At 37.2% G+C, this 57,671-nt stretch carries 50 protein-coding genes, 1 tRNA gene and 1 other RNA gene (1 of these 52 running past the window's edge); 27 read left to right on the top strand and 25 right to left on the bottom strand.

The window, feature by feature from the left end:
• A protein-coding gene (locus tag A9G07_RS01665) for a hypothetical protein (RefSeq protein WP_065733766.1) crosses the window boundary here: on the top strand, positions 1-156 show its 3' end. The gene continues 705 nt to the left of window position 1, outside the view; only the last 156 of its 861 coding nucleotides appear in the window; its start codon lies off the left edge, out of view; it ends in the stop codon at positions 154-156.
• A 247-nt stretch (positions 157-403) separates the two neighbouring features.
• Here the strand turns inward: A9G07_RS01665 and A9G07_RS01660 are convergent, their stop codons facing one another.
• Positions 404-1,324 (bottom strand): L-lactate dehydrogenase, encoded by a 921-nt coding sequence (locus A9G07_RS01660; protein ID WP_065733765.1) that lies wholly within the window; start codon positions 1,322-1,324, stop codon positions 404-406.
• A gap of 330 nt (positions 1,325-1,654) precedes the next feature.
• Here A9G07_RS01660 and A9G07_RS01655 point away from each other — a divergent pair, with 330 nt between their 5' ends.
• The 4 genes from A9G07_RS01655 to A9G07_RS01640 are packed head-to-tail and all read left to right on the top strand — an operon-like array spanning position 1,655 to position 5,153.
• Positions 1,655-2,575, top strand: a complete 921-nt coding sequence (locus A9G07_RS01655) for a metal ABC transporter substrate-binding protein (RefSeq protein WP_065563387.1) — start codon at positions 1,655-1,657, stop codon at positions 2,573-2,575.
• On the top strand, positions 2,575-3,471 hold the full coding sequence (locus A9G07_RS01650) for a manganese/iron ABC transporter ATP-binding protein (protein WP_081303320.1): 897 nt from the start codon (positions 2,575-2,577) through the stop codon (positions 3,469-3,471). The genes A9G07_RS01655 and A9G07_RS01650 overlap by 1 nt, the downstream gene beginning before the upstream one ends.
• Positions 3,472-4,326, top strand: a complete 855-nt coding sequence (locus tag A9G07_RS01645; RefSeq protein WP_065733764.1) for a metal ABC transporter permease — start codon at positions 3,472-3,474, stop codon at positions 4,324-4,326.
• Positions 4,323-5,153: a metal ABC transporter permease gene (locus tag A9G07_RS01640; RefSeq protein WP_065733763.1), complete on the top strand. Its 831-nt coding sequence runs from the start codon at positions 4,323-4,325 to the stop codon at positions 5,151-5,153. Before A9G07_RS01645 ends, A9G07_RS01640 begins: the two co-directional genes overlap by 4 nt.
• 35 nt (positions 5,154-5,188) lie before the next feature.
• Here the strand turns inward: A9G07_RS01640 and dnaB are convergent, their stop codons facing one another.
• The 3 genes from dnaB to A9G07_RS01625 are packed head-to-tail and all read right to left on the bottom strand — an operon-like array spanning position 5,189 to position 8,435.
• Positions 5,189-6,616, bottom strand: a complete 1,428-nt coding sequence (dnaB, locus tag A9G07_RS01635) for a replicative DNA helicase (protein ID WP_442903350.1) — start codon at positions 6,614-6,616, stop codon at positions 5,189-5,191.
• A 33-nt stretch (positions 6,617-6,649) separates the two neighbouring features.
• Complete coding sequence (gene truA / locus A9G07_RS01630; protein ID WP_065733761.1) at positions 6,650-7,441, bottom strand: tRNA pseudouridine(38-40) synthase TruA; 792 nt, start codon at positions 7,439-7,441, stop codon at positions 6,650-6,652.
• Positions 7,428-8,435: an aspartate-semialdehyde dehydrogenase gene (locus A9G07_RS01625; protein ID WP_065733760.1), complete on the bottom strand. Its 1,008-nt coding sequence runs from the start codon at positions 8,433-8,435 to the stop codon at positions 7,428-7,430. Before A9G07_RS01625 ends, truA begins: the two co-directional genes overlap by 14 nt.
• Positions 8,436-8,610: 175 nt before the next feature.
• Between A9G07_RS01625 and A9G07_RS01620 the strand changes: the two genes are divergently transcribed.
• Positions 8,611-9,654 carry a LacI family DNA-binding transcriptional regulator gene (locus A9G07_RS01620; protein ID WP_081303319.1) on the top strand — a complete coding sequence of 348 codons (1,044 nt, stop codon included), beginning with the start codon at positions 8,611-8,613 and terminating at the stop codon, positions 9,652-9,654.
• Between the two features lie 23 nt (positions 9,655-9,677).
• Here A9G07_RS01620 and truB read toward each other — a convergent pair whose 3' ends face one another.
• The 11 genes from truB to A9G07_RS01565 all read right to left on the bottom strand — a co-directional run bounded on the left by truB (position 9,678) and on the right by A9G07_RS01565 (position 22,786).
• The gene (truB, locus tag A9G07_RS01615) at positions 9,678-10,568 is read right to left on the bottom strand and encodes a tRNA pseudouridine(55) synthase TruB (RefSeq protein WP_065733758.1); all 891 of its coding nucleotides are present in this window, start codon (positions 10,566-10,568) and stop codon (positions 9,678-9,680) included.
• A 64-nt stretch (positions 10,569-10,632) separates the two neighbouring features.
• Entirely contained in the window at positions 10,633-11,010 is a 378-nt protein-coding gene (gene rbfA / locus A9G07_RS01610; RefSeq protein WP_065733757.1) for a 30S ribosome-binding factor RbfA, read from the bottom strand.
• Positions 11,011-11,074: 64 nt separating this feature from the next.
• Positions 11,075-13,723: a translation initiation factor IF-2 gene (gene infB / locus A9G07_RS01605; protein WP_065563379.1), complete on the bottom strand. Its 2,649-nt coding sequence runs from the start codon at positions 13,721-13,723 to the stop codon at positions 11,075-11,077.
• Between the two features lie 17 nt (positions 13,724-13,740).
• Positions 13,741-15,216: a transcription termination factor NusA gene (nusA, locus tag A9G07_RS01600; RefSeq protein WP_065563378.1), complete on the bottom strand. Its 1,476-nt coding sequence runs from the start codon at positions 15,214-15,216 to the stop codon at positions 13,741-13,743.
• Positions 15,217-15,232: 16 nt separating this feature from the next.
• Positions 15,233-15,694 carry a ribosome maturation factor RimP gene (gene rimP, locus A9G07_RS01595; protein WP_065563377.1) on the bottom strand — a complete coding sequence of 154 codons (462 nt, stop codon included), beginning with the start codon at positions 15,692-15,694 and terminating at the stop codon, positions 15,233-15,235.
• A 185-nt stretch (positions 15,695-15,879) separates the two neighbouring features.
• Positions 15,880-15,956 (bottom strand) — tRNA-Met (locus A9G07_RS01590).
• A 218-nt stretch (positions 15,957-16,174) separates the two neighbouring features.
• A complete protein-coding gene (gene trpA, locus A9G07_RS01585; protein ID WP_065733756.1) occupies positions 16,175-16,981 on the bottom strand; it encodes a tryptophan synthase subunit alpha in 807 nt (268 codons plus the stop codon).
• Positions 16,978-18,171 carry a tryptophan synthase subunit beta gene (trpB, locus tag A9G07_RS01580; protein WP_065563375.1) on the bottom strand — a complete coding sequence of 398 codons (1,194 nt, stop codon included), beginning with the start codon at positions 18,169-18,171 and terminating at the stop codon, positions 16,978-16,980. Before trpB ends, trpA begins: the two co-directional genes overlap by 4 nt.
• 23 nt (positions 18,172-18,194) lie before the next feature.
• A complete protein-coding gene (gene trpCF / locus A9G07_RS01575; RefSeq protein ID WP_065563374.1) occupies positions 18,195-19,577 on the bottom strand; it encodes a bifunctional indole-3-glycerol-phosphate synthase TrpC/phosphoribosylanthranilate isomerase TrpF in 1,383 nt (460 codons plus the stop codon).
• Positions 19,578-19,592: 15 nt separating this feature from the next.
• Positions 19,593-21,224 (bottom strand): bifunctional anthranilate synthase glutamate amidotransferase component TrpG/anthranilate phosphoribosyltransferase TrpD, encoded by a 1,632-nt coding sequence (trpD, locus tag A9G07_RS01570; protein WP_065563373.1) that lies wholly within the window; start codon positions 21,222-21,224, stop codon positions 19,593-19,595.
• Entirely contained in the window at positions 21,224-22,786 is a 1,563-nt protein-coding gene (locus A9G07_RS01565) for an anthranilate synthase component 1 (protein ID WP_065733755.1), read from the bottom strand. Before A9G07_RS01565 ends, trpD begins: the two co-directional genes overlap by 1 nt.
• A gap of 566 nt (positions 22,787-23,352) precedes the next feature.
• Here A9G07_RS01565 and A9G07_RS01560 point away from each other — a divergent pair.
• The gene (locus A9G07_RS01560) at positions 23,353-24,261 is read left to right on the top strand and encodes an SPFH domain-containing protein (protein WP_065563371.1); all 909 of its coding nucleotides are present in this window, start codon (positions 23,353-23,355) and stop codon (positions 24,259-24,261) included.
• 73 nt (positions 24,262-24,334) lie between these two features.
• Positions 24,335-24,799 carry an NfeD family protein gene (locus A9G07_RS01555; RefSeq protein ID WP_065733754.1) on the top strand — a complete coding sequence of 155 codons (465 nt, stop codon included), beginning with the start codon at positions 24,335-24,337 and terminating at the stop codon, positions 24,797-24,799.
• Between the two features lie 165 nt (positions 24,800-24,964).
• Here A9G07_RS01555 and bglX read toward each other — a convergent pair whose 3' ends face one another.
• The 3 genes from bglX to dapD form a co-directional block, all read right to left on the bottom strand.
• Positions 24,965-27,226 carry a beta-glucosidase BglX gene (gene bglX / locus A9G07_RS01550; protein WP_218059975.1) on the bottom strand — a complete coding sequence of 754 codons (2,262 nt, stop codon included), beginning with the start codon at positions 27,224-27,226 and terminating at the stop codon, positions 24,965-24,967.
• Between the two features lie 266 nt (positions 27,227-27,492).
• On the bottom strand, positions 27,493-27,984 hold the full coding sequence (locus A9G07_RS01545) for a YajQ family cyclic di-GMP-binding protein (RefSeq protein WP_065563368.1): 492 nt from the start codon (positions 27,982-27,984) through the stop codon (positions 27,493-27,495).
• Positions 27,985-28,077: 93 nt separating this feature from the next.
• On the bottom strand, positions 28,078-28,902 hold the full coding sequence (dapD, locus tag A9G07_RS01540) for a 2,3,4,5-tetrahydropyridine-2,6-dicarboxylate N-succinyltransferase (protein WP_065563367.1): 825 nt from the start codon (positions 28,900-28,902) through the stop codon (positions 28,078-28,080).
• A 218-nt stretch (positions 28,903-29,120) separates the two neighbouring features.
• On the opposite strand from dapD, the gene A9G07_RS01535 reads away from it, so the two are divergent.
• The 4 genes from A9G07_RS01535 to A9G07_RS01520 are packed head-to-tail and all read left to right on the top strand — an operon-like array spanning position 29,121 to position 30,909.
• A complete protein-coding gene (locus A9G07_RS01535) occupies positions 29,121-29,597 on the top strand; it encodes a prepilin-type N-terminal cleavage/methylation domain-containing protein (RefSeq protein ID WP_065733752.1) in 477 nt (158 codons plus the stop codon).
• Positions 29,591-30,154: a prepilin peptidase-dependent protein gene (locus A9G07_RS01530; RefSeq protein WP_065733751.1), complete on the top strand. Its 564-nt coding sequence runs from the start codon at positions 29,591-29,593 to the stop codon at positions 30,152-30,154. The genes A9G07_RS01535 and A9G07_RS01530 overlap by 7 nt, the downstream gene beginning before the upstream one ends.
• Positions 30,138-30,578: a DUF2509 family protein gene (locus A9G07_RS01525; RefSeq protein WP_065733750.1), complete on the top strand. Its 441-nt coding sequence runs from the start codon at positions 30,138-30,140 to the stop codon at positions 30,576-30,578. The genes A9G07_RS01530 and A9G07_RS01525 overlap by 17 nt, the downstream gene beginning before the upstream one ends.
• Positions 30,571-30,909, top strand: coding sequence for a type IV pilus modification PilV family protein (locus A9G07_RS01520; protein ID WP_176713942.1), 339 nt, complete (start codon positions 30,571-30,573; stop codon positions 30,907-30,909). Before A9G07_RS01525 ends, A9G07_RS01520 begins: the two co-directional genes overlap by 8 nt.
• Here A9G07_RS01520 and A9G07_RS01515 read toward each other — a convergent pair.
• Positions 30,881-31,768, bottom strand: a complete 888-nt coding sequence (locus A9G07_RS01515) for a LysR family transcriptional regulator (RefSeq protein ID WP_176713941.1) — start codon at positions 31,766-31,768, stop codon at positions 30,881-30,883. The two genes, A9G07_RS01520 and A9G07_RS01515, sit on opposite strands and share 29 nt — an antisense overlap.
• A gap of 203 nt (positions 31,769-31,971) precedes the next feature.
• On the opposite strand from A9G07_RS01515, the gene A9G07_RS01510 reads away from it, so the two are divergent.
• Complete coding sequence (locus A9G07_RS01510) at positions 31,972-32,673, top strand: HAD family hydrolase (RefSeq protein ID WP_065733748.1); 702 nt, start codon at positions 31,972-31,974, stop codon at positions 32,671-32,673.
• Here A9G07_RS01510 and A9G07_RS01505 read toward each other — a convergent pair.
• Positions 32,670-33,407 carry an alpha/beta fold hydrolase gene (locus A9G07_RS01505; RefSeq protein ID WP_065733747.1) on the bottom strand — a complete coding sequence of 246 codons (738 nt, stop codon included), beginning with the start codon at positions 33,405-33,407 and terminating at the stop codon, positions 32,670-32,672. The genes A9G07_RS01510 and A9G07_RS01505 overlap by 4 nt on opposite strands.
• A 123-nt stretch (positions 33,408-33,530) precedes the next feature.
• Here A9G07_RS01505 and A9G07_RS01500 point away from each other — a divergent pair, with 123 nt between their 5' ends.
• From A9G07_RS01500 to A9G07_RS01435, 14 genes are all read left to right on the top strand, one after another.
• Positions 33,531-35,474, top strand: coding sequence for an exoribonuclease II (locus tag A9G07_RS01500; protein WP_065733746.1), 1,944 nt, complete (start codon positions 33,531-33,533; stop codon positions 35,472-35,474).
• Between the two features lie 192 nt (positions 35,475-35,666).
• Positions 35,667-35,906 carry a YecH family metal-binding protein gene (locus A9G07_RS01495; protein WP_065563359.1) on the top strand — a complete coding sequence of 80 codons (240 nt, stop codon included), beginning with the start codon at positions 35,667-35,669 and terminating at the stop codon, positions 35,904-35,906.
• Positions 35,907-36,072: 166 nt separating this feature from the next.
• The gene (locus tag A9G07_RS01490; protein ID WP_065733745.1) at positions 36,073-36,729 is read left to right on the top strand and encodes a hypothetical protein; all 657 of its coding nucleotides are present in this window, start codon (positions 36,073-36,075) and stop codon (positions 36,727-36,729) included.
• A gap of 19 nt (positions 36,730-36,748) precedes the next feature.
• Positions 36,749-38,308 carry a glucan biosynthesis protein G gene (locus tag A9G07_RS01485; RefSeq protein WP_081303317.1) on the top strand — a complete coding sequence of 520 codons (1,560 nt, stop codon included), beginning with the start codon at positions 36,749-36,751 and terminating at the stop codon, positions 38,306-38,308.
• Between the two features lie 21 nt (positions 38,309-38,329).
• Positions 38,330-40,684, top strand: a complete 2,355-nt coding sequence (gene mdoH / locus A9G07_RS01480) for a glucans biosynthesis glucosyltransferase MdoH (RefSeq protein ID WP_065733744.1) — start codon at positions 38,330-38,332, stop codon at positions 40,682-40,684.
• Between the two features lie 63 nt (positions 40,685-40,747).
• Positions 40,748-41,722: an elongation factor P--(R)-beta-lysine ligase gene (gene epmA, locus A9G07_RS01475; protein ID WP_065563355.1), complete on the top strand. Its 975-nt coding sequence runs from the start codon at positions 40,748-40,750 to the stop codon at positions 41,720-41,722.
• Between the two features lie 2 nt (positions 41,723-41,724).
• Complete coding sequence (gene rmuC / locus A9G07_RS01470; RefSeq protein WP_065733743.1) at positions 41,725-43,083, top strand: DNA recombination protein RmuC; 1,359 nt, start codon at positions 41,725-41,727, stop codon at positions 43,081-43,083.
• A 76-nt stretch (positions 43,084-43,159) separates the two neighbouring features.
• Complete coding sequence (gene xseB, locus A9G07_RS01465) at positions 43,160-43,399, top strand: exodeoxyribonuclease VII small subunit (protein WP_065563353.1); 240 nt, start codon at positions 43,160-43,162, stop codon at positions 43,397-43,399.
• Complete coding sequence (gene ispA, locus A9G07_RS01460) at positions 43,389-44,261, top strand: (2E,6E)-farnesyl diphosphate synthase (RefSeq protein ID WP_416380097.1); 873 nt, start codon at positions 43,389-43,391, stop codon at positions 44,259-44,261. Before xseB ends, ispA begins: the two co-directional genes overlap by 11 nt.
• Before the next feature lie 15 nt (positions 44,262-44,276).
• Positions 44,277-46,139: a 1-deoxy-D-xylulose-5-phosphate synthase gene (dxs, locus tag A9G07_RS01455; RefSeq protein WP_065734155.1), complete on the top strand. Its 1,863-nt coding sequence runs from the start codon at positions 44,277-44,279 to the stop codon at positions 46,137-46,139.
• A gap of 7 nt (positions 46,140-46,146) precedes the next feature.
• A complete protein-coding gene (gene zapA / locus A9G07_RS01450) occupies positions 46,147-46,431 on the top strand; it encodes a cell division protein ZapA (RefSeq protein WP_065563351.1) in 285 nt (94 codons plus the stop codon).
• Positions 46,432-46,496: 65 nt separating this feature from the next.
• Positions 46,497-46,679: non-coding RNA, 6S RNA (gene ssrS / locus A9G07_RS01445), on the top strand.
• Positions 46,680-46,707: 28 nt separating this feature from the next.
• A complete protein-coding gene (locus A9G07_RS01440; protein WP_065733741.1) occupies positions 46,708-47,247 on the top strand; it encodes a 5-formyltetrahydrofolate cyclo-ligase in 540 nt (179 codons plus the stop codon).
• A gap of 227 nt (positions 47,248-47,474) precedes the next feature.
• Entirely contained in the window at positions 47,475-48,935 is a 1,461-nt protein-coding gene (locus A9G07_RS01435; protein WP_065733740.1) for a catalase, read from the top strand.
• Between the two features lie 328 nt (positions 48,936-49,263).
• On the opposite strand, the gene A9G07_RS01430 is transcribed toward A9G07_RS01435, so the two are convergent.
• The 5 genes from A9G07_RS01430 to A9G07_RS01410 form a co-directional block, all read right to left on the bottom strand.
• The gene (locus A9G07_RS01430) at positions 49,264-49,881 is read right to left on the bottom strand and encodes a hypothetical protein (RefSeq protein ID WP_065733739.1); all 618 of its coding nucleotides are present in this window, start codon (positions 49,879-49,881) and stop codon (positions 49,264-49,266) included.
• A 13-nt stretch (positions 49,882-49,894) separates the two neighbouring features.
• On the bottom strand, positions 49,895-50,641 hold the full coding sequence (gene rlmB / locus A9G07_RS01425; RefSeq protein ID WP_065733738.1) for a 23S rRNA (guanosine(2251)-2'-O)-methyltransferase RlmB: 747 nt from the start codon (positions 50,639-50,641) through the stop codon (positions 49,895-49,897).
• Complete coding sequence (gene rnr, locus A9G07_RS01420; RefSeq protein ID WP_065733737.1) at positions 50,642-53,044, bottom strand: ribonuclease R; 2,403 nt, start codon at positions 53,042-53,044, stop codon at positions 50,642-50,644. It abuts the gene before it with no gap.
• A 356-nt stretch (positions 53,045-53,400) separates the two neighbouring features.
• The gene (locus A9G07_RS01415; RefSeq protein WP_065733736.1) at positions 53,401-54,714 is read right to left on the bottom strand and encodes a hypothetical protein; all 1,314 of its coding nucleotides are present in this window, start codon (positions 54,712-54,714) and stop codon (positions 53,401-53,403) included.
• A gap of 830 nt (positions 54,715-55,544) precedes the next feature.
• Positions 55,545-56,885: a hypothetical protein gene (locus tag A9G07_RS01410; protein WP_141677443.1), complete on the bottom strand. Its 1,341-nt coding sequence runs from the start codon at positions 56,883-56,885 to the stop codon at positions 55,545-55,547.
• Positions 56,886-57,671: the final 786 nt, after the last annotated feature.

The raw sequence follows: 57,671 nt of genomic DNA, 5'->3' as shown, positions 1-57,671 counted from the left end.
GTGTCATTTAGTCATTATATTGACTGTTATCCTATATCCGATAATTTACAAACATATAAACAAATAGCTGATTATATTAAAAATTCTATTAATTATTTTCTAAGTACTGCTGAATTGAAAAAATTGCAGGAAACAATTCATCTTATTGAGGAGTAAGAACGTCATTATCCAAAGATGGCGCACTGACTGGTTATCTCTTTGAGTGTGTTCAATGTGGTAAGAAAAGATTGCATATTAATTGCAACAATGACTATACACCATTTTTATGACGTTAATTTACCCAATCATCAAAAATCAAATTGTACAAGAAGCCGATTTATTAATCGGCTTTAAATAGAATCAGATAAAATGCTTATCGCTATTGGCTGATAAAAGTATGACATAAATTTTAGCTTTAATAAGATTAATTAATATGTTGAATATAACCTTTCACAATATTAATACTTGTATCAAATAGCTGTTTTTCCTGATCGTTAAAATCAAGTTGTATCACTTTTTTAATACCATGCTGATCTAAAATTGCCGGTACCCCTATAGCGACATCTTTATACCCATATTCACCCTCTAAAATACAACTTAATGCTAATGCTCGATGGCTGTTGGTGAAGATGTGTTGGCAAATTTCAGCAATCGTGCTGGCAATGCCGTATTCGGTGCAGTGTTTGTATTTGACGATTTCAAAGCCTTTATTTTTAGCTTTAGTACCAATGTCCGCAAAATTAATTTTATTTTTTTCAAGTTGATTAAGATTTATGCCATAAATTGAAGAGTGTGACCATACTGGAAATTGTGAGTCGCCATGCTCTCCCACAATAAAAGCATCAATACTTTGTGGTCCGATATCCATTTGTTCGCCGAGTAATCGTCGCAGGCGAACTGTATCGAGCCAAACACCCGTACCAATGACGCGATGACGAGGTAAACCAGATAGTTTCCAGACTTGATAAGTAATTGCATCACACGGGTTTGTGGCAATTAGGAATATGCCTTTGAATCCGCTTTTCATCATGTTGGGAATAAGATTAGCCATAATTTTAGATGTGCCTGACAGCTCTTCTGCCCTGCTTTTTTGTGCCAGCCCTGAGGTGACAGTAATAATGGCTATATCGATATCAGCACAGTCCGTCGATTCACGTAAACTGACTTTTATCATGTTTTGGCGATAAGCGGCGGCATCGAGTAGATCTTGTGCATGACCGTAGGCTAAGTCTTTATTAAGGTCGACTAGTGCGATCTCTTCACAAAATCCACGATTGACTAATGTATAAGCGGTGGTTGAACCGACATTTCCTACACCAATAATCATTACTTTACGTAGTTTCATATTTAGCCTCGTTATTTATAAGTTGTCATTCTACTTTTTTGATGGAGTGCGATATCATCTCCAGTTTAACACTACATTATCTATCGTTCTAATAGATGTAGCTGGCTACGCTTTTTTTGTATTTTTGTTTAATATTGAGTAATAAAAAATTTGACTTTTATTTTATTAATGATAATAATTCTCATTAACATTTAAAATATCATTTTTGCATTTTTAAAGTAATAGGGAGTGATCTAGAAAAGGATTTCGTACATTTCTGATCGTTTATCTACAGCTTATTTTCTGTACTTGATTGAGTTCGAACAGATAGTATACAATAAGGATTAATCAATGAAATTCAATTTTTTTAAAAGCCGTAAGACATTATTAAATGCGATTTTAGCATCGCTACTGGTTTTGACAGGGCTGACCAATTCATCATCAGCTGATGAGAAAAAATTTAAAGTTGTTACCACATTTACCGTTATACAAGATATTGCCCAAAACGTGGCTGGTGATGCCGCGGTTGTGGAGTCAATCACTAAAGTTGGCGCCGAAATTCATGAATACGATCCTACACCACAAGATATTAATAAAGCACTGTCTGCCGATTTGGTGTTGTGGAATGGTTTAAACTTAGAACTTTGGTTTGAGCGCTTTTTTGAAGATATTAAAGATGTGCCTTCAGTTGTCGTAACAGAAGGCATTGAGCCAATGCCGATTCAAGAAGGTAGCTATAAAGGTAATCCAAATCCTCATGCTTGGATGTCACCAACACTTGCTTTAACTTATGTTGAAAATATTCGTGCGGCTTTGGTTAAATATGATCCGAAAAACGCCGAAATATATAATAAGAATGCCGCAGAATATGTGGCAAAAATTAAGGCGCTTGATGCCCCACTTCGTGAGCGTTTAGCTAAGATCCCTGAATCACAGCGTTGGTTAGTGACCAGTGAAGGCGCTTTTAGTTATTTAGCACGTGATTATAATCTTAAAGAGGCGTATCTCTGGCCGATTAATGCCGAGCAACAAGGTACACCTAAACAAGTTAAGCATCTTATTGATTTAGTGCGTGCTAATAATATACCTGTTTTATTTAGTGAGAGTACGATTTCTGATAAACCTGCTAAGCAGGTAAGTAAAGAAACTGGCGCTACTTATGGTGGTGTGTTGTATGTTGATTCACTTTCTACTAAAGATGGCCCTGTTCCTACTTATATCGATTTATTAAAAGTGACGGTTGAAACAATCGCTAAAGGATTCGAAAAATAATGACTCAAATTTGCTTAAATGTTGATGATATTACCGTGACCTATAATAATGGTCATACGGCAATTCATGATGCGAGTTTTCGTTTGAATGGTGGCACTATCTGTGCACTTGTCGGCGTTAATGGTAGTGGGAAATCGACACTATTTAAAAGCATTATGGGGATGATAAAACCCACTAAAGGACAAGTGACGTTTAATGATATTTCGGTAAAACAAGCATTAAAGCAAAATATTATTGCCTATGTTCCTCAAACTGAAGAAGTCGATTGGGATTTTCCGGTTTTGGTATCGGATGTGGTGATGATGGGGCGTTATGGTCATATGTCTTTTTTACGAATACCAAGTAAGGAAGATAAAAGACAAGTCGATCTGGCACTAGAACGAGTCAATATGTTGGATTTTAAGCATCGCCAGATTGGTCAACTTTCTGGCGGTCAAAAAAAACGTGTCTTTTTAGCTAGAGCTTTGGCTCAACAAGGTAAGGTGTTATTGTTAGACGAGCCATTTACGGGCGTTGATGTGAAAACCGAAAATGCCATTATCGATCTGCTTAAAGATCTTCGTGATGAAGGCCATTTGATTTTAGTTTCTACCCATAATTTAGGTAGTGTGCCAGAGTTTTGTGATCAGGTAGTGTTGATTAATCAAACCGTGTTGGCTTTTGGTGAAACTAAAACAACATTTACCCCACAAAATTTGATGATGACATTTGGGGGTGCACTACGTTATTTAAGTTTGTCAGGTGAGCAATTACACCAAGATGAAGATCCTCGCAAAATGTCTATTTTAACTGATGATGAGCGGGCAGCTATATTTTATGGTGAAGGCAATGATGACTCGGCTCACAAAGATTTTCTAGTCGAACCAACCGTTATTGAAACTAAAGGGCAACACTAAATGGAACTGCTTCTTGAACCTTTTACTTATGGCTTTATGTTAAAAGCCATTTGGGTAAGTAGTATTGTTGGTGCAGCTTGCGCATTTTTGTCGGCGTTTTTGATGTTAAAGGGCTGGTCTTTAATGGGCGATGCCCTTTCGCACTCAGTAGTGCCCGGTGTGGCGGGTGCTTATGCGCTTGGCTTACCTTATTCAGTGGGCGCTTTTTTTACCGGTTTGTTAGCGGCTTTATCAATAACAATTGTACGTGCTTTCACTCGTTTAAAAGAAGATGCCATTATTGGTTTTATCTTTTCGACCTTTTTTGCTATTGGTCTTTTAATCATTTCACTAAATCCAACTTCTGTTAATGTGCAAACTATTATTTTTGGTAATATTTTGGGAATTGATGATAGTGATATGTGGCAAGTGCAAATTATTATTTTAGTTTCACTGATTTTGCTACTGTTTTTTTGGAAGGATCTTTTAGTGGTCTTTTTTGATGAAACTCATGCTCGTTCAATTGGCTTAAAACCATTACAGTTAAAGATTCTTTTTTTTACTATTTTGAGTGCCTGTACAGTTGCTGCACTGCAAACGGTCGGTGCAATCTTGGTCATAGCGATGGTAGTCACCCCTGGAGCAACGGCTTACTTACTTACCGATAGATTTTCGCGGTTATTAATTATTTCAGTTATCATCGGTGCGCTGACGAGTGCAATTGGCGCTTGGATCAGTTATTTCCTTAATGGTGAAACAGGTGGTGTGATTGTGACATTACAGACTTTAGTCTTTTTGACAGCATTTTTATTTGCACCAAGACAAGGGTTGATTTCACGCCGAATCAGCCTAGCAAGACAAGGAGGTTCAGTATGATATGGGATCTTATCTATCATCCTCTTACAATTCCTTTTGTTCAACGTGCGATCCTAGCTGCGCTCGCTACTGGTATTGTTTGTGCCCTACTGTCATGCTTTTTAGTGTTAAAAGGCTGGTCGTTGATGGGCGATGCGATTTCTCACGCGGTATTACCCGGTATTGTACTTGCTTATTTAGCTGGAATCCCTTTAATAATTGGTGCATTTGCGTCGGGGTTATTTTGTTCGGTTGCTACTGGTTACATTAAAGATAACAGTCGAATAAAGGAAGATACTGTAATGGGTATCGTTTTTTCGGGAATGTTTGCTTTTGGTTTAGTGCTGTTTTCTAAAGTGGAAACGTCGCAACATTTGAATCATATTTTATTTGGTAGTGTGTTGGGAACAAGCTATCAAGAACTCATCCAAATTATTACGATTGCAAGCATTGTTTCGATTTTAGTTATCATTAAACGCCGTGATTTAATGCTGTATTGTTTTGATGCCGTGCAAGCAAGAGTAGTTGGTTTGCCAGTTAAATTATTACATTACGGTTTATTAAGTATTTTAGCATTGACTATTGTTGGATCACTTAAAGCTGCAGGTGTTATTTTGGTGATTGCGATGTTAATTGCGCCGGGCATAACCGCATTTTTATTGACTAAACGTTTTGAAAAGATGTTAGTGATTGCAGTAATTGTATCGGTATTTTCGACAGTAACTGGTACTTTAATCAGTTTTCATATAGATGCGTCAACCAGTGCTTGTATTGTGATTTTACAAGCAGTGATTTTTACTCTTGCCCAGTTTTATCGGATCTACGCTAATAAAAAATTAAGGCGTTAATTGAAGTATTGTTTTTCATATTGATGATACTTCAATTATTCGTCATCCAAATATTTACCCGCATCAGCGTAATTATCAAACCTTGAGAATTGACCTTGGAAAGTTAAGCGTACTTTACCAATTGGACCATTTCGCTGTTTACCTAAGATGATTTCTGCAATACCTTTATGTTCTGATGCTTCGTTATATACTTCGTCACGATAGATGAACATAATTACATCGGCATCTTGTTCGATAGATCCTGATTCACGTAAGTCGGAGTTAACTGGTCGTTTATCGGCGCGTTGTTCTAAGCTTCGGTTTAGCTGTGAAAGCGCAACGACCGGAATTTGTAACTCTTTGGCTAATGCTTTTAATGAGCGTGAGATCTCGGCGATTTCAAGCGTTCGGTTTTCTGATATGTTTGGTACTCGCATCAGCTGTAAGTAATCGACCATGATCATACTTAATCCTTTATGTTCACGGTAAATTCGTCTTGCCCGTGAGCGTAGCTCCATGGGGGTTAATCCTGATGAGTCATCAATGTAGATGTTTTTCTTTTCCAACAGTAATCCCATGGTGCTCGATATTCTTGCCCAATCATCATCTTGTAGTTGGCCTGTACGAATACGAGTCTGATCAACACGTGATAACGAGGCCAGCATACGCATCATAATCTGTTCTGATGGCATTTCTAAACTAAAGATTAGTACTGGCTTATCTTGCATCATAGCGGCGTTTTCACAAAGGTTCATCGCAAAAGTGGTTTTACCCATTGATGGACGAGCTGCAATTATAATTAAGTCTGAACGCTGTAATCCTGCGGTTTTTTTATCTAAATCAAGGAAGCCGGTTGAGACCCCTGTTACGCCATCATGTGGACGCTGGAATAACTCTTCAATTTTTGCGACGGTAGCTTCTAGCACATCGGTAATATTTTTCGGTCCTTCACCCTGCTTAGTGCGACTTTCGGCAATTTGAAAGATTTTGCTTTCAGCTAGATCTAAAACTTCGGTGCTGTCACGCCCTTCGGTTGAATAACAGTTATCAGCAATTTCATTTGAAGCACTAATCAGTTCCCGCAATATCGCTTGCTGGCGGATAATATCGGTATAGGCCACTACGTTAATGGCGCTTGGTGTGTTTTTCGATAACTCAGCTAAATAAGCAAATCCCCCTACATCAGCAAGTAAGTCTTTACTTTCTAAGCTTTCAGATAAGGTGATTAAATCAATCGGGGTACCACGACTGACTAAGGTGTGCATTTCTGAAAATATAAGTTGGTGATGACGAGAATAAAAATCACGGTCGGTAATCATTTCAGCAACAACATCCCAACGCTGGTTATCCAGCATTAGGCTACCAAGCACAGCTTGTTCTGCCTCGATTGAGTGAGGTGGTAATTTTATATTTTTTACTTTTGATTTTTTTGCGTCTTGATTTTTGAGTTCTTTATTTGAATCATCAGTATTCATTGCATTCATCTTTTTATTTAATTTAATCTATAGCTAATTTGCTTACTTTATAAATAATGGCCCTAAAGCGCAATCAGGAATTTGATATTCTAATGGATAATCTACCTGAACCAAATATAAACCTTCAGGTTTCGCGGTTGCTGCAGCTTGAGTACGATCTTTCGCTTTTAATAGCTCATCAATCCACTGTGGTGGTTGATTACCTGCACCAACTTCTAACAAACTTCCGACAATATTGCGTACCATATGATGTACAAAGGCATTTGCTTTGATATCGACAATAACATATTCACCCTGTCTTGTAACTTGAATATGATGAATATTACGCCAGGGCGTTCGCGATTGACACTGCGCAGCTCTAAATGATGAGAAATCATTTTCACCTAATAAATATTGCCCCGCTTGGTGCATCAGTTCTTCATTTAATGGCAGATAATAATGCGTTACGCCTTTAGCCAAAATTGCTGGACGATAACGATGATTATAAATCACATATCGGTAACGCCGAGCAGTTGCGCTAAATCTAGCATGAAAACTGTCATCCACACTTTTTGACCACCGTACAGCAATATTGTCAGGAAGATGAGAGTTTACGCCCATTGTCCATGCTCCTTCACCGCGCTGAGCGTTGGTTTCAAAATGAATTACTTGCCCTGTGGCATGTACGCCAGCGTCGGTTCGTCCTGCACAAAATACGGCTATTGGCTCGTTAGCTATGACAGACAAAGCCGATTCTAACCTTTCTTGGATAGAGTCAACGTGCTGTTGTCGTTGCCAACCAAAATAGCCACTACCATCATATTCGATACCTAATGCAATTTTAGAGGTAGTCATTAATCAGGATCTCAAGTGTCTCGATTAACATTAGTCCACCTAAGTAACGGATATTATCTGCTACTGACCAAAATTGAATTTGTTCATAATTTCCATAGCTGTGTCGTAAATTAGCGAGTTTAATGGTTAAGTTCTTTTCACTTTCGGTATTGACTTCAGTTACTGGAGTTGGTAAATCTTCACTTTTTACTTCAACGCCAAATTCACTAAAACGAGCCATGTCTAGTTCAATGGGTAAGCTACTGGAAACATTAACCGCTTGCGCTAGTCCATAAAAGACCGGCACAATAACGGATTCAATTGAAATAGGTAAATCATAATTACTTATCACTTTACGAATTTGGTTAATTTGAGTGTGTTCACCTAAACTTTGGTGATCAGACTCATGCGAAAGCGGTAATAAGTTAAAAGCAAGCTGATTGTCAAATAGCTCGTTATCAACTGGCATTCCATTGAGTAATCTAGCGCTTTGTCCTGCCAGTTCATCCACACCTGGCTTGCCATATAATGATGAAGGAATAAAGCTGGTTAAATGAAGATTAGTCAGTAATTGAATATCGGTTAGTGATGCAACGCAACGTAATAATTGAGATACGGTTGGGCTTGCAACAGCAATGATATTTTCATTGCGATATTCGGTTAATACGCTGTTATTTACTTTAGGTACAATTAATGGGATATGGTCTTGATCAGCAAAAAATCCGCTCGCATCAATAACGATACAGCCTGCTTGAGCAGCTGTTTGAGCATATTTTTCGCTAGTTTTAGTACCTGCAACAAAAAAGGCAAAATGGCATTGGCTCCAATCCATTTGCTCGCTATCAATGACGGTTAAATTTTTACCGGCAAAACGAACTACTTCGCCAGCGCTGTTATCGCTACCGACTAAATAAAGATTTTCAATTTCAATAGTTTTTGAGTCATTTAATAACTCAATTAGCGCAGAACCTACTTGTCCTGTCGCACCAACAATGGCGATATTCCATGCAGACATATGATAAACCCGAATTAAAGTATTTAATGGCAATTATACCACTTTATTGTTAAAGATTTTGGAAAAAAGATATTTTCAAAATTTTGGAATCTTGCTCGAAAAATTGAATTTTAGTTGATTACAATTTAAATAAACCTCGTTAAAGTAATTTTATATTTTAACTAAATTTATAATTATGGCGAAGATCTCATTATCGATGATAGCGAAAGAGGCGAAGGTTTCAATCGCATCTGTATCAAGAGTATTAAGAACACCCAACCTAACATCTCCACAAACTCAATTTCTGGTTTATCAGGCGATGAAGGCTTTAAATGTTGATCTATCAAAAAATTTAAAAGATTATCAACCCGTTCATGAAAGCAATAAAATTTTAGTTGTTGATAATCAGCTTATCTCTAAAAGCTTAATCAATTTTGGTATTGAGCAAGTTTTACATGAAGCTGGGTTTCAACTGTTTTATTTACAATTTCCTTATAATGCTAAAAATGATCTCTATTATTTAATTCAATATATTAAGCAAAATTGTTTTATTGGCATTATCATTATAAATCAAGCTCCTTACCTCACCCAGCTATATAGTTATAAAAATTCATTACCACCAATTGTATTTGTTAATCATTTTAAGAAGAATTTTACCTGTGTTCATTTCGATCATCTGACAATTGGATATCAAACTACTCAGCATTTAATTGAGCAGGGGCATAATAAGATCGCAATTTTTATTAATAGCGATAAAAATACCAACTCCTCATTTTTCTTGCAAGGCTATCAACAGGCTTTTCAACGAATCAATATGCCTATCGATAGTGATTATGTCATTCAAGGTTGCCTTACGTATGAACATGGACGAGATGCTATTAAGACTCTACTTCAAAGCAATAAGCCACCAACAGCCGTTATTTTTGAGGATTTGAGTAGTCTCTCTTGTTATGATTGCTATCATACGCAAAATTATTTATCGAATTATCGTTCACTTTTTGGCGCATTACACCAAGTCAAAAAGAGCCAATCACAATTACTACATCCGCTTGCGATTACTTATATTAGTCATACCAATGATCTTCAATATAATGAATTAGATCAATTGAGTAGAGTCAATAAGCCTTTATACAAAATGGGATGTAAATCAGCACAATTGTTATGTGATCTTCTTAAACAAAATATGACATCATTATCACAATGTCATACTATCGATACCGAAATGTTTTTTACTAATTGATAATATTTTAAATGACGTTTTAATTAAGTTGTTGAAATTAATCTTTTAGGTGACAATTTATTAAGGATTTGAGTTCCTGCACCAATAAATTGTTGGCCTTGATAAATTCTGACTAATGTTTCAACGCTTACACTATTTTCAACAATTACGGTTCTACCTAATAAAATGTCTTTACCTTGGCTTTCACTTAATACCACTTTAGGGCGGTCTTGTAGTGGGCTATCGACTGGCATAAGCAATGGTTCATTTTGCAATTCATCTAGGGTGATCATATTATCGATAGGATAATTTGATACTTGTAGACGTCTTAAATAAATTACATGTGCACCACAGCCAAGTAATTCACCTAAATCATCAATAATGGTACGAATATAAGTCCCTTTTGAACAATGGATTTCTAAGGTTAATTCGTGCTTAGTTGAATCGTATTGGATAAACTGGTTGTCATAAATTGTAATGGGTCTAGCTTCTCGCTCTATAACAATACCTTGGCGAGCATATTCATAAAGTGGTTTGCCTTGATATTTTAAAGCCGAAAACATGGTTGGAACTTGTAAAATATCACCGCGAAAATGAGTTAATGCTTCGTCGATTTGTGATTGAGTGATATTAACTGATCTAGTTGAAATTATTTGACCATCCGCATCAGACGTATCGGTACGTTCACCCAATTTGGCGATCACGCGATAGCGTTTGTCAGAATCTAATAAGTATTGTGAAAATTTCGTCGCTTCACCAAAACAGATAGGTAACATTCCAGTGGCTAATGGATCTAGCGCGCCAGTATGCCCAGCTTTTTTTGCGTTGAATAATCTTTTCACTTTTAGTAAGGCATCATTAGATGTCATGCCTTGTGGTTTGTCTAATAACAAAACGCCGTGAACATCACGGCGATTTTTTTTTATATTCATCATCGATATTTTATTTGAAACGGATCACACTCCTCAATATTTTTTACAATATTGAGCAATTTTTTTATTAATCTTTATGACGTTCGTTATCTTGTTTAATAACATCAGATACTAGAGTAGACATCTGCATACCTTTAACAAGTGATTCATCATAAAAGAATTTAATTTCAGGAATAATTCGTAAACGCATTGCTTTACCAATGAGTGTTCGAATATACCCTTTAGCATCATTTAAGACAGTCAATCCTTGCTCGATAACTTGTGGATCATCATCGTTTAAAAACGTTACAAACACTTTTGCATAAGAAAGATCACGTGAAATATCTACACCCGAAACCGTTACCATGCCTAAACGTGGATCTTTGATTTCACGCTGTAAAATAATCGCAATCTCTTTTTGTAATTCGTGTCCGACCCGAGATGATCGATTAAATGCTTTTGCCATATCTATTTTCCTTAAAATGTGAATAAGCAAGGTTTATAAAAACCTTGCTTATTTAGCGTATTAACTAAATAGTACGCTGGATTTCGACAGTTTCAAAGACTTCGATAGTATCGCCAACGCGAACATCATTGTAGTTACGAACACCAATACCACACTCCATGCCGTTACGAACTTCGTTAACGTCATCTTTGAAGCGACGTAATGATTCAAGTTCGCCTTCATAGATAACCACGTTATCACGTAATACACGGATTGGGTTATGACGTTTAACTACGCCTTCAGTTACCATACAACCAGCGATTGCACCAAATTTAGGTGATTTAAATACATCACGCACTTCAGCAAGACCAATAATTTCTTGCTTGTATTCTGGAGCAAGCATACCGCTCATGGCTTGTTTAACTTCATCAATTAAGTCATAAATAACTGAATAGTAACGTAAATCTAAGTTTTCAGCTTCAACAACTTTACGCGCTGATGCATCGGCACGAACATTAAAACCAAGGATGATAGCATTAGATGCTGCTGCAAGTGATGCATCAGTTTCGGTAATACCACCTACGCCTGAACCAATGATTTTAACTTTAACTTCATCTGTTGATAGTTTAAGTAATGAATCAGAAATTGCTTCAACCGAACCTTGTACGTCAGCTTTAAGGACAATATTAAGTTCAGATACGTCACCTTCAGTCATGTTAGTAAACATGTTTTCAAGTTTCGCTTTTTGTTGACGTGCAAGTTTAACATCACGGAATTTACCTTGACGATATAAGGCAACTTCACGAGCTTTCTTTTCATCACGTACAACTGTTGCTTCATCACCTGCTGACGGTACACCTGAAAGCCCTAAAATCTCAACCGGAATTGATGGGCCCGCTTCGGTAACTTCTTTACCTAATTCGTTGCGCATTGCACGAATACGACCATATTCAAATCCACATAATACGATATCACCTTTACGTAAGGTACCTGATTGAACAAGTACTGTAGCAACAGAACCACGACCTTTATCAAGGAATGATTCGATAACGACACCGCTAGCCATACCTGATTCATAAGCAGTAAGTTCAAGTACTTCTGCTTGTAATAAAATCGCTTCAAGTAGTTGGTCAATTCCCGTACCAGCTTTTGCTGAAACATGAACGAACTGAGTATCACCACCCCAATCTTCTGACATCACGCCATATTGAGCAAGTTCACCTTTGACACGTTCCGGATCGGCTTCTGGCTTATCAATTTTGTTTACTGCAACAACAATTGGTACATTTGCCGCTTTCGCATGTTGAATCGCCTCAATTGTTTGTGGCATCACACCATCATCAGCTGCAACAACTAATACCACGATGTCGGTTGCTTTAGCACCACGAGCACGCATTGATGTAAATGCAGCATGGCCTGGAGTATCTAAGAATGTGATTTCTCCGCTGGAGGTTTTAACATGGTAAGCACCGATGTGCTGAGTAATACCACCAGCTTCGCCTGAAGCAACTTTTGCTTTACGAATATAGTCAAGTAGTGAGGTTTTACCATGGTCAACATGGCCCATGATAGTCACAACAGGTGCACGAGAAACTTTTTCTGCACCAGTATCACGGTCGCTCATTAGTGATTCTTCAAGTTCGTTTTCACGACGAAGTACCACTTTGTGTCCCATTTCTTCAGCAACAAGTTGAGCGGTTTCTTGGTCGATAACCTGATTGATGGTTGCCATTGCACCCATTTTCATCATGGTTTTGATCACTTCTGAACCTTTTACTGCCATTTTGTTAGCAAGTTCGGCAACAGTGATGGTTTCACCAATAACCACATCGCGGTTAATCGCTTGAACCGGTTTAGTAAAGCTTTGTTGTAACGTACTTTTGCCTTTCTTCTTGTGGCTACTACGCGTTACAGCACGCGCTTCTTCACGTTCTGCTTTACCTTCTGATAATTTGCTCGATTTTTTCTGTTTAGTCTGTTTGCTACCGCGTCCACGACCACGACCACCTTCAACTTCACGGTCGGTATCATCTTCAGCTGCACGAGCATATTTAGATGTAGTGACATGATAGTCATCATCATCACTGTTATCTGTTTCATCACTATCGCTATATTGTTCAGCAAGTTTGCGCGCTTCTTCCGCCATACGTTTGGCTTCTTCTTCAAGTTTACGACGGTTTTCTTCTTCCGCTTTACGCTTGATTTCGTTTGCTTCGGCTTCTAAGCGAGCTTTTTCTTCTTGCGCTTTTTTCACTTTTGGATCAGCTGCTTGTTCTTGAGCAACTTTCGCTTTTTCTTCTTGATTGCGTTTTTTAGCTTCGGCTTCTTCGCGTTTCTTCTGCTCTTGAGCCTCTTGTTTAGCTTTTTCTTCAGCCTCTTTACGTGCTTTCAATTCAGCTTCTTGTTTCGCTTTTTGTTCCGCTTCAAGACGCGCTTTCTCTAATTCAGCAGGATCTTGTTTCACGATAGTGCGTTTTTTACGAACTTCAACTTTGATTTCTTTACTTTTGCCACCACCGCTTGACACATTTAGTGTTGAATGTGTTTTACGTTGTAAAGTTAATTTTGTTGGGCCTTGCTGAGGTTTTAAATGCGCAAGCAAAGCTTCTTTTTCCTTTTGAGTAACAGTATCTGATGCAGTCTTTTTCATTCCGGCATCAGCAAACTGTTGCAAAAGTGTTTGCACTGGTGTATTTATTTCTTGAGCCAGTGTTTCGATTGATACTTTGGTCATGTATAACTTTCCCTCAATTATTCATTTGCAAACCAACAAATATTACGGGCAGCCATAATAAAATCGCCAGCTTGTTTGCTTGTTAAACCTTCAATGTCTGTAAGATCATCTGTACCTTGTTCAGCTAAATCTTCTAGAGTCACAATATCTTGTTGTGCTAATTGATAGGCTAATTCTTGTGTCATACCTGGTAGATCTAATAGATCTTGTGCAGGTCGTTTATCACCACTGTGAGCAAGTGCGATAGTCGTTAAGGCATCTTTTGCTCGATTTCTTAATGCATCAACCAGTTCTTCATCAAGTTCTTCAATTTCAAGTAACTCATCTACTGGTACATAAGCAAGCTCTTCAAGTGAAGTAAATCCTTCTTCAACTAAAAGTTGCGCAAGATCTTCTTCAATATCTAAATGTTTCATTAGGTTATTGATTGCTGCGAAAGATTCTGCTTGGTGTTTTTCTTGAAGATCTTCAGTACTCATGACGTTTAACGTCCAACCAGTAAGTTGTGATGCTAAACGGATATTTTGTCCATTACGGCCGATAGCTTGCGGTAAGGTATCTGCATTAACGGCAACATCCATAGTGTGTTTGTCTTCATCAACTACGATAGATACTACATCGGCTGGTGCCATAGCATTAATAACATATTGAGCTGGGTTATCATCCCATAAAACAATATCAATACGTTCACCACCAAATTCATTCGAAACAGCTTGAACGCGAGCACCTCGCATACCAACACATGCACCAACAGGGTCAATACGGCGGTCATTACTGCTAACAGCAATTTTAGCGCGAGAACCTGGATCACGAGCAACACCTTTGATGTCGATCATCTCTTCACCGATTTCAGGTACTTCTATACGGAATAGTTCTTCCATCATTTCAGGATTTGAACGACTAACACAGAGTTGTGCTGGTTTATTATCTTGTTCTACAAGATATAAAATACCTCGAACACGGTCACCAATTCGGAAGTTTTCACGTGGTAACATATCATGGCGAGACATCATTGCATCAGCGTTATTACCTAAATCAAGGATAACACTATCACGGTTGGTCTTTTTAACAATACCCGTTACGATATCACCAATTCGGTTTCTAAACATGTCAATAACCATAGCACGCTCAGCTTCGCGTACTTTTTGAACGATGACTTGTTTAGCTGTTTGTGTTGTAATGCGGTCGAATGCGACTGATTCAATTTGTTCTTCAACATAGTCACCTACTTTTACATTAGGATCTTCAAATTGAGCTGCTTCCAATGTGATTTCTTTAGTAGGTTGAGTCACTTCATTAACCACTAACCAACGGCGGAACGTATCATAATCACCCGTTTTGTGGTCAATTTTTACGACAACATCTATATCAACAGTATGTTTCTTTTTAGTGGCCGTTGCTAACGCGGTTTCTAGCGCTTCGAAAATTTTGTCACGTGTAAGTGCCTTTTCATTAGATACCGCTTCAACAACAGCTAAAATTTCTTTATTCATCCTTTACACCCGTACTCTATTTAAGGTTAAAATTAGGTACAATATTCGCCTTTTGTATATTACTAAAAGCAAACACTTCATCATTTTCATCCACGATTAATGTAATCATTTCATTATCAATGGATTTAATCTTTCCTTTCCACTTGCGGCGATTGGCAACAGGAATACGCAAACTTATTGTGACTTCTTCACCAATAAAACGTTGGTAATGTTCAAGCGTAAACAAAGGTCGATCCATACCTGGTGAGGAGACCTCGAGATTGTAAGCATCTTTAATAGGGTCTTCTACATCAAGTACCGCACTAATTTGTCGACTAACATCAGCACAATCATCAACGGTAATACCATTTTCACTATCAATATATACGCGCAAAACTGGGTAACGACCACGAATGTATTCAACCCCAACTAGCTCAAAGCCAAGTGCATTAACAGGCTCTTGGATGATTTCGGTCAATTGCTGTTCTAAATTAGCCAAACAAACCTCCACTGCAGAAAATAAAAAAGGGCATAAAGCCCAACATTCCTTTTAAACTAACGTTTAAATCATATAAAAAAACCCCGACAAGCGAGGCTACATATAAAACATAATATAATGAAGCCACTTGATTCGAACTTTCAGACAATAAAAATAGGATAGATTAATATGAATGAAAATTTAAGTGGTTGCGGGGGCTGGATTTGAACCAACGACCTTCGGGTTATGAGCCCGACGAGCTACCAAGCTGCTCCACCCCGCGATAGATGGCTGAAGATTATACTGTATTTTGTAAAAATTGCAACCCAAAATCGTATCAGAATTCACAAAAAGCTTAAAGTTATTGAAACTAAGGAGCTATGATTTTTAACAGGTGAACAATTATGATTAATCTATAGTTGGGTTTTATATATGTATAATTATTCGTTTTTCAAGTGAATTAATCCGCCTAATATTCAGCGGATTAATTATTGGTTAATGTTACTTTTGCGTTGCTGCTTTCATGGTTTTAACGAAAGTTGTTAATTCACTCAGCATTTTGTCTGGATTATTAAGATTGTTTTCAATGATTTTAACCGTTGCCGATCCAGCAATAGCTCCCGCTGCACCCGATTTAATTGCTTCACTAACTTGAGCGGGTTCAGAAATACCAAAACCTTGAATTGCTGGTGGTGCTTTAAATTCAGTTAGTTTTTCGAGTAAATGAGTGAGTGGTTTATTAGCACGGTTTTCTGTACCGGTTACTCCTGCTCGTGATACTAAGTAAGTATAACCTTTGCCTCGTTTAGCAATATTTTTAATCACTTCATCGTCCGCATTAGGTGGACAGATAAATATTGGTGCGATGCCATGTTTTTCAGCAGCACCCGTAAACTCTTCGGCATACTCTACAGGTAAATCAGCAATTAATACTGAATCCCCCCCTGCTTTAGCGCACTTCGCATAGAAGTTATCAATACCATTTTTAAATACTAAATTGGCATAGATTAATAATCCAACTGGAATATCAGGATTGTTTTCCCTGATTTTGGTTAAGATTTCGAAGCATTTTGCAACGGTTATGCCACCGTTAAAAGCACGAATATTAGCATTTTGTATAGTTGGACCATCTGCCATTGGGTCAGAAAAAGGAATGCCTAGTTCTAACGCATCAGCCCCTGCATCAATCATTGTTTGAATAATTTGATAGGAAAGCTGTGGATTAGGATCACCAACTGGAACAAAAGGAACAAATGCACCTCGTTTTTCGACTGTTAAGCGGTCAAACAGTTTTTGATAACGGCTCATTCTATTTCTCCTTTTGCTTTTAATACATCGTAAACCGTAAAAATATCTTTATCGCCACGACCTGATAAATTGACAATTAATAGTTGCTCTTTGTTTGGATTTTCTTTAATCATCTTAAGTGCATAGGCTAAGGCATGAGATGACTCTAAAGCCGGAATAATTCCTTCATTCCGTGATAAGGCCTGAAACGCTTCAAGCGCTTCATCATCAGTGATAGAGACATAATCTGCCCGACCAATACTATCTAAATAAGCGTGTTGCGGTCCAACAGCTGGAAAATCAAGGCCGGCAGAAATCGAATAAGACTCTTCAATTTGGCCTTCTTCGGTTTGCATCATTGGGGCTTTCATACCGAAGTAAATACCGAGTTTACCATGTTTAAGTGATGCACCATGTTCGCCACTTTCGATGCCATGGCCTCCTGGTTCAACCCCAATTAATTTTACTGACTTATCATCAATAAAATTAGCAAACATCCCAATTGCGTTTGAACCGCCACCAACACAAGCGATGACAGCATCGGGTAATCGCCCCTCTTTTTCCAAAATTTGTTGTTTTGCTTCACGGCTAATTATTTGTTGGAATTCACGCACTATGGTTGGGAATGGGTGCGGTCCAGCAGCGGTACCTAACATATAGTGAGCGGTTTCATAACTACCAGACCAATCTCGCAATGCTTCATTACAAGCGTCTTTCAAGGTTGCAGAGCCGGTTTCAACCGGAATAACTGTTGCCCCCATGAGTCGCATTCTAAATACGTTCGGAGCTTGGCGTTTAACATCTTTAGCCCCCATATATATTCGGCATTTTAAACCCAATAATGCACATGCCAATGCTGAAGCAACGCCATGCTGACCTGCGCCAGTTTCGGCAATAATTTCAGTTTTACCCATTCTTTTAGCGAGTAATGCTTGGCCTAATACTTGATTAGTTTTATGTGCACCACCGTGAACTAAATCTTCACGTTTTAGATATAGTTTTGTTTTAGTCCCTGCGGTAAGATTTTTACACAGTGTTAATGCTGTCGGGCGACCAGCGTAGTTAACCAAAAGATCGTTAAATTCTTTTTGAAAACTTGGATCGTGTATCGCCGATATAAAAGCATCCTCAAGTTGTTCAAGCACAGGCATCAATATTTGTGGCACATATTGACCACCAAATTTGCCAAAATAAGGATTTAATTTAGACATAACCATTCCTTTAATGTAATCAGTTAAATTTGTTCAAATACTAATTTGATTTTTTGTTTATCTTTAATTCCTGGTGAAACTTCAACGCCCGAATTAAGGTCAACACCAATAACATCGGTAGTGAGCGCCTCACTCACATTTTGCGGATTAATACCACCAGCCAAAATGACATTACTTAAATCTTTGTCACGTAAAAGTGACCAATCAAAACTTTTACCTGTTCCACCGGCACCATTATCAAATATGTAACGTGATACTAGTGGGTTATCATGATTTGGGATGTTATCGCTAATACTTAACGCTTTCCAGATCTGACAGGTTGAGGGTAATTTTTGGCGAAGTGTTTTGATATAGTTATCATCCTCATGACCATGCAATTGCACTGCATAAAGTGATAGTTGTTTAGCTATTTCGCATACTTCATCTATATCACTATCTTTAAAAACACCAACCCAATTCAAGGGTGCCGATGCGATAACACTACGCGCTTTAGTCGGTGTTATATATCTTGGTGATTTAGGCACAAAAATTAATCCACCATAAACCGCACCAGCTTGGTAGACGGTTATTGCATCCTGTGGTTGGGTTAAGCCACAAACTTTATTTTCACCTAGCATTACTTTACGGATAGCTAAGGTTAAGTTTGGCTCAGACATAAGTGCACTACCAATTAAAAAACCGTTAGCATAATGGCTAAGATCTTTAACTTGATTGTGCGTATAAATACCTGATTCACTAATAATGATTCGATCATCAGGGATTGTTTTTGATAAAGTTTTTACCCGATTGAGATCAACCGACAGATCGCGTAAATTACGGTTATTAATACCAATCACTTTAGCGCCAAGTTTGATAGCTCGTTCAACTTCTTGTTCGGTACTAGCTTCCGTCAGTACCCCCATATTAAGTTGGTGAGCAACTTGGCTTAAGTGGCGATATTCATCATCATTGACTACCGATAACATTAACAAGATGGCATCAGCTTGATAATAACGTGCTAAGTAAATCTGATATTCATCGATAATAAAGTCTTTGCAAAGTACGGGTTGGGTGACTTCATTACGTACTATTGGTAAAAACTCAAAACGACCTTGAAAGTATTTTTCGTCAGTTAAAACTGAGATTGCCGAAGCATAATCTTTGTAAACTTTGGCTATACTTGCTGGGTCAAAATCATCTCGAATTAATCCCTTGGATGGCGATGCTTTTTTACATTCTAAAATAAATACCGTTTTCGGTTGATTTAACGCTTGGTAAAAATCACGATCACTAGGTACGACTTTATTTTTAAAATTAGCCAGTGGATTTTTAATTTGTTGTTCGGCAAGCCATAGCTGTTTATCTTCAATGATCTTTTTTAAAACCGTTGCCATTTCAACATTTTCAGTTAATGCTGCAATTGCCATCTTATTCTCCACTCATTATCTTGCTGCTAACTTTTGTAATAGCTCATAAGCTTTACCACTACGCATTAATTCTATTGCACGCTTAGCATTTTGTTTTAAGTCTGGTTCACCAAATAGGCTAATTAACATCGCCACATTTGCAGCAATAGCTGCTTCATGCGCTGGTTTACCATGTCCTTGTAAAATCGCTAACAATAAATCACGATTCATTTCTGGTGTTCCACCTTCAATATCTTTCAAAGTATATTGCTGTAGACCAAAATCTTCTGGTGTCAAAGTAAAATAGCGAATTTCACCATTTTTTACTTCGGCAACTTGAGTTTCGCCATGAATAGCGACTTCATCCATCCCTGAGCCATGTACCACATAAGCATGGGTATAGTTTAACATTTTTAATGTTTCTGCAATCGGTTTTATCAAGTCAGGATGATAAACACCAAGTAAAATACGTTTTGGTCGTGATGGATTAATCAACGGCCCAAGAACATTAAAAATTGTTCGTGTTTTAAGTTGCTGACGTACTGGTGCAGCATGGCGGAATCCTGAGTGATATTGCTGAGCAAACAAGAAACACACACCTAATTCATCAAGCGCTTTTCGAGATGCTTCCGCTGACATGTTTAGTTTAATACCTAAAGCGGATAAAACATCTGATGATCCTGATTTGCTCGACACACCACGGTTACCATGCTTAGCAACTTTATACCCTAATGCCGCAGTAACAAAAGCACTGGCTGTAGAGATATTGATGCTGTTAGTTCCATCTCCACCAGTCCCAACGATGTCGGTAAAATCATAATCAGGCACTTCAAATGGATCAGCATTTTCAAGTAAGGCCTGAGCTGCTCCGGCAATTTCATCAGGTTTTTCACCCCGAACTTTCATACTAATGATAGCGGTTGCTAGTACCGTTGGTTCTATTTTACCTTGAATAATTAAATTAAACAGTATTTTACTCTCTTCTTGAGACAATACTTGCCCTAAGTACAATTTATTTAAAATCGGTTGAATATTGTATTCTTGCTTATCAACAATGGCTTCTTGTTTTGCTTCTGGCTGTTTTTGTGGTGGATTCAGTGCCCATTCAATGGTTTGTTCTAATAATTTTACCCCTTGAATCGTTAAAATTGATTCAGGATGAAATTGAAAACCGCAAACCCGATCTTGGTCATTACGTACTGCCATAACGATGTTATTACACATGGCATTGACGGTTAATGTTTTCGGTATGTTTTCACCTTTTAATGAGTGATAGCGCGCAACCGGTAATGGATTGGGTAAGTCTTTAAACATCGCTTGCCCATCATGTTCAATTAATGAAGCTTTTCCATGTAAAATATCGCCCGCAGGGACAATCATACCACCATAAGATTCAACAATCGCTTGATGTCCAAGACAGATACCAATGATCGGTAATTTACCTTTTAAACGTTTAAGTAATTCAGGCATTGAACCTGCTTCACTCGGTGCTCCTGGTCCTGGTGATAACATTAGGATAGGATTTTGCATTTGTGATAATTTTTCGATGATCACATCAGCTGGAATTGTGTTGCGATAAATTGTCACGTTATGTTGATTGTGACGTAACTGATCGACTAAGTTATAAGTAAACGAATCAACGTTATCAAGAAATAAGATATTAGCCATTAGAATACACCTTCTACATTATGTGCTGCCATAATCGCGCGAACAACAGCACGTGCTTTGTTACGTGATTCATCCGATTCTGCTTGTGGTTCTGAATCTAAAACCACGCCACATCCAGCTTGTACGGTTGCAACACCATCTTCCACATAAGCACTGCGAATAACGATACAAGTATCAAGATCACCATTGGCAGTAAAATACCCAACTGCCCCACCATAACTACCCCGTTTTATTTTTTCCGATTCGGCAATTAACTGCATTGCCCTAACTTTTGGCGCTCCAGTTAATGTTCCCATGTTCATGGTAGCTTGATAAGCATGTAGTGCATCAAGATCTTGACGTAGTTGACCAACAATTCTTGAAACTAAATGCATAACGTAAGAATAACGATCAACTTTTAATAACTCTTTGGTATATCGCGTCCCTGGCTGACAAATTCGAGCTAAATCATTTCGTGCTAAATCGACCAACATTAAATGTTCAGCCAACTCTTTTTTATCGGTGCGCATTTCCAACTCTAATCGACTATCCAAATCGTAATCAATCTCGCCATTAGTGTTTAAACCACGTGGGCGAGTACCAGCAATTGGATAAATTTCAACTTGATTATTGGCTTTATTATATTTGAGTGCACTTTCAGGTGAGGCACCAAATAAAACAAAATCCTCGTCTTGCATATAAAACATATAAGGGCTTGGATTATTATTTTTTAAGACTTGATATGCAGATAATGGTTGAGGACAAGGTAATGAAAAACGTCTAGATGGAACAGCTTGGAAAATTTCACCTTGTTGAATCGCATCTTGCATTTTCTTAACAATGGTATTGAAATCATCATCACTCTTATTACAAACGACATCCATTTCAGCCAACGATTGCCTTTTAATTGTGCTCATTGGTTGATTGAGTTTATTTTGTAATTCATCTAATCGTTGATTTAAGCGTGTAACTTCATCAGGACAAGAAGTAAAGGCCGTTGCTTTTAATAATGAAACGCGATCTTTGTGATTAATTTCCAATAAAGTTTCAGCTAAATAAAAACGAAAATCTTGGCAACGTTGTTCAGTTGGTAATATTGGTAAATGTTCAAAATTTGTCACTAAATCATACGCAAATAATCCACCGACAAAAACGGCATCTGAACTCGCTTTTTCGGGAATATTAACGATATTTAATAATGTTCTTAATGCATCAAAAATCGATAATGACTTCAAGCGAGAATCTTCATCTTGCAAACCATCAATGGGTGGAAACTCTAACTTAAGATTATGTTCATCTATTTTTGTTTTAGTGACGTTATCAGGAAATGCTTGCTCTAACAAAGGTAATAATTTTTGCCCGTTGCTGGTTAAAGCTTGAAAAGTCACTTCGTTGTTTAGGGCCGAAATAGTTAAAGCGCTATCAATGATCATTACGCTTTTAATCCCCTGTTTATTATCAATTTCGGCAGATTCAAGCAACAATGTTGCCGGTTTATTATCACAAAGTTGATAAAATACCTGAGTCGGATCCTGATAATAACCAATGGTTTTGATTATTTGTGTTAATGTAGGCTTATTCATTGTTGACTCTCTTTATATAAAATTATTTTTTATCTTTTTTTTAAACTAAAAAACCCGCATTTAGCGGGTCTTGCGAAAAAAGGACATCATCACATCACCCGCAGAAAGTGATGCACCACCAACTCAAAACAGTAGTTTTTTCATAGTGAGTTAAAGGATTTTGATGATTTATCATTATTATATCTGCTTAAAAAAGATGTTGTACTATTAAACTAGTTCATTAGTGTGTTGTCAAGCGAATATTTTATATTCAATAAATAAAATTAGCCTTTATAAAAAATAGGTTTATTTAGACTCATTTTTTAAATTAATGACATTGATGATTGAACGATTTTAACCTATATGATTTCAGACCAGCGAATAAAGCAGTGCTCAATAACTTAATGATGAAATTAAAATCGAGGAGCTAGGTTGATCTTTTCAAGATAATTTTCTACGTTGCCGTATTTAACAAATGATCTATTAGGTTGTTTTGATTTCAAATGGTTAAAAACTAATAGTTTGTCAAATATTCTAATACCAATTAGAATAATCAATACATTAATAAAATTTAGAGATTTTGATATATGCCTATATTTTATATTCTTATTGCGATAATAGTTTTATTAGCTATCGTAACCGTTTTTAAAGCTATTACCATTGTTCCACAAGGATACCAATATACCATCGAGCGTTTTGGTAAATACACTCATACGCTTGAGCCTGGCTTAAACATCATTATCCCATTTATGGATGGTGTGGGTCGCAAAATTAATATGATGGAACAAGTTCTTGATATCCCATCTCAAGAAGTTATTTCTAAAGATAATGCGAATGTACAAATTGATGCGGTTTGCTTTATTCAAGTACAAGAAGCTGCAAGAGCTGCTTACCAAGTTAATCAACTTGAGCGTGCGGTTATTAATCTGATGATGACAAACATTCGTACCGTACTTGGTAGTATGGAACTTGATGAAATGTTATCACAACGTGATCACATCAACTCAAAACTTCTTAGCATTGTTGATGATGCAACTAGCCCTTGGGGAATTAAAATTACCCGTATCGAAATTCGTGACGTTCGCCCACCAGCAGAACTTATTGCAGCCATGAACGCGCAAATGAAAGCTGAACGTAACAAACGTGCTGAGATCCTTGAAGCAGAAGGTATCCGCCAAGCGGCTATTTTACGCTCTGAAGGTGAAAAACAGTCAGAAATATTAAAAGCAGAAGGTGAAAAACAAGCTGCATTTTTACAAGCAGAAGCGCGTGAACGTGCTGCCGAAGCCGAAGCAAAAGCTACACAAATGGTTTCAGAAGCGATTGCTGCTGGTAATATTAATGCGATCAACTACTTCGTTGCTCAAAAATATACTGAAGCTTTACAACAAATCGGTGCTTCAGATAACAGTAAAGTAGTGATGATGCCACTAGATGCTTCTAGCTTAATGGGTAGCATTGGCGGTATTGCAGAATTAATTAAAAACTCTAAATAATTTGCTTTAGTGAAACAATTCTTCCTAATCTAATTAGGAAGATATTATATTTCAATAAATTAGGTAACAATCAATGACTGATTTTTTAACGGTTATTTATGATTATCCTCACTGGGTATTTATTGCTTTAGGTGGTATTTTACTGATCCTTGAGCTATTGGGAACTTCCGGATATGGGCTTTGGAGTGGGATTGCAGCCATTGTTGTTGGTTTAATAGCTTGGGTTGTCCCTTTATCTTGGCCGATTCTATGGATTTTATTTGCTATTTTTACTTTGGTATCGGCTTATCTTTGGTGGGTGTGGTTAAAAAAACATGGTAAAGATAAATCTGGTAAAAGTGAAATCAATCAACCCCAACAAGAATTAATCGGAATCAAAACCATCGTTACCGAGGCTATAATTAATGGTTCGGGTCGGGTAAAAATAAAAGATGGCACATGGTCAGCAAAATGTAACCAAGATCTAGAAGTTGGACAACCTGTTGAAGTGGTTGCTGTTGATGGATTAGTTCTGAAAGTAAAAGTACTCAATAGATAATTGTAATAATAAATGGATTAAATACGAGTCATTGACTCGTATTTTTTTACCTTAAAAACGTAAACGATATCAGTAAATAATCTTATATATTAGTCTTAAAGGTTGAAAGATTGAAAGATTGAATAAAAGAACTAAACCGTCGATTAAAACCGACGGTTTTTGTGTTTATTTATCAAGTAAAGTGAATGTTTGCTTTTGTTTGGTTGTCGAATCTGAGCCTACAAACACATTAAATTTACCTGGTTCTGCTACATATTGCATTTTGTCATTCCAGAATTTTAACATGTCATATTTGATAACAAATTTTACTTGGCCTTTTTCGTGAGGTTTAAGTGCTATTTTCTCAAATCCAACTAACTCTTTGACAGGACGGCTAACTGAAGCAGTCACATCTTGCAAGTATAATTGGACAACTTGCGTCCCCTCTCTATCACCAGTATTTTCTACATTGGCTATCACTTCGATTTCACCATTTGGTGACATTTCAGTTTTTGATAGTGAAAAATCAATCGTAAAATTGGTATAACTCAAACCATAACCAAATGGAAATAACGGTTCGTTTGGACTATCAAAATAAGAAGTGGTGTATTTACCCATATTGACCGTACCATGAGGTCGACCAGTATTTAATTGACCATAATAAACAGGAATTTGACCAACATTATCTGGGAAAGACATCGGTAATTTACCTGATGGGTTATAATCACCAAAGAGAACATCAGCTACAGCATTACCACCTTCAGTACCTAAAAACCAAGTTTCAAGCATCGCATCGGCTTGTTCATATTCTTCTTTCACGGTAAGTGGGCGCCCATTCATCAATGCAATAATTAGTGGTTTACCTGTTGCTTTTAATGCTGTAATTAAACGTTTTTGGCTTGCTTGCAAATTGAGGTCAGTTCGACTTGATGATTCATGCGCCATCCCTTCGGCTTCGCCAACAAATAAAACAACAGCATCTGATCTTTTAGCTTGAGCAACCGCTTCGGCAATCATTTTATCAGCAGGTCTTTTATCAAATTTAGTGATCTCTTCATATAAATTTAAGAATTTATAAAGATTTGGATCATCCGAAATATTGGCACCCCATGCATAACTCACTAATTTTGGATTAACAACAGCATTCTTAATCCCTTCCAAAGGGGTTACGGCTAAATTAGCTCGCCCAGCACCGGACCAACTACCTAGAATATCGCGTTTTGAATCCGCTAACGGTCCAATCACCGCAATTTTTTTATTTTTGCTCAATGGTAAAACATTGTTTTCATTTTTTAACAATACAATACTACGACGGGCAACATCCCTTGCTTCTGCACGATGTAAACGATCGTTGGCGAACATGGTTTCAATATCAAAATTAGGATCTAAATTTCGATGAGGATTTTTAAATAATCCCATGTCATATTTCAGTTCTAATACATGACGACACGCTTGGTTAATCTGCTCTTGAGAGATTGCACCTTCATTAACTAGTTCTGGTATAAACTGTAAAAAATACTCATCATTCATACTGATATCAATACCAGCTAGGATCGCAATTCTAACTGCATCTTTAGCGTCTTTTGCCACACCGTGATTAATTAATTCACGAATAGCACCATGATCACTAACCACTACACCATCAAAATGCCATTGATCACGCAGCACCTCGGTTAATAACCAATGATTAGAGGTAGCAGGAATACCGTTTACACTAACAAGTGCAACCATAACCGCTCGGCTACCTGCATCTACAGCCGCTTTATATGGTACAAGATATTCTTGGAACATTTTTCGTTCACTCATATCCGTACTATTATATTCACGACCAGCTTCAACCGCACCATATAGCGCAAAATGCTTAACGGTTGTCACTAATGATTTTTTATCCTCAAGAGACTGTTTTTGCATTTTTTCGACAAAAATACGTCCTGCTTCCGACGCTAAATAAGGATCTTCACCAAATCCTTCTGACACTCGGCCCCACCTTGGATCTCGCGTAATATCAACCATTGGCGCCCAAGTTACATTAAGCCCATCAGAAGTTGCTTCATCAGATGATACTTCAGCAACTTTACCTATCGCATCACGATCCCAAGTTGCAGCAATCCCTAAATTAATAGGAAATACCGTACGATGACCGTGAATAATGTCAAAACCAAAATACACAGGGATTTTATTCGGCGATTTTAATGCTCTTTCTTGCATTCGAGATAGATCAGGCTCAACTACAGTATTAAAAATACCACCAATTTCACCCGCTTCAATTTGGTCAAGGACTTTGTCTAGTGTAAGATCACCACCCACACTGATTAATCGCAGTTGCCCTACTTTCTCTTTAATCGTCATCTTTGACATCAAGTCATCAATAAACGCTTTCTTTTCTTCACTATTGGGATTTTGAGCAAATAAAGGGGATGAAAAAATAAAAAAAACGAAAAATAACACGAATTTTTTCATAATAATAAGTATTTTTAAATTTAAGAGGATAGACAAGCGGATAGCATAACGTATTTAACTAAAAAAATCTCGTTATTTAGAAATAACATCCCAAAAAATAAAGATAAAAGCATTTATTCTTAAAAATATAAGCTTCAAAAAGTGCGTTCCTCAACTTTTTTTAAGATTTATTAAGAAAATAGATAAAAAAATATTGCCGAAAAATGCTTTAAAAAGGAGTCATCAAGTCGGCAATAATCATGAATGAAGATCTATTAATCGCGGAAATTAGTAAATTGGAAAGGTTGCCCTAATTCACCATTTTTGACTAATGCCATGGTTGCTTGTAAATCATCACGAGACTTACCTGTAACACGAACCTGCTCACCTTGTACTTGAGCTTGCACTTTAAGTTTACTGTCTTTAATCAGCTTAACTATTTTTTTAGCTAACTCTTTATCGATACCTTGTTTTAGTTTGACAGTAATACTATAAAATTTTCCGCTATGTTCCAGCTCTTCAGGTATTTCTAGCGCTCCGCCATCAATACCACGTTTAGCCAACTTATCACGTAAAATATCCAATAGCTGTTGAACTTGGAAATCGGATTGGCTAGTTGCTTTGATGGTTTCATTTTTTTCATTGAGCTCAAAAGATGCTTCGACATTTTTGAAGTCCCAACGAGTAGTCAGTTCACGAGTCGCATTGTCGACACCGTTTTTAACTTCTGGCATTTGAATTTCTGACACAATATCAAAAGAAGGCATAAATTTTCCTCTTCTAATCGTTATAAGTATTACTTATTTTAAACAACTCTTTTAATTGCCGCCACAATATTTACGGCGGCATTATTATTAAGATTAATCGATAGTACGAAGTAATTCGTTAATACCAACTTTACCTAAAGTTTTAGCATCAACTTTTTTCACAATAACTGCACAATAAAGGCTATATTTGCCATCTTTAGTTGGTAAGTTACCTGATACCACAACCGAACCTGCTGGAACACGTCCGTAATGAACTTCACCAGTTGCTCGATCATAAATTTTAGTACTTTGACCAATAAATACGCCCATTGAGATCACACTGCCTTCTTCAACAATCACACCTTCAACGATTTCACTACGAGCACCAATGAAACAGTTATCTTCGATAATAGTTGGGTTAGCTTGTAATGGTTCTAACACACCACCAATACCAACACCACCAGATAAGTGAACATTTTTACCAATTTGTGCACATGAACCAACAGTTACCCAAGTATCAACCATCGTGCCTTCATCAACATAAGCACCGATATTTACGTAAGAAGGCATTAATACGGTATTACGAGCAACATAAGCACCTTTACGAGCAATTGCTGATGGAACTACACGGAAGCCTTCTTGTTGGAAGCGAGCTTCATCATAATCAGCAAATTTTAATGGCACTTTGTCATAATAATTTGTTGCGCCACCATCAATAAGTTGATTTTCATTAATACGGAAAGAGAGCAATACCGCTTTTTTTAACCATTGATGAGTCACCCAATCGCCATTAATCTTTTCCGCGACACGCATTTTACCGCTGTCTAATAGAGCGATACATTGATTAATTGCATCACGTGTTACAGTATCAACATTTGAAGGTGTAATTTCAGCACGACGTTCAAATGCTGCCTCAATAATAGTTTGTAATTGTTGCATTTCTCGTTTCCTTTAACTTTAAGTCCGTTAGCAAATTTAATTGGGCAAACAGTATAATATAATATGCAGTTATTTTTAAGTGGTTTATCGTATCATTGAGATTTCTCAAAAAGGATAAATTATTTGGAATACCCTTCACAAAATCTGAACAATATTTAATACAGTTGTTTTCTTTGAATATAAAGTTGAATCCTCATTAAATCTTGTAACAAAAAATAATGCAAAACGATGGATTTTCTTTAGTAGAACTTTTATTTGTTATCTGTATTGGTGCTATTTTGGCTTCAATAGGCGTGCAACATTGGAAGGAATTACAGCTCCGTAACGAACTTACTACTACCACAAAACAGCTAGCCTATTTTCTGGAGGAAGTCCAAGCCAAAGCTTATTACGCAAACGAAAATGTCCACATCTATTATTTTTTGACGCCTTGGTGCTTAAGCATCAGCAAAGGCGAAAAACCAGCGACTTGCCAAGAAGGCTCTAGCTATTTTATTAAACCCAACAATTCTGTTGAATTAAATGATTTAGCCGATAAAAAAACCATCTCTTTTTGGGGGCGAAAAAATATGGCTCAAACCGGTACATTCGAATTGCATAATGCCATTGGCACCACACAAATTATTATTTCATATCGAGGGCGGATTCGGTTTTGTAAGAAAAATAGTTATTTACCAGGGCTGCCGCGATGTTAAAGCAAGATGGATTTTCGTTATTCGAAATGATGTTAAGCATCACCTTTTCTAGCTTAATTTTCATTGGCATCACAGCTTTTTATAGTAAATTACAATCGATTATACTTCAGCAAAATCTTAATACCCATCTACAAAGGAATATTCATCAAGGTATTGTTATTATTTCCAAAGATTTGAAACGTGCTGGATTTATCGCCAATAAACCAGAAAAGATGAGTCAGCAACCAATTGAAATCAACCCAGCAAAAAATTGCTATATCTTCCGTTACGATAGCGAGATCCGCAGTGATTGGGTTCATAATACGGCTATTCCAACCAAATCAGATATCTTTGCGTATCGGCTTTATAATAATAATTTGGAATATAAGGTTGGAACAATCAATTGCGAAGGTGTCAATTGGGAGAAAATTTTCGATCCTCACGACATTAAAATCACTCAATTTTCAATCAAAAAACAAAATAATCATTTTGAGATAGATATTAGTGCTCAATTGAAGAAAAACAAAAAAATTAAATATCAAACAACAACCATTATTAAAAATGAAAATCCCTTTTAATCGTTCAGTAACTCAATATGATGGCTTTAGCACGCTTTTGATGGTGATCATATTAACCATTGTTGGACTTCTTTTGCTAACGGGGTTTCAAATTACCATTGATTCGATAAAAAGGAGCTATTTGATTGAAACCCAATATTATCGTCAGTTTAATCAAGCTAGTTCCAGTTTAAATTGGGCAACCAAACAAATTTGGCAACCGCCAACTGAAGATTGGCAATGCTTATCTGATACTCAATATCAATTAAAAGCATGTATAAAAAAATCACGATTAAAAGTGGATAACTACACCCTAGTACGTGGACAGGCTAATGATGATTATTTCCTTTATATGTTAACGCATTTTGAAGATAACCAACTTATTGTTGAAAAAGGTCATTGGTTAGATTATTGCCCTGAAAAGAAGATGATTGATTGTGAATAGTAAAAATATAAGTAATAAAAAAACAGCTGGCTTTAGTTTAATTGAAGTTATGTTGTCATGTTTAATGTTTGCCATCATCATGCTGGGTTTTATTCGTTATTTAACCTCAATTATTAATCAACACCACTATTTTCATCAACATTTCAAAGCACAGCAAATGGCGTTTGCTTTACTTGATAGTTACCCTCATACGGTAGATAAAATCATACCAAAAGAGTGGCAATATCAAGTTTACAGCCAACCTTATAGTGCACCTTGTAAAATGGTTTTTATTGATATTACCCCACCGAATCATAAGACGATTAAACAACAACGTTTGTTATGTGATTAATGTTCATTTCTAAAAATGAATCACGCTGTTTATTTTCAATTTTTTCATTCCATGCAACCGCAATATCCCATCCTGTTTGAGCTAATTCAAGCGTAACAAGTTTTACACCTTTAGGTAAAAAATGACAAACACTAGCAGGCACAAAAGCAATGCCATTTTGGGCAGCAATTAAAGCCAAAAGAGAGGGAAGATCATTCGTCGCCCCACCCTGTTTTGGTATAGCGTTTATAACCTCAAGTAATAATTTTGTTTGCTCGGTCAAACAAGGCGCCAAGCAGGGATTTATATGTAATAAGGGATGCGTTTCTAGTACATCTTTAAGATTGTTCCTACTGACTTTTAGATTATTTGGAACTGCTAGCACGATATACTCTTTAAATAACATAATTGAACTCAATGACTCTGGCACAGGCATACGGACAAAACCAATATCTAATTCCCCCTGCATTAGCAGAGTAATTTGCTCGTTTGAGGGAAGTTGTTTTGCTGAAACATGGCATTGCGGATTTCTTTCAGAAAAAGTTCGAATCCATTTAGGAACATGTTGAAAACAAGATATGCCAAAACCGATTGAAAGAACTCCATTCATGTTTTTTTTAATATTATTAGCAAAGAGTAAAAATTTCTTATTCTGTTGTAATAGCTTTTTAACTTCAGGATATAGCGCCTTCCCAACTTCAGTTAACTTTGCGCCATTCCGACCACGAATAAACAGTCTTCGATCAATTGCTCGTTCAAATGCTTGAATTTGTTTAGTTAACGCGGGTTGTGTTATAAATAATTGCTCAGAAGCGACACGGTAATTCCCTACCTCAACAAGTGCGACGAAAGCTCGTAGCAACTTCATTTCAATGTCCATATCCATTCCTAATTGTTATCAAATCAGTCATTTTTTTCATTATACATAATTACTTTTACTATTTATATTAATTTCAATAAGTACAATTAGTTATGAATAAAATTAAGATATTTATTGTTAAATGGACGCTCTTCTATAAGTCCAAAGATTCAATGTAAATAGTTAAATTCTCGGCTAAGGTTAACGTACGGGGTAAAAAACTTATGAGTAAGGCAATAAAAAAAATTTCTGCGGTTTTATTTGATATGGATGGGGTTCTAATTGATTCAAATACCGTTATTGAAAAAGCATGGATTGAGGCTGGCAAGTTATATGGAATAACCGTCAAGGATGACGATATTATTAAACATATTCATGGCCAACCCGGGCCACATACGATTAAAGCACTGTTTGGGCATCTATCAACTGAAGCGCAAAAAAGTGTTCAAGACTATATCATGCACGCTGAAAATACTGCTGATTATGATCCAATACCAGGTGTTGCACAATTAATACATGCCTTAGCGAAAGCCAAAATTAGGGTGGGGATTGTAACCAGTGGTTGGCGCGAAAAAATAGATCGAATAATGGCAATGTTGAATATTCAGGAATGTATTTCTGTGATAGTGGAACGAAACGATGTGGCTCGTGGAAAACCCTACCCCGATCCTTATCTTCTTGGCGCTAAACGCCTTATGCTACCACCCGCTGAAACGTTAGTATTTGAAGACTCAATAAGTGGCGTGACTTCAGCAGTTGAAGCTGGCGCCTATTGTGTTGGAATAGGCGATGCTGAGCTTATCAAACACGGAGCACAAACTGCGATCCCAGACTTTTCAAAAGTTAACGTGATAAATGATAGCATTATTGTGTTGGATGACGACCATAAGCTCATTTTAAACAATGCACCAACCACAATCGATTAGATGAAGCTTTTTGTATGTAAAAGTTGTAAAACTTGCTGAGTTTTTTCTGCATGAACATTATGACCAGCACCTTCTACTATTTCAATTTGAGCATTTGGAAATTGGCTAAATATTGCTGGATAATCCTTATCAGTAATATAGTTTGAATTTCCACCTCGGATGAATAATGTCGGTACGTTACAAGGTGAAATTGTGTGCCAATCGCATATATTGTCATATTGATTAATAATGACTTGAGCATTAAACAACCAATGCTGATGTTTAAAAGATTTAAGTAAAAATGAAATTGTCGGGGCACTTAAATCATGCATAAGCTCAATAATCTGTTTTTTATCAGTTAATTGTTGATTAATACATTTTTCTAAAGCGTTAAGAACAGGTGCATTTGCCGTTTGAGTATATTTAACTGGCGCAATATCAATGACACAGATTTTAGAAACAGGAATAAGTTGGCTTAGTTGCATGGCAACTTTTCCTCCCATTGAATGGCCGATTAATATCATATTTTGTAACTGCAAATCATGACATAACTCAGCAACATCTTCAGCCATCACTTCATAATTCATGACATTTGACCATGGAGATTGACCATGATTGCGCAAATCAACCTGAATAGTTTGGTAATGACTAGACAGATCTTTAGCTAACATATTTAAATTATCTAGGCTTCCAAATAAACCATGCATCAATAAAATTGGTTGATTATCACCCTGTATTTTATAGTTTAATTTCATTATGCCACTCTACAATTTATTGTAATTAAGACTGTTTCGTCATCACTAATAAACAATTCAATAACCCCAAAAGCATAACTATGATAGAATTTAGTTCAAATTTTTCAATTAATATTAAAAACTATGTTTCAAAATAACCCGTTACTAGCCCAACTAAAAAAAGAATTATATGAACAAAAACCTCGTGTTGAAGGTATCGTCCGAGCGCATGAAAAAGGTTTTGGCTTTCTAAATGTTGACAACAAAACTGACTACTTTATTGCTGTTTCGAAAATGAAAATGGTTTGTCATGGTGATAAAGTTTCTGGCACTATTTCCACCATTAACGATAAAACATCATTTGAACCTGAAGTATTAATTGAAAGTAGTTTACAAAAATTTATTGGCAAAATTGGTTTTTTAGATAATGCGATGGTCATTTATCCCGAAAATATACCTGTCAATTTTGCCATTCGCTGTAAAGTTAATCCTGAAGTAAAGCAAAAATTAAAAGAAGGTGATTGGGTTGTTGCCACCTTACAATCTCATCCATTAGAAAAAAATAAAAATCATTTTCTTGCTGAAATAACAAAATTTATTGCCAGTGCTGATTCAATTTATCAACTATGGCTTAAAACTTTGGCTCGTTATAATTTAGAAGACAAAGCTCCGCAAGCTGAATCTTTAACAATTTCAGAGACTGAAAAAGAAAATCGTCAAGATTTAACGGATATTCAATTTTTTACAATTGACAGTGAAAATACCGAAGATATGGACGATGCGATTACCATTTCACAAGATGATATGGGTAATTATAACCTAATGATCGCCATCGCTGATCCAACCGCATATATTGAGCTAGATAGTGAAATCGACAATATCGCAAAAAACCGAAACTTTACCACCTATCTGCCCGACTTTAATATTCCAATGTTACCAAAACAGTTAGCGGACGATCTTTGTTCATTAAAAGCTAATCAAAAACGTCCAGCTATGGTTTGTAAAATTAAAATTGATAAAAATGGCGAATTTACGAATGATGATATCAGTTTTTTACCCGCATGGATTGAATCGAAAGCTAAGCTTTCTTACCACAATGTGTCTGAATTTTTAGAGAATCGTGGTGATTTAAATATCGATGACGCGGCAATAAAAAACCAACTAAAATTATTATCAGAATTGGCAAAAACACGGATAAATTGGCGTCAACAAAATGCGTTAGTTTTCAAAGTGAACAATGATTATCGATTTATCCTTGATAATAATCGTCAAGTAAAAACAATCATCAAAGAATCACGTGGCATCGGCAATAATATTGTTGAAGAAGTGATGATTATCGCTAATTTAGCGCTCACCATGTATTTGAAAGAAAAAGTAGGTACTGGCGTATTTAACACTCATTCAGGCTTTGATACCAAATACATTGAACAAATATTAAAAATATTAGCGGACAATGGCATTACAGATTTTGATAAAGAATCACTTACTTCATTTGAAGGCTATATTAAATTCCGCCGATTAAGTGATGATAATGACTTCTTATCAACACGATTAAGAAAGTTCCAAACACCTGCTGATTTCTCTATAAAACCAGAACCTCACTTTGGTTTAGGATTTGATGCTTATGCAACATGGACTTCACCAATTCGAAAATATGGTGATATGATAAACCATCGTATACTTAAAGCCTCGCTTAAAGCAGAAGCCTTAACAGCTCCATCCAACGAACAATTAGAGAGCATGGCTGATAGACGTAAAAAATTACGTTTAGCTGAGCGTGATATTGCCGAAAACCTTTATTGTCAATATTTATCTAATAAAATAGGAAAAGCGTTCGCAGCGGAAATATTAGATATCAACCGTGGCGGTGCGAGAGTTCGTTTAAATGATATTGGCGCATTAGCATTTTTACCACTGTCAATGATTCATGCCGTACGCGATGAAATATCAACTAGTCCGGATGAAGGGCTAATTAAAATTAAAGGCGAAACTGCATACAAAATTGCTGATTTGATCACTGTTAAAATTCATGAAATTAAAATGGAAAATCTATCGGTTATTGTAAAACTCAATGAATCTAACACTTAAATTTCCTAGTCAATTTAATCAGTTACAAACTATGATTAATAACCCTGATAATTATCAGGGTTAAGCTAAAAAATATTAATAATATTTTTAACATTTATCCTCTTTTTTTTAATAATAATATCTGCTATCTTTCACCGCTCAAAAAAATAAAAAATAAAGCTAGTTTAAACTGCTATATGGAGAGGAAAAAAGATGTCAATTCACGGCCACGAAGTGTTACAAATGATGGATGGGAATGATTATACTGAATCATCTTTACTTGAAGCCATACACAAAAAATTCGGTACCGAGGCTAAATTTCATACCTGTTCCAACTCCGATATGAATGCCGAGCAACTTATTGCCTTTTTAAAAGCAAAAGGAAAATTTAAGCCGGCTTCAATTGATGATTCACAATTTACCGTCGATGTTCGAAAAATATGTCGACATTAATAAAAACTTACAAAAGAATAATAAATGCGTTTTTATAAATTTAATGTAATCATCTAGTGTTTTTAAAAGAATAAGAGTATATAATTTCGCGCTACGGCTCCACTAAAAAGTGTAAGTTGCTCATCCTGAAATTACAACTCAAGAATATGTTCGTGGAATTTGATATATGAAAATAAGTAATATCCTTACATGCGCCATTGTCTCTATTCTTGCCGTAGGCTGTGTAAAAAACAATACGTCTTCAACCGATGGTAAAACTGAAGTTGATCAGTTAGCGATTTTAAAGCAACAATCTGAACAAAATAATTCGTTTGTTGTGGACGCAAAAAAACAATTACTTCAACTCGTTGGAGACAAACACTTTGACAGCTATATAACCAAACACGGTATTTTAAACTGTAAAGGTGACAGCAACCAATCTTCCTGTGTGCTTAATTTTTATCTCAAAGAATTCTACAAGCTAAAATATGACATTCAACTTAAAAGAGTCGTCGAGGAAAACCAAGCTGAACATAATCTTGAGTTGAAAAAAATCACACCAACTGATGGTAATGTTAAAAATTACTGTCAATGGTCAGCAGATTTTATTGAAGCAGTTTATACCAATGATATCAATAATATAACCCAAAGTTATCAAACTTTATTTAAGATGTCAGTGCAAGATTTGGCCGCTTTAAAAGCTAAAATTCTCAAAGATAACTACTCTCACTTTTTGATTGATGAAAACCCAAGTATTCTTCAAGAGATGAGAAGCGACTTTATGGAAAAATGCTTAAGTAGCCCTAAAGACAATATTATCAATTACAACAATATTTTTAGATAATACTCAAGTGAGTCTTTTTATGTACAATTTATTACCTATTAGTCGATTTAGTGAAACATTAACTTGCAAGATAGTTTGTATCGCATCTTTATCTTGTTTAAGTTTTTCTTCATGGGCTTTTACATTTAACGATGTTGTGACACAAGCAGAAAAACTATCAAAAAAAGCTTATGTCCAACCATCTAAAAATATTCCTAGTGAATTATCGTCACTACAATTTGCCGATTATCAAAAGATTTATTTTAAGCATGATAAAGCATATTGGAGCGATCGCAAAAGTCGTTTCAAACTCGAATTTTATCATGAAGGCATGTATTTTGATGTACCTGTCAAAATTAATGAGATTGTAAACAATCAAGTTAATGAAATTAAATTTAGCCCAGATTACTTCGATTTAAGTCCTATTAATTTAGATAAGTTAGATACTAAAAAACTAGGCTTTGCTGGATTTAAAGTGCACTATCCAATCAATAACCCAGCAAAAACCGACGATGAAATATTTACCGCACTAGGTGGTAGCTATTTCCGTGCTGTTGGTAAAAATCAGCATTATGGTCTTTCAGCGCGAGGGCTTGCGATTGATACAGGCGAAATGTCTGGCGAAGAGTTTCCACGTTTTAAAGAGTATTGGATTGAACGCCCAGAACCAAATCAAAAACATTTAGTCATTTATGCCCTACTTGATTCTAAAAGTGTAACAGGGGCTTACAAAATTACCTTAATCCCAAGTGTTGATACTACTATTACTGTAGAAGCCAAAGTATTCTTCCGTGATTCAGTTAAAAAACTTGGTGTGGCACCATTGACTAGTATGTTCTTATTTGGCCCTAACCAACCATCACCACTATTAAACTATCGTCCAGCAATGCACGATTCTAATGGACTTTCAATCCAGGCCAAAAATGAGTGGATTTGGCGTCCATTAAATAATCCTAAACGCTTATCTTTTTCATCATATAGTTTAGAAAGCCCTAAAGCATTTGGTTTAATCCAACGTGACAAAGGTTTTGATGACTATCAAGATCTCGACGACCATTACGAACTTCGTCCAAGTGTATGGGTTGAAATATTGAATGATTGGCATAAAGGTCGAGTTGAATTGGTTGAAATCCCCACCGCAGATGAAACCAACGACAACATCGTTACCTACTGGGTACCCGAAAAACAATATAAAGCTGGTGATGTGTTAGATGTTAAATATCGATTACATTATTCACTCAACGAACAACAACGTTATCCAAAAAATGAAGCTAGAGCAGAAAGTACGCGCTTATCATTAGGTGATATAAAACAAGCAAACTTAATACGTAAACTTGATGGTTCTAATGCTTATGTTGTGGATTTTGTTGGTCCAAACTTATCAGAGCAAGACCCAGTTGACGTTATTTCAAGTATTAATAATGGTTCAATAGTTAGCTGTGATACACAATACAACTCTGTAACAAAAGGTTGGCGAGTGCTAGTGCGATTCAACGTTGAAGATAACAAAAAACCAACTGACATTCGCCTTCAATTATCGTCGAAAAAATCACATACGATCGTGTCCGAAACTTGGAGCGGACAATTTCCGGCTCAATGATCTTAATAATAAGCACATAACATGAAAAAAGATTATTTCGAAAACCTATCTGACGCCGAATATTGGCGTCAGAAATCGGAAGACTTGCCAAACGATAAACTCGAATTTCTAAAATATCGACTCAATCAAGTTGGCAAAACTGATCATTTTAATGATGAAAGAAAACAACAACCAACTTATCCAAAAGTTGAGCGTGTTTCGGTTCAACCACAAATTTGGAATGAACGTTATAGTCCTCAATCCAAACCTGGTCTGAATATCATCGCACTTATTCGTCGTTTAATTATGTTTGTGCTTATTGCCATACAAACTTATTACGGCACAACTTACTTATCAACCTTATTACCTTATCAAAGCTGGCAACAAATCAATTTTATGGCAAATTGGGATATTAACCCAGAACTTGCCATTTACAGCATCATTCCTTATATCATACAAGGTTTTATCATTGCCTTATTTGCTATCCTATTTTGTTGGATTTCAATAGGATTTTGGACTAGCATCATGGGGCTTATTTTGGCGGTGATCAAAAAAGATCGCTACACTATTGCCATCCCCAATGATCCTGCTAACCACATTGACGCCAAACATCGTACTGCATTAGTCATGCCAATTTGTAATGAAGATGTTTCACGGGTATTTGCAGGGCTAGAAGCAACTTATGAATCGCTAGTTGAGACAGGACATGCGCAGTGTTGTGATTTTTATATTCTAAGCGACACCAATGATCCCGATCTCTATGTCAATGAATTAAAAGCATGGGCTGAATTTAACGCTAAAAAAGCTGACAATGGTTGTAATATCTTTTATCGCCACCGTAAGCGTCGCGTAAAACGTAAAAGTGGTAACATCGATGACTTCTGCCGTCGTTGGGGGCACCAATATGAATACATGATGATTCTTGATGCCGACAGTATTATGACCGGTGATTGTATCTTAAAAATGATCGCAATGATGGAAATGAATCCAAAAGCAGGTATTTTACAGTCTCCGCCTAAATCGGTCAGAATGACAACCTTATATGGTCGTATTCAACAATTTGCCAATCAAATATACAGTGATATTTTTTGCTCAGGTACTCACTTCTGGCAATTAAGTGAAGCCCAATATTGGGGTCACAATGCTATGATTCGCCTAAAACCATTTATTGAGCACTGTATTTTATCGCCATTACAAAAACGTAAAGGCCCTATTCATATCTTATCGCACGATTTAGTTGAAGCGACGTTAATGCGTCGTGCGGGTTATGGCGTATGGATTGCGTATGATATGAATGGTAGTTATGAAGAGCTACCAGGAAACATGATAGAAGATCTCAAACGCGATAATCGCTGGTGTATGGGTAATTTGATTAATTTGCGATTAATCTTTAAAAGTGGAATTACTTTAACTCACCGTGTGATGTTTTTAACCAGTGGTATGGCTTACATCTCGTCACTATTGTGGTTAATCTTCTTGATCTTCTCAACACTCTTATTATTAGTGTTCAATATATCTGAACCACAATACTTCTTCCAACCTAACCAATTTTATCCAACGTGGCCAAAGTGGGATGAACAATTAGCTATTCAATTACTTTCAACCACAATGGTATTACTTTTTGCACCTAAACTGTTTAGTTATGGCATTATTATTGCTCGAACAGGTGCAAAAGATGTGGGTGGAATATTCAAATTATCATTATCGATTTTAATTGAAATGGTATGGTCGATGATCCTTGCACCAATCCGCATGATCTTCCACAGCAAGTTTGTGGTTAAAGCATGGCTGGGTAGCAAAATTCAATGGAAATCACCAGCAAGAAACGATGATGCCTTAACTTGGGGGGAATCATTCTACTTCTGTTGGCCATTATCGCTACTAGGCATAGTTTGGTTATGTGTGATTATTTGGTTAAATCCTCAATTTACTTATTGGTATATAGCGATATTAATTCCATTAACCATTTCACCATTAGTTGTCCGTATTTCTGGCTTATCAAGTATTGGTATGAAAGCCAAAAAAGCAGGGTTATTCTTAACACCAGAAGAAACCCATCCGTCGCGAGCAGTAAAACTAACTGGTGACTATTTAGTCCAAACCGAAGCTGCTTTTATTGAACATGGCTTTATTATGGCGCTTGTCGATCCTATTTATAATGCGTTAACCTGTGCATTATCGACTTCTCGTCATTTACCTAACTCAAAAAATCAGCAGTTGCGAAAACAACTTATTGAGTATTATCAACAAGTGGATTTAGAAAAAATTAGTAAAGAACAACAATTAGCGATCTTAGAAGATCCAATTATTCTTTCTGCACTTCATCGCCATATCTGGCATCAACAAGAAAAATACGACAATTTGTTCACATTGTGGCAAAATGAATGCCAGCAATAAGAAATAGGGCTTAATGCCCTATTTCGTCTTTTAGAAATTAATCAATATGCATGGATATTTTTTATGACTTGGCAACCTACTGCATCTATTAATAATTTACTTAAGCGCGCTAAAATTGTATCTAAAGTAAGACAGTTTTTTGCTGACCGCTGTATTTTGGAAGTGGAAACCCCGACCCTAAGTCAATATGCGGTAACCGATGTACATCTTAGTTCATTTCATACCTTATTTTTAAAACCTGGTGAAAACGATGAACAACAAGGGCGAAAAATGTCATTAATCACTAGCCCTGAATATCATATGAAACGGTTATTAGCTGCTGGAAGTGGACCGATTTATCAAATCTGTAAATGTTTTCGCAATCATGAAGAAGTAAGCCGTTATCATAACCCTGAATTTACAATGCTCGAATGGTATCGTATTCAATTTGATATGATGCAAATGATCAACGAAGTCGATGATCTACTGCAAAGCATCCTAGATTGTGAACCTGCGGAACGAATCTCTTACCAAAAGGCATTCCAACGTCATCTTAATATTGACCCACTAGAAGCTGATCACGCAACTTTAGTTGAAGCTATCAAACAACTAAATATTGAACTCAATACTGATGATTATGATCGCGACACCTTATTACAATGTTTATTTAGTTTTGGCGTTGAACCGCATATTGGACAAGAAAAACCTATCGCTGTTTATAACTTCCCTGCCTCACAGGCAGCTTTAGCAGCGATCAGTTCAGAAGATCATCGTGTAGCAAGCCGTTTTGAGTTTTATTACAAAGGGGTTGAACTAGCTAATGGATTTAAAGAACTCACCAATCCGCAAGAACAAAAGATGCGTTTTGAACAAAATAATATTGATCGAGCAAATCAAAACTTACCACCACAAAACATCGATATTGAATTAATCGCGGCTATGGAAGCGGGTTTACCCGATTGTGCAGGTGTTGCCGTTGGGCTTGACCGCTTAATTATGTTGGCACTTGATGCAATGAATTTAGATGATGTGATTTCATTCACGTTTGAAAGGGCTTAATCATGTTAGGAAGTTTAGGCTTAAGTGAATGGGCAGTAGTCATTATTGTAATTATTGCCATTATCGCCTTACTAATTGCCATGCTAAAAGCGCAATTTAAAGCGAATAACCTACATGCCATATATGATTTACAACTTAATCAAAGAAATAAAGAAAATCAGTCATTAATGGCAAATATCACTCAATTAGAACAAGAGTTGAGCCAATACCAACAACAAAATGTTGCTCAAAATATCAAAATTAGTGAATTAAAAACGCGCTTAGAAGAGATTATCAATGCCGCTCATGAAAAACAGACAGTTTTAGAACAAAGCGAGCAACGATTAACCACGCAATTTGAAAACTTAGCCAATCGAATTTTTGAGCACAGTGGCAAAAAAATTGAGCAACAAAATAAACAAAGCTTAGAGTTTTTACTCTCACCACTTAAACAACAATTAGAGGGCTTTAAAAAGCAAGTTCAAGATAGCTTTGGTCAAGAAGCCAAAGAACGCCATACCCTAACTCACGAAATTCGCAACTTGCAACAGCTCAACGAACTCATGACGAAAGAAGCCACCAATTTAACCAATGCGTTAAAAGGCAATAACAAAACCCAAGGTAATTGGGGTGAATTTATTCTTAGTCAAATATTGGATAATTCCGGATTGCGTCAAGGTTACGAATATCACACTCAAGTTAATCTAACTAATGAAGATAACCGACGTCTACAACCAGATGTAATTGTTCACTTACCCCAAGGCGGTGATGTAGTCATCGATTCCAAAGTCACCTTAGTTGCTTATGAACGTTATTATAATAGTGATGACGAAGAGATAAAAACTAGAGCCATTGCTGATCATTTAATTGCTGTGCGTAATCACTTAAAACAACTTAGTCAAAAAGATTACCATAAACTAAATGGCATTCAATCATTAGACTACATTCTAATGTTCATTCCTGTCGAACCGGCATTTTTATCCGCCATCGATCAAGATCCATCATTAATCAATGATGCATTAAAAAGTAACATCATGATTGTTAGCCCAACTACCCTATTGGTTGCCTTGCGAACTATTCATAATTTATGGCGTTTTGAATACCAAAATCGTAATGCCGAGCTTATTGCTGATAGAGCCAGCAAACTATATGACAAAGTACGTGGATTTATCGAAGATATGGAAAATCTAGGCAACTGTTTGGATAAAGCCCAACAAACCTATCAAAACTCAATGAACAAACTCTCGAAAGGGCGTGGTAACGTGATTGGTCAAATAGAACGATTTAGGGAATTAGGGATTGAAGTAAAAAAACCAATTAATCCGGATATAGCTCAACTATCAGTTGATGAACTTGAAAATGAAAAAGAACAGCTTAGTTAAATTGTTAACTAAAACATCTTAATTCACCATCATAAAAAATACGTGTATACTCATTTGGTATAAGAAGGAGTACGATATGTCAAACAATAATGAAGTCAGTTTCGAAGAAACCATCAAGCAACTTGAAGCAATTGTCACTCAACTTGAAAATGGCGATTTACCATTAGATGAAGCACTAAATGAATTCGAAAAAGGCATCAAACTAGCTCGTTCTGGTCAAAAACAACTTAATGAAGCTGAGCAACGCATCCAAATTTTATTATCTGAAAATAGTGATGCACAATTATCTGAATTTTCCATTGATAATAATGAATAGCCTAAAACCATTACAAGAACGTATTGATAACTATCTAACAACATATATTTCGCAGTTTGCACCATCTAATTTGCAACAAGCGATGAGTTACAGCCTGCTTGCTGGTGGCAAGCGAATACGCCCTATTCTGGTCTATTTAACCGGACAAATGTTTAATTGTCCGCTAACCAAACTCGATTCAGTTGCTGCTGCCATTGAATCGATGCATACCTACTCATTAATTCATGATGACTTACCCGCAATGGATGATGATAATCTAAGGCGAGGAAAACCAACCTGCCACATAAAATTTGGCCAAGCACAAGCCATCCTCGCTGGTGATGCACTACAATCACTAGCATTCAGCCTATTATCCGAAAACCAACAAATCAGCAACCAAAGCAAAATAAAAATGATTACTGAACTAGCAAGTGCAAGTGGCCTTGCTGGAATGTGCTTAGGTCAATCACTGGATTTACAAGCAGAACACCAAACAGTCACGTTGGAACACTTACAAACTATCCATAACTATAAAACTGGCGCCTTAATTCAAGCGGCAGTAAGGCTCGGTGCTTATTCATGCGATGAGGTATCTCAACCCTATTACCCAATGTTAGACAACTATGCTAAAGCAATCGGACTAGCATTCCAGATACAAGATGACATATTAGACGTCATTGGTGAACAAGAGCTGATGGGTAAACCACAAGGCTCTGATCTTAAGCTAGAAAAAAGCACTTATCCAGCATTGATGGGTTTACAAAATGCCATCGAAATGACACACAAGTTATATCAACAAGCTATCGATAGTCTGACGCAAATACCTTATAATAGCCAACCATTACAAGACCTTGCTGGTTTTATTATTAATCGAAATAGTTAACTAAATAACTAGATGATAAAAATGAATTTAAACAAATATCCTCTATTAAAGCAAATCAATTCACCTGCGGATCTTAGGCGATATCCGCTCGCACAATTGCCAGCAATTAGTCAGGAACTACGACAATTTTTATTAGACAGTGTCAGCCAATCTAGTGGTCATTTAGCTTCAGGTCTTGGTGTGGTCGAATTAACAGTCGCGTTGCATTACGTCTATCAGACACCATTTGACAAAATTATATGGGACGTAGGTCATCAAGCTTATCCACATAAAATTCTAACGGGTCGACGCGATCAGATGCTAACTATTCGCCAAAAAGGGGGATTACACCCGTTTCCTCACCGAAATGAAAGTGAATATGATGTATTAACAACAGGACATTCATCAACCTCAATAAGTGCAGCGCTGGGTATTGCCATCGCAGAGCAAAAAAAACAGTCAGGTAAAAAAGTCGCCGCTATTATTGGTGATGGGGCCTTAACTGCTGGTATGGCATTTGAAGCGATGAACCATGCTGGGCACATAAAACCAGATATGCTAGTTATCGTTAATGACAACGATATGTCCATTTCAGAAAACACAGGTGCACTTAATCAACACTTGGCACAAATATTATCAAGCAAAGCCTACACCTCACTTCGTGAAAGTGGCAAAAAAGTGCTTTCCAATATTCCACCATTAAAAGAACTATTCAAAAAAACGGAAGAGCACCTAAAAGGCTTAGTCACTCCGGCTATTTTATTTGAGGAATTAGGTTTTAACTATATTGGTCCTGTTGATGGACATGATATTGAAACATTAGTTGCCACCTTACAAAAAGTCAGACAACTAAAAGGCCCACAATTACTGCATATTATCACCCAGAAAGGAAAAGGTTATGCTCCAGCCGAGCAAAACCCAACCTTATGGCACGGCGTTCCTAAATTTAATCCAAATGAAGGAATATTACCTAGCACAAATAAAATTACCCCAACTTATTCCAAAATCTTTGGTGACTGGCTATGTGAAATAGCAGAGCAAGACAAACGCCTAATGGCAATCACGCCAGCCATGAGCGAAGGTTCTGGCATGACTGAATTTGCTAAACGATTTCCAGATCAATTCTTTGATGTCGCCATTGCTGAACAACATGCAGTCACATTAGCTGCCGGCTTTGCTATTAGCGAATTAAAACCAGTGGTTGCTATCTACTCAACCTTTTTGCAACGAGCTTACGATCAAGTCATTCATGATATTGCCATCCAAAACTTACCGGTTTTATTTGCGATAGACCGCGCGGGCATTGTGGGGGCTGATGGTGAAACCCACCAAGGTGCGTTCGATCTAAGCTTTTTACGCTGTATTCCAAACTTAGTCATCATGACCCCAAGTGACGAAAACGAATGCCGACAAATGCTCTACACAGGCTATTTACATGATGGACCAGCATTAGTACGCTACCCTCGAGGCGAAGGCACTGGCGCACATTTAGATCCACTAAAAACAATACCATTAGGACAATCAAAATGCTGCCGGCAGGGCGAAGAGATCGCTTTACTCAATTTTGGCACACTATTACCTGAAGTTTTACAAGTAGCCGAACAAATAAATGCTACAGTGATAGATATGCGTTTTGTAAAACCACTTGATGAAAAAGTCCTTTTGCACATTAGCCAAAGCCATAATATACTGGTCACCATCGAAGAAAACAGCATCAAAGGTGGAGCAGGAAGCGCTGTTAATGAATTTTTGTTATCGAAAAAAATAAAATGTGATATTTTAAATATCGGATTGCCTGATATTTTTATCCCGCAAGGCTCACAGCAAGAAATGCGCGATGAAGTCGGATTAAACGCTAAACATATAATCGACAAAATTAATAAATTTATCAAACTATAGGTTAAATATGGAAAATCAAGCTGTCACCGTTCAGATTTTTGGGCGAACGTTAAAATTTAATTGTCCAGTCGATGAAGTTGACGCACTTACAAATGCAGCTAAAGATTTAGATGCGCGATTAACAAATTTACGAGAAAAATCCCCCCAAGTTGGAAGCGATCAACTTATCATGACTGCTGCATTGAATATCTCTTACGAACTAACGAAAGAAAAAGAAAAAAGCGATGAATTTGCAAATCGACTAAAAATGCTACAGCAATTACTTGATTCCGCATTAAATACTAACAATTAGTTAGATGAAATGTAAATAAACCACAAAGACTATTGTATGATTTTCTAAATTTTGTATCATAGTAAACATCTCTGAGATGTTCGCGATATGGGTTAGTCCCCTGAGCCGATAATCTTTAATTTAGAATGGTGTGATTTTTAATTGGTGTGTATGCCTAATTAACTTAGGAAACCTAAAAATTAAAACATGCTATTCACCTTGAACCTCGGGTTCAAGGGTTACGCCCCTAACGGCATCTTGGAGTCTTTATTCCTTCTCTCTTTCAAATAAAAACTTATGGACATTCGGCAAACTATACGTCAAAAAAGACGTGAATTATCTCAGGCACAACGCGACAGCGCACAAGCCATAATCTACCAAAAAATAAAAGACCATCCAGCCGTCAGCCAAGCACAACATATTGCAATATTCTTATCATTTGATGGAGAAGTCGATACTAAACCGATTATTGAATATCTATGGCAACAAAATAAATCGGTCTATTTACCTGTCCCAATTGCTGAACATAAACTAATCTTCTTAAATTACACCCCAAATACACCACTAGTAAAAAATAGCTTTGGTATCTTAGAACCAGTAATCGATAAAACTAAAATCATAGATATTGAACAACTTGATATCATCTTTACGCCACTTGTGGCTTTTGATGACCGAGGATTTCGTATTGGTATGGGCGGTGGCTATTATGATCGCTTGCTTGAAAACTACCAACAACAGCAAATTTATCCTATTGGGCTAGCATTTGCCTGCCAAAAAGTTGATCATGTTGATAATCAGCATTGGGATGTTAAATTACCGGAAATCATTTATGCTTAATCTGGTTAAGGACCCATTTTTATATTCACTATCGCTCATTACTAGATTAAAAAATAATAAATTTGTTTTTCTACAATTAATAGCCAATTTAGTTATATAATAAATCGAGCAATATCTTTTTTTACACGCATCACCGTCTTTATCTTATTCCTTAGTAAATTAGTTTTTCAATAAAATCAATCACAACTCTTTAACTATAAAGTTACAATCTAATAAGGAGTATTGCAATGTCAGAAAAAAAAGAACTCACCACCAATAATGGTGCCCCTATTGCCGACAATCAAAACTCTCGCACTGCTGGCCCTCGTGGACCGGTATTGATTGACGACTATCAATTAATCGAAAAACTCGCTCAGTTTAACCGTGAAAATATCCCGGAAAGACGAGTCCATGCCAAAGGCTCTGGCGCACACGGAACATTTACCGTCACCAATGACATTACTCAATATAGCTATGCCAGCATTTTTGCCGAAGTTGGCAAACAAACTCCCGTTTTTGCTCGATTTTCAACTGTTGGCGGTGAACGTGGTTCATCTGACACGGCACGTGATCCACGTGGATTTTCAGTAAAATTTTACACAGATCAAGGTAACTGGGATATCGTCGGTAATAACACGCCAGTATTTTTTATTCGTGATGCAATCAAATTCCCAGACTTTATCCACACCCAAAAACGCGATCCTAAGACCAACTTAAAAGATCCGCAAATGATGTGGGACTTTTTCTCTTTATCGCCAGAATCACTTCATCAAGTAACAATTCTCTTTTCTGACCGAGGCATTCCAGACGGATTTCGACATATGCATGGTTTTGGTAGCCATACTTATAGTTTAATCAATAAAGATAATGTACGAACTTGGGTAAAATGGCATTTTAGAACAGAACAAGGCATTAAAAATATTCATCCTAAAAAAGCCGCAGAACTCGACGGAAGCAACCCTGATTCAGCGCAAGAAGATCTCTTTAATGCCATTGAACAAGGTAACTACCCTAAATGGCGACTTTATATACAAGTGATGAGTGAAGAACAAGCCAATAACCATCCAGAAAACCCATTTGATGTCACTAAAGTTTGGTCGCAAAAACAGTTTCCGCTTATTGAAGTCGGTGTTATGGAGCTTAACCGTAATCCGGAAAACTATTTTGCTGAAGTAGAACAATCCGCATTTGAACCAAGTAATATTGTACCTGGTATTGGTTTATCACCGGATAAAATGTTACAAGGGCGAATTTTTGCATATGCTGATGCGCACCGTTATCGTATCGGTACAAACTACCAACAATTACCAATCAATGCACCTAAATGTCCAGTACACAATTATCAACGTGACGGAGCTATGCGCTTTTATACACCGGATAATGCACCAAACTATGAACCAAATAGTGTTGATAGTGCACCTAAACAACAACCGCAGTATGCTGAGCCACCGATGCATGTCCCTGCCGGCACAATGGATAAACACGATCATCGTGTTGATGGTGATTACTATTCGCACCCACGTGCATTATTTAATTTAATGCGTCCAGATCAAAAACAACTGCTGATTGATAATATTGTCACTTCAATGAAAAACGTCGATCGTGATATTCAAATTAGACAGCTTAAACACTTCTATAAAGTCCATCCCGATTATGGTTCAGGTGTAGCAAAAGGGTTAGGTGTTGAAGTTGATCTAATCAAAAGCTAAGAAGCAAAATAATCGTGCCGACACCATTGTGTCGGCATTGACCTTTATCTTAATAGAAATAAGTGTTAATACCTTTACTATCTCTCCTCACATAATTGTTAGACTTTGTCGAACTTATCGGGCTGATTAGTTATGACAAAAAGAATTGAATTGTATAAATGCAAAATTCAAGCAGTGAGAGGAATTTGCTGTGGGTATTTTTGCAAAGATAAATTGCAAAATTGTTGGTAATAAATAGTGCTATTTAAGGAAGGAAGTAAATTAAGTTAACAAAATTGATTGATTGAGTGAATCGATATTACAGCTTCAACTCAATCAATCGTTAAAGTTAGCGCTTTTTGCGACGGTCAATTGCAGCCATTAAAGGACGATGACACTTATAAATCATATCCGGTGGCAGCATAATTAATTCCGCTAATGGCGCTGTCCAATCAGGGATTTGCGTATTTTCTGGGTGTTTAGGATCGATGGGAGTATCAACATTATAAAGCTCAGTGTTAGCATATAACGCTTCTTTTTTAGCTACATCAACATCATCACTATCGCCTAGCATTTTGCAATTATCTAATAACTCATTCGCAAATTGTTCCGGCCAATCTTCGGCAAAATGCCTAAATTTAGCTAAACCTGAAATATGTCTTAACATATCACGAAACAGCAATAAATAAACCATCTGAACGTTCCGTCCGGACAAATTAGCCAACTGCTCATCTGATAAAGTATTATTGATAACTGCAGGACCCCATTTAAAAAACAGCGTGTCTCTATACACCTTAATTACACGTTTAAGAGGACGGTATTTCAATTTAACTAAATTATCAATCTCACGCGATAATTGCATTGTCGGATATCCGACACGATTACGACCATTCAAATCTCGCTCAGACAGCGCCGGAGCATTTTTTTCTTTATTCCCTGATAAAAGCTTTTTCAAAAATCCTAACATACTATAACTCTAACTATTTATTTTTTTGTCTAACAATCTCAAATAAGCAAACGCCTGTTGCAACAGACACATTAAGCGAAGAAACAATACCAGCCATCGGTATACTGACTAACTCATCACAATGCTCTTTGGTTAATCGACGCATCCCCTCACCTTCTGCCCCCATCACTAAGGCCAATGCTGTTGAATTTTTATAAAAGTCAGTTTGGTAAAGTGTGCTGGTTGCTTCACCGGCGGTACCCACAATCCAAACTTGATATTCATCTTGTAACATACGCATAGTGCGCGCCAGATTGGTGACTCTAACCACTGGCACGCTTTCAGCCGCGCCACATGCAACTTTCTGAGCGGTTGAATTAAGTGGTGCAGAACGATCTTTAGGTACAACAATAAAGCTCACACCAGCGGCATCAGCAGTACGAATACAAGCACCTAAATTATGTGGATCAGTCACACCATCTAAAATTAAAATAATCGGATTGGAATTTTGCTCCATTAATAATGGAATATCATTTTCCTGATAACCACGGCTTGGTTTAACCATCGCCAAAATACCTTGATGAACGCCATTTTTCGTTTTTTCATCTAAATACTGCCTATTGGTCACTTTTACGGCTAAACCCAACTGCTCCAACTCACGAACAAGGGCATTAAGGCGCTTATCTTCTCGGCCTTTAACGATAAAAACTTCAATAATTCTTTCTGGTGCACGCGCTAACAAAGCTTCAATCGCGTGGATACCGTAAACTGTTTCACTCATCTATTTTTTACTCTTTTTTCTCTGATTGCTTGAGGTCGATGCTGATTTAGACGTTTTTTTAGCAGCTGTTTTTGGCTTACTGCGTTTTTTACTCTTTGCGACAACCTTTGCGCTCGTTTTTTTACTATTAGCTTGGCTTTTATTTTTGCGCTTAACTGGCAGTTCAGCATCACTATCGACTTTCTTCGCCTTATCTTTGGCTGTCTTACCTTGGCGTTGTGGCTTATTATTACTGCCAACCAATGAAAAATCAATTTTACGCTCGTCAGGATTAACATTAACGACTGATACTTGAACTTTGTCACCTAAACGATAAATAAAACGGGTATTTTCACCAATTAAACGATTACGTGATGCATCAAAAATATAATAATCATTTTCGAGTGAAGAAACGTGCACTAAACCATCAATAAATAGATCATCTAATCGCACAAAAAAACCGAAATTAACAACGCTCGAAATAGTGCCATTGAATACCTCGCCGACATGATCTTGCATATAATCACATTTCAACCAATCAACGACATCACGAACCGCTTCGTCCGCTCGGCGCTCAGTCATTGAACAGTGTTCACCAAAATAGAGCATCTCGCTAGTCGTATAACGGTGCCCGCCGGTTTTATCATGTTGTTTACTATGTTGCTGATCAGCTATAACCCATTTAATCGCACGATGCAATAACAGATCAGGATAACGACGAATTGGCGATGTAAAGTGCGCATACTCCTCAAGTGCTAACCCAAAGTGCCCACGATTTTCAGGATCGTAAATTGCTTGCTTCATTGAGCGCAAAATGACCGTTTGCAACATCTCATGATCAGGTCTTGCTTCAACCTCAACCATCAACTTAGCGATATCTTTTGGACTGGTACCCTTGCCGAGAGACAAACCAAGTTCACTTAAAATACTGCGTAAATTATTTATGCGATCTTCATCCGGTTTATCATGTACACGAAATAGCGATGGAATCTCAGCATCAATCACCAATTTTGCTGCGGCAACATTGGCTAAAATCATACACTCCTCAATGATCTTATGCGCTTCATTTCGCTGAACTAACTCAATGCTCTCAATGCGTTTATCAGCATTGAAGATGAATTTAGGCTCTTCCGACTCAAACCCGATTGCGCCACGGGCAATTCGAGCACTATTAAGCACCTTATAAAGACCATAAAGATTCTCAAGGTGAGGAACCAACTCACGATAATGCTCACGCAAATCCTTATCACCTTCCAAAATCTTAGCTACCTTGGTATAAGTTAAACGCGCGTGTGAATTCATCACCGCTTCATAAAATTGATAACCGGTCAAACGCCCCTTATTCGACACGGTCATTTCGCACACTAAACACAAGCGATCAACTTGTGGATTGAGCGAACAAAGGCCATTGGATAAAACTTCCGGCAACATCGGAACCACGCGCGACGGAAAATAGACTGAAGTCCCACGCAAACAAGCTTCTTTATCAAGCGCCTTACCGGTTCGTACATAATAGCTCACATCAGCAATCGCTACCCACAAACGATAACCACCACCACGATTCTTTTGACAATAGACCGCATCATCAAAATCTCGTGCATCTTCACCATCAATGGTTACTAACGGCAAATCACGTAGATCCTTACGGCCTTTCTTAGCGCTTTCAGGCACTTGCTCACTAAACTTGTTAGCCGCGTTTTCAACCGCTTTTGGAAATTCATAAGGGATCTCATGATTACGTAATGAAATATCGATGGCTAAATTCGTGCCCATTATTTCGCCAAGCACTTCCTTAATCACTCCGACCGCTTTTTGGCGTCGTTCAGGTCTTTGCTGCAATTCAACCACAACAACTGAGCCCATTCTAACCGTACGATTTGGCTTGCCAGCGATTAAAATATCAAAATTCAAACGGCTATCATCCGGCACCACAAAACCAACGCCTTGCTCAATAAAATAACGACCAACAATCAGATTAGTACGCGGCTCTAGAATCCGCACCACTCGCGCTTCAGTCTTACCACGGTATTGACTACCGATTGGCTGAGCCAAAATAACATCGCCTTGTAAAACCTTTTTCATCTGCTCGTGTGACAAAAAATAGTCTTCCGGCTTACCTTCAACCCGTAAAAAGCCATAGCCATCACGATGTGCAATAACACTGCCCTTAACCATATCGAATTTTTCAGGTAAGGCATAACATTTACGACGCGTGTAAACCACCTGACCATCACGTTCCATCGCTCGCAATCGGCGATGTAAAGCCTCTTTTTGCTCGTCAGATTTGATTGATACGGCTTTAGCTATTTTTTCTAAACTGGCTGGTTTTGCTTCTTTGGTAAGATAATCCAAAATCAGTTCACGACTGGCGATCGGCGATTCATACTTTTTCGCCTCACGATCATAAAATGGATCTTTTATCATATAGAACGTCCTGTGATCGAATGTTGCGTTAAGGATAACATAGAGTTGTATAACTTAAAATGGAGATTGCTTTTTGGAACTTTAAAAAAAGGGTTACTTAATGTTTTAGGGGATGAAAAGTGGGTTGTTCGGCTTTGTATCGTTACAAAAACCCCGCTCCTCAACTTTTTTTGCGATAAAATCACCTCAAAAATAAACCCGCCGAGGCGGGTAATTGAAGCGTAGCTAAGCCACAAAATCGCTTTTTTTATGGCTAAACGACGTTGACTCCTTGAGTCAGCTTACTTTTAATCACCTAATACTATTTTTTATCACTCCAACCCCCGCCCTAAGGATTAAGGACGAAGAAATAAGAACTAAGGATGGGAGCAAAGTCCGTAGTCGACGTTGTAGGGGTAGTACCAACTCACGACACCGTTGTTTGTGGGCACGATAAACTGGATACTACCACTCGGGTCACTAGTCCAGTACCAACCGTAGCGGAAGCCAACGCCTGAATAATCATACAGACGACCCCACTCAGTGACAAAACCAGAACCAATTCTACGTTGGTAATAATTACCAGATGAGGATGGGGTGGCGCCAGAGATAGCAGGAGATTCTGTACGAACCGCGTTGGTTAAATCCTTTACATTAACAAGACGATAACCAATACTATTACACCAAGATAAGGTATTAGAATAATTTGCCTTCACAGAACCACGGTTCACGAACCACTGCTTCAAAGTAAAACCATATTTAACGACAGCATTACCTCGACTATCTCGACCGACCAACTCGAAAGTCTGAGGCAAAGTAGGTTTAGAAATAGGAATAGGACTGGATGAATTAATCTGGGATTCGGTAGCGTAAGGACCAGTTAAAGTGACACGAACGCTTGTAGCAGTAGGATTAGACATAGTAGCAGTGATACCACCCTGAGAAACAGGAGACCAAAACAATGGCTGACTACTACCAGTAATGAGTAAATCAAAGTACAGTTTGTTAGCACCAGTTGTAGGAAAGTTTCTACCGTAAAGTGACGGGTCTGTTTCTTGAGTGAGAAAACCCTTAGCCGGGTCCCACATTGAAGCAGGGCCAGCAAAATCACCTGTACCAAAAGTCAAATTAGGTCTGGCAAAACAAACCACAGGCGAAGCCTTAGGATTGACGTAATAAGTCACATTACGGGCACTGAAAGTACTACGATTAGGAACGCCGTAACGAGTCGATAATGTACCGTCAGTACTAGATAACTTAATCCTATAAGGTGCGTTACAATTTGTTAGCTCGGAATTACGTGATACAGGTCGATTGTTTTTATCGACGATAGATAAACTTAAAGAACCTGTAGCACTAACGCCAGAATCACCATCATCATCACCCCAATAATTATTAGGAGGACCGATAAGTGTACTTAAATCGACTGAATTTGTATTAGTTGGGACGAACATACGAATATCAGCAAAACTCTGACCCACAACCGGCAAGGAGATTGGAGTTGTAGATGATGAATTGTTAGAAGGCGTGTAATTAGCTCCGTTAGATAGCGTAATCCCAAGCAGACCGTTAGCATCAACTGCACGAGTACGACCACCGTCGAAAGTCAGATAAGGTGCACTACCCTGTATCGCATTCCTAGTTGTCTGTGAAGTTAATGCATGACTGGAAAAAGGAAGGAAAAAGACCACGAAAAAAACAATCTGCCGGGATAATTCGGAAAAATCGAAGGATCGAAAACAGGATCCGAAAAAGGATCGAGAAAAGGATCTGAAAATGGATCCGGAAAACGATCGGAAAAACGTTCGAAAAGAGGATCGCGGAAGCGATCGCGCGAAAATTCGCAGAATTTCACTTGATTGAGTAGAAAAATAAGTTTCAGTGAAAAATTTAAACTGGGTGCTGGACTTAGACGAATTTAAAAGATAGGTTGGCCAGGTTGCCTGTTGCCTGTTGCCTGTTGAAAATTATAATGCATTTTAGACTACCTTGTCAAGTAATTTTTTGATTTATTTGTAATTTTATACTTTTCTGTCAAATTTTAGCCTTTTAGCTAAAACCGTGTAAAAAGTATAGTGATTGGAAAAACACGATGCAACACTTTTTTTCGCTCAATTATATTAACTTTTGTAAACATGATCTAAAAAGGATCTGGAAGTTAATTGGTTAATCATTGTTTTAATTAAGCATATCGTCATTACAAATCTTTAAAATTAGAACAATTGATCCTTGAAAATTTTATTTTAGGGCTTTGAATTAGAAATTTAGTGATTTCGATATTTTAATAATTTTTAAGTGAAATTTAAAACCCCAAAAACCCCGCTCCTCAACTTTTTTTGCAATAAAAAAACTCAAAAATAAACCCGCCGAGACGGGTAATTCAAACGTCGCTTAGCCGCAAAATCGCTTTTTTTATGGCTAAACGACGTTGACTCTTCGAGTCAGCTTGCTTTTAATCACCTAATACTATTTTTTATCACCCCCACCCCCGGCCTAAGGATTAAGGACGAAGAAATAAAAACTAAGGATGGGAGCAAAGTCCGTAGTAGTCGCGGTAGGTGTAGTCCCAAACCACGCTACCGTCGCCTGTGTCCACGATAAACTGGTCACTACCAGTCGGGTCACTAGTCCAGTACCAATTGCTGCTGAAGCCAACGCCTGAATAACCAGACAGACGACCCCACTCAGCTAAAAAACTAGAACCTATATGACGCATGTAAAACCTACCAGGTGAGGAAGGGGTGGCGCCGATGGATATAGGGTTACCATTCCAACCACGAGATGCATTAGTTAAATCCTTTACGCGAGGCACTTGATAACCAAGACTATTACACCAAGATAAGGTATTAGAAAGAGTGTCCTCCTTAGAACCTCGGTTCACGAACCACTGCTTCAATGTAAAACCATATTTGACGACTGGAGTACCATTACTATCACGACCGACCAACTCGAAGGTCTGAGGCAAAGAAATAGTGGAAAGAGGACCAGGATTGGCTGAACTAATCTGGGATGGAGTAGCGTAAGGACCCGTTAAAGTAACGCGTACGCTTGTAGCAGTAGAATTAGACATTGTGACTGTGATACCACCATGAGAAACTGGAGACCAAGACAATGGCTGACTACTACCACTAATATCTAAATCAAAGTACAATCCATTAAGACCAGTTGTAGGAAAGTTTCTACCGTAAAGTGACGGGTCAGTTGACTGAGGGATAAAACCTTTATAAGGGTCCCATATCGAAGCTGGGCCTTGGAAATCCACACCCCAACCATTCTCATTAGGCTTACCATACAATAAGCTAGGCCGAGCAAAACAAACCACAGGCGAAGCCTTAGGATTGACGTAATAAGTCTCACTACGGGCACTGAAAGTACTACGATTAGGAAATCCGTAACGAGTAGATAATGTACCGTCAGAACTGGATAACGTAACCTTATAAGGTGCATTACAAATTGTTGGAACGGTACTACGTGATACCGATTCATTGTTTTTATCGACGATAGATAAACTTAAAGAACCTGTAGCAGTAACGTCAGCATCACCATCATCATCACCCCAATAATTATTAGGAGGACCGATAAGTGAACTCAAAGCGACTGAATTAGTATCAGTAGGAACGAACATACCAATATCAGCAAAACTCTGACCCTCAACGGGCAAGACGATTGGGGTTGTAGATGATGAATTGTTAGAAGGCGTGTAATTAGCTCCGTTAGATAGCGTAATCCCAAGCAGACCGTTAGCATCGACCGCACGTGTACGACCACCGTCGAAAGTCAAATAAGGAGGAGTACCCTGTATCTGATTTGCTGTTGTCTGTGATGTCAATGCGTGACCCGAAAAAGGAAGGAAAAAGACCACGAAAAAAACAATCTGCCGGGATAATTGGGAAAAGGATCGAAAACAGGATCCGAAAAAGGATCGCGAAAAGGATCTGAAAATGGATCCGGAAAACGATCGGAAAAAAGATCGAGAAGAGGATCGCGGAAGCGATCGCGCGAAAATTCGCAGAATTTCACTTGATTGAGTAGAAAAATAAGTTTCAGTGAAAAATTTAAACTGGGTGCTGGACTTAGACGAATTTAAAAGATAGGTTGGCCAGGTTGCCTGTTGCCTGTTGCCTGTTGAAAATTATAATGCATTTTAGACTACCCTGTCAAGTAATTTTTTGATTAATTTACAATTTTATGCTTTTCTGTCAAATTTTAGCCTATTAGCTAAAACCGTGTAAAAAGTATAGTGATTGGAAAAACACGATGCAACACTTTTTTTCGCTCATTTACGTTAACTTTTGTAAATAGGATCTAAAAATGATCTAATTTATAATTTATTAACTATTGTTTTAATTAAATATATCTCGATTACAAATCTTTGGAATTAGCGTGATTGATCCTCAAAAATTTTATTTTTGGGCTTTGAATTAGAAATTCAGTGATTTGGATCATTTAATAATTTTTAAGTAAAATTTAAAACCTCAAAAACCCCGTTCCTCAACTTTTTTGCTAAAAAACACATCAAAAATAAACCCGCCTAAGCGGGTAATTCAAACGTAGCTTAGCCGCAAAATCGCTTTTTTTATGGCTAAACGACGTTGACTCTTCGAGTCAGCTTGCTTTTAATCACCTAATACTATTTTTTATCACCCCC

It is taken from the genome of Gilliamella sp. wkB72 (genome assembly GCF_001693745.1).
Taxonomy (GTDB): Bacteria; Pseudomonadota; Gammaproteobacteria; order Enterobacterales; family Orbaceae; genus Gilliamella; species Gilliamella apicola_E.
The sequence above is the reverse complement of the archived record's forward strand: the minus strand, read 5'-3'. Positions and strand labels throughout refer to the sequence as shown.

Excerpts from the sequence above, each read along its gene's own strand:
- A9G07_RS01435 (WP_065733740.1), top strand. The coding sequence starts at position 47,475 with ATGTCAGAAAAAAAAGAACTCACCACCAATAATGGTGCCCCTATTGCC.
- epmA (WP_065563355.1), top strand. The coding sequence starts at position 40,748 with ATGACTTGGCAACCTACTGCATCTATTAATAATTTACTTAAGCGCGCT.
- A9G07_RS01535 (WP_065733752.1), top strand. The coding sequence starts at position 29,121 with ATGCAAAACGATGGATTTTCTTTAGTAGAACTTTTATTTGTTATCTGT.
- trpCF (WP_065563374.1), bottom strand. The coding sequence starts at position 19,577 with ATGGCAATTGCAGCATTAACTGAAAATGTTGAAATGGCAACGGTTTTA.
- infB (WP_065563379.1), bottom strand. The coding sequence starts at position 13,723 with ATGACCAAAGTATCAATCGAAACACTGGCTCAAGAAATAAATACACCA.
- A9G07_RS01525 (WP_065733750.1), top strand. The coding sequence starts at position 30,138 with ATGAAAATCCCTTTTAATCGTTCAGTAACTCAATATGATGGCTTTAGC.
- truB (WP_065733758.1), bottom strand. The coding sequence starts at position 10,568 with ATGATGAATATAAAAAAAAATCGCCGTGATGTTCACGGCGTTTTGTTA.
- A9G07_RS01650 (WP_081303320.1), top strand. The coding sequence starts at position 2,575 with ATGACTCAAATTTGCTTAAATGTTGATGATATTACCGTGACCTATAAT.
- A9G07_RS01495 (WP_065563359.1), top strand. The coding sequence starts at position 35,667 with ATGTCAATTCACGGCCACGAAGTGTTACAAATGATGGATGGGAATGAT.
- A9G07_RS01505 (WP_065733747.1), bottom strand. The coding sequence starts at position 33,407 with ATGAAATTAAACTATAAAATACAGGGTGATAATCAACCAATTTTATTG.
- mdoH (WP_065733744.1), top strand. The coding sequence starts at position 38,330 with ATGAAAAAAGATTATTTCGAAAACCTATCTGACGCCGAATATTGGCGT.
- A9G07_RS01440 (WP_065733741.1), top strand. The coding sequence starts at position 46,708 with ATGGACATTCGGCAAACTATACGTCAAAAAAGACGTGAATTATCTCAG.
- A9G07_RS01565 (WP_065733755.1), bottom strand. The coding sequence starts at position 22,786 with ATGAATAAGCCTACATTAACACAAATAATCAAAACCATTGGTTATTAT.
- xseB (WP_065563353.1), top strand. The coding sequence starts at position 43,160 with ATGTCAAACAATAATGAAGTCAGTTTCGAAGAAACCATCAAGCAACTT.
- trpD (WP_065563373.1), bottom strand. The coding sequence starts at position 21,224 with ATGGCTAATATCTTATTTCTTGATAACGTTGATTCGTTTACTTATAAC.
- A9G07_RS01530 (WP_065733751.1), top strand. The coding sequence starts at position 29,591 with ATGTTAAAGCAAGATGGATTTTCGTTATTCGAAATGATGTTAAGCATC.
- A9G07_RS01510 (WP_065733748.1), top strand. The coding sequence starts at position 31,972 with ATGAGTAAGGCAATAAAAAAAATTTCTGCGGTTTTATTTGATATGGAT.
- truA (WP_065733761.1), bottom strand. The coding sequence starts at position 7,441 with ATGACTACCTCTAAAATTGCATTAGGTATCGAATATGATGGTAGTGGC.
- A9G07_RS01490 (WP_065733745.1), top strand. The coding sequence starts at position 36,073 with ATGAAAATAAGTAATATCCTTACATGCGCCATTGTCTCTATTCTTGCC.
- A9G07_RS01655 (WP_065563387.1), top strand. The coding sequence starts at position 1,655 with ATGAAATTCAATTTTTTTAAAAGCCGTAAGACATTATTAAATGCGATT.
- A9G07_RS01555 (WP_065733754.1), top strand. The coding sequence starts at position 24,335 with ATGACTGATTTTTTAACGGTTATTTATGATTATCCTCACTGGGTATTT.
- A9G07_RS01640 (WP_065733763.1), top strand. The coding sequence starts at position 4,323 with ATGATATGGGATCTTATCTATCATCCTCTTACAATTCCTTTTGTTCAA.
- rmuC (WP_065733743.1), top strand. The coding sequence starts at position 41,725 with ATGTTAGGAAGTTTAGGCTTAAGTGAATGGGCAGTAGTCATTATTGTA.
- A9G07_RS01560 (WP_065563371.1), top strand. The coding sequence starts at position 23,353 with ATGCCTATATTTTATATTCTTATTGCGATAATAGTTTTATTAGCTATC.
- A9G07_RS01430 (WP_065733739.1), bottom strand. The coding sequence starts at position 49,881 with ATGTTAGGATTTTTGAAAAAGCTTTTATCAGGGAATAAAGAAAAAAAT.
- rnr (WP_065733737.1), bottom strand. The coding sequence starts at position 53,044 with ATGATAAAAGATCCATTTTATGATCGTGAGGCGAAAAAGTATGAATCG.
- trpA (WP_065733756.1), bottom strand. The coding sequence starts at position 16,981 with ATGAGCCGTTATCAAAAACTGTTTGACCGCTTAACAGTCGAAAAACGA.
- rbfA (WP_065733757.1), bottom strand. The coding sequence starts at position 11,010 with ATGGCAAAAGCATTTAATCGATCATCTCGGGTCGGACACGAATTACAA.
- A9G07_RS01500 (WP_065733746.1), top strand. The coding sequence starts at position 33,531 with ATGTTTCAAAATAACCCGTTACTAGCCCAACTAAAAAAAGAATTATAT.
- A9G07_RS01515 (WP_176713941.1), bottom strand. The coding sequence starts at position 31,768 with ATGGACATTGAAATGAAGTTGCTACGAGCTTTCGTCGCACTTGTTGAG.
- dapD (WP_065563367.1), bottom strand. The coding sequence starts at position 28,902 with ATGCAACAATTACAAACTATTATTGAGGCAGCATTTGAACGTCGTGCT.
- A9G07_RS01545 (WP_065563368.1), bottom strand. The coding sequence starts at position 27,984 with ATGCCTTCTTTTGATATTGTGTCAGAAATTCAAATGCCAGAAGTTAAA.
- trpB (WP_065563375.1), bottom strand. The coding sequence starts at position 18,171 with ATGTCTAAATTAAATCCTTATTTTGGCAAATTTGGTGGTCAATATGTG.
- dnaB (WP_442903350.1), bottom strand. The coding sequence starts at position 6,616 with ATGAATGCAATGAATACTGATGATTCAAATAAAGAACTCAAAAATCAA.
- A9G07_RS01620 (WP_081303319.1), top strand. The coding sequence starts at position 8,611 with ATGGCGAAGATCTCATTATCGATGATAGCGAAAGAGGCGAAGGTTTCA.
- zapA (WP_065563351.1), top strand. The coding sequence starts at position 46,147 with ATGGAAAATCAAGCTGTCACCGTTCAGATTTTTGGGCGAACGTTAAAA.
- A9G07_RS01625 (WP_065733760.1), bottom strand. The coding sequence starts at position 8,435 with ATGTCTGCATGGAATATCGCCATTGTTGGTGCGACAGGACAAGTAGGT.
- A9G07_RS01485 (WP_081303317.1), top strand. The coding sequence starts at position 36,749 with ATGTACAATTTATTACCTATTAGTCGATTTAGTGAAACATTAACTTGC.
- A9G07_RS01645 (WP_065733764.1), top strand. The coding sequence starts at position 3,472 with ATGGAACTGCTTCTTGAACCTTTTACTTATGGCTTTATGTTAAAAGCC.
- A9G07_RS01660 (WP_065733765.1), bottom strand. The coding sequence starts at position 1,324 with ATGAAACTACGTAAAGTAATGATTATTGGTGTAGGAAATGTCGGTTCA.
- rlmB (WP_065733738.1), bottom strand. The coding sequence starts at position 50,641 with ATGAGTGAAACAGTTTACGGTATCCACGCGATTGAAGCTTTGTTAGCG.
- nusA (WP_065563378.1), bottom strand. The coding sequence starts at position 15,216 with ATGAATAAAGAAATTTTAGCTGTTGTTGAAGCGGTATCTAATGAAAAG.